Source organism: Synechococcus sp. PCC 7336 (assembly GCF_000332275.1).
In the GTDB taxonomy this organism is placed as follows: Bacteria; Cyanobacteriota; Cyanobacteriia; order Thermostichales; family PCC-7336; genus PCC-7336.
The window spans coordinates 5,018,225-5,066,637 of sequence record NZ_CM001776.1 but is presented as its reverse complement, the minus strand read 5'-3'; the positions used below and the strand labels follow the sequence as shown (position 1 = coordinate 5,066,637).

The following is a 48,413-nucleotide window of genomic DNA, read 5'->3' as shown; positions in this document are numbered from 1 at the left end:
ATCGACAAGCTTTGCTTAACACAAGTTAATATTGATTTGGGTTTTCCAAGAGCTGTCGCTTGGCAGTGTCGAAGAACCACGAGCAGCTCGTACTTAAGAGGATATGTCGAGGATATGTCAATGCTGACCATCAAGTTTATCAACGAAGATAAGAATATTACGACTGCTGAAGGAGCTAACCTACGGCGTATCGCGCTTGAGAATGACATCGATCTCTATAAGTTTGTCGCCAAGATGACCAATTGTGGCGGCGCAGGCCAATGTGGCACTTGTATTGTCGATGTGATTGAAGGGAGCGATCGCCTCTCCCCTCGCACGACCCCAGAAGAGCGCAAGCTCAAACGCAAGCCCGACACCTATCGCCTTGCTTGTCAAACCAAGGTGATGGGCGATATCTCTGTCAAGACCAAACCCTGAGCCAGTGCGATCGTGGCAATTGGCAGTCAAATGTCGCCAGTCAAATTTTCTTCTTTTAGGTGGGCCGACTTCAGTCAAGTCGGTCTTTTCCTTGGCGGCGATCGAGTGTTCTGCAAGACCGATATCGGTGCAGAGGCCGAGCCTAGAAAACTCCCCGGGTAAGATTCGAACTTACGACCAATCGATTAACAGTCGACCGCTCTACCGCTGAGCTACCGAGGATTGCGTTGCCGATCCTAACAGGCGAGTGTCGCGTATGGCAATACGCCATGCGGGTTCTCCTCAACGTCGAGCAATCTTCACCGTCCATCACCTGTCTCTGTCTGAGTTTCAGCTACTCAGCCGAGAGAGCGCAGTTTCGCAATAAAGACATCCATTTTCTCTGTTGGATATAACCCCATGGATATAACCCCATGGATACAACCCCATAGATACAACCCCATAGATACAACCCCATAGATACAACCAAGGAGATCTCGCCCTTGCCAATCTGAGTATTTTGACTGCACGAGATCGGAACACGAGCCGACCGAGACTTTACGTTCTGCAACAAAAATCAATTTTTCAACCGATTTCCAACCCAATTTCAACCTTATGATTGATATATTAGCAAGCCTTATCTTTCGTATAAGAATAGACTATACTCCACAAGATCCTTTTTCTGTAAACGTCAGTTCGACAAGTGTCTGGCCCCCATCCCCTAGTTCTGGGGGATGGGGCTAGGGGATGGTAGATTGAGGGTTTCAGGCTGTTTCTCCCCTCTCCCAAACTTGGGAGAGGGGCCGGGGGTGAGGGCCATGCAGAGTCATCGAACTCAGGTTCTATAAAGCTCTTATTAAGAGAGTAACGGCAGATCGAGCCCTTGACTTAGCTTTACATAACTGTTAACGTTTATTACGTAATACCACTTCATTTTTCTGGAGTAATTGAAATGACAACCCTAGTACAACGCCGCGAGAGTGGCAGCGTATGGGAGCAGTTCTGCGAGTGGATCACTTCCACTGACAACCGCATCTATATCGGTTGGTTCGGCGTACTGATGATCCCCACCCTGTTAGCTGCTGCCTCCTGCTACATCATTGCCTTCGTTGGCGCGCCTGCTGTTGACATCGACGGCATCCGCGAGCCCGTTCAAGGCTCTTTGTTCGGCGGCAACAACATCATCTCTGGCGCAGTCGTGCCTTCTTCTGCTGCCATCGGCCTGCACTTCTACCCCATCTGGGAAGCTGCTTCTCTGGATGAGTGGCTCTACAACGGCGGTCCTTACCAGCTTGTCGTGCTGCACTTCTTGCTCGGTGTTGCCTGCTACATGGGCCGCGAGTGGGAACTGTCCTACCGCTTGGGCATGCGTCCTTGGATTGCAGTGGCCTACTCTGCCCCCGTTGCTGCAGCTTCTGCCGTGTTCTTGATTTACCCCATCGGTCAGGGTTCCTTCTCTGACGGTATGCCTCTGGGTATCTCCGGTACCTTCAACTTCATGTTGGTCTTCCAAGCCGAGCACAACATCCTGATGCACCCCTTCCACATGCTGGGTGTCGCGGGTGTATTCGGTGGTTCTTTGTTCTCCGCCATGCACGGTTCTTTGGTGACCTCCTCCTTGATCCGCGAGACCTCTGAAGAAGAGTCTCAGAACTCCGGCTACAAGTTCGGTCAGGAAGAAGAGACCTACAACATCGTGGCTGCCCACGGTTACTTCGGTCGCTTGATCTTCCAATACGCTTCCTTTAACAACAGCCGTTCTCTGCACTTCTTCTTGGCAGCTTGGCCGGTTGTGGGCATCTGGTGTACCGCTCTGGGCGTGAGCACCATGGCCTTTAACCTGAACGGTTTCAACTTCAACCAGTCCATTGTGGATGCTGGCGGTCGCGGTGTAGCCACCTGGGCTGACGTGATCAACCGGGCTAACTTGGGTATGGAAGTCATGCACGAGCGTAACGCTCACAACTTCCCTCTCGACTTGGCTGCTGGCGAAGCTGCTCCCGTAGCTTTGGTTGCTCCTTCCATCGAGGCCTAGTCATTAGACCCCTTAGTTAGGTTCTGAAAACTAGTTCGCTCTCAAACAGAGCCGCCCCCGCAAACGGGGGCGGCTCTGTTTTTTTAATATTTCTTAGCAAACGTCCCAGGTCTTTTTGAGTCTGCGTTTGAGTGTTGAGAACTACAACTAAAGCATTTTCTAAATTGACCAAATGTAACGATTGGCTTAGCATTCCACATATAGTACTCGTTTCATAACCTGGAGTAATTCAAAATGACAACTCTAGTACAACGTCGCGAAAGCGGCAGCGTATGGGAGCGGTTCTGCGAGTGGGTTACCTCTGTCGACAACCGCATCTATGTGGGTTGGTTTGGCGTTCTCTTTATTCCCACTGTATTAACTGCAACAATTTGCTTCATTATTGCCTTCGTTGGCGCACCTGCTGTTGACATCGATGGCATCCGCGAGCCCGTTCAAGGCTCTCTGTTTGGCGGTAACAACATTGTTTCTGGTGCTGTTATTCCTCAATCTGCCGCGATTGGCTTGCACTTCTATCCCATTTGGGAAGCCGCCTCTATGGATGAGTGGCTTTACAATGGCGGTCCCTACCAGTTGATTGTGTTCCACTTCACGATCGCCATCTGCTGCTGGATGGGTCGTCAGTGGGAGCTGTCTTACCGTCTGGGCATGCGTCCTTGGATCTGCGTAGCTTACTCTGCGCCTGTGATTGCGGCTCTGTCTGTGCTGATGGTTTACCCCATCGGTCAGGGTTCTTTCTCTGATGGTTTGCCCCTAGGGATTTCCGGCACCTTCAACTTCATGCTGGTGTTCCAGGCCGAGCACAATATCCTCATGCACCCCTTCCACATGTTTGGTGTGGCAGGCGTATTTGGCGGTTCTCTGTTCTCTGCCATGCACGGTTCTCTGGTGACCTCCTCTCTGATTCGCGAGACCTCTGAAGAAGAGTCTCAGAATGCTGGTTATAAGTTCGGTCAGGAAGAAGAGACCTATAACATCGTGGCTGCCCACGGTTACTTCGGTCGCTTGATCTTCCAATATGCTTCCTTCAACAACAGCCGTTCTCTGCACTTCTTCTTGGGTGCTTGGCCGGTGGTTTGCATCTGGCTGACGGGTGTTGGCGTTTGCACGATGGCCTTTAACCTGAACGGGTTTAACTTCAACCAGTCGATTGTGGATGCTGGCGGTCGCGGTGTGGCCACTTGGGCTGACGTGATCAATCGGGCTAACTTGGGTATGGAAGTGATGCACGAGCGCAACGCTCACAACTTCCCCCTCGACTTGGCCTCCGGCGAAGCGACCCCTGTTGCGTTGGTTGCGCCTTCTCTTGACGCTTAATTGAGGCCACTTCAATGAGCTGAAAAATTGCTTGACTGTAAAAGCGCCTCCGAGCTGGGGGCGCTTTTAGTAGTTCTTAAACGGTGCGGCTTCCTAGTCTTCAGTACCGAAGGCGCGATCGCCTGCATCCCCCAACCCCGGCACAATGTAGGCCCGGTCGTCGAGGTGTTCGTCAATCATCGCCGTATAAATTTGCAGACTGGGATACTGCTCTCCAATTCGTTGTAGGGCAGGGGCTGCAGCCAGAATGGAGAGCACTCTAACTAAGCTGATATCGACACCGCGCTTATCTAGCTCCTGCAAGGTTTGGACCATGGTGCCGCCAGTCGCCAACATGGGCTCGGTAACGACAACGCGGGTGTTGGCTTCAAACTGGGGCGGGAAGGCATTCAGATAGCAGGATGCTTCTAGCGTTTCTTCGTTGCGCTTAAAGCCCAAGTGGTAGACTCGGGCGTTGGATAAAATCGCCTGACACCTGTCGAGCATGGCTAAGCCCGCCCGCAAGATGGGGACGATCGCGATCGGCTGGCTGGCATCAATCACTTTAGCGTCGCAAGGGGCTAAGGGGGTTTGAACCTGGATGGCTTGGGTCGGCAGCCATTCCCGCGTCGCCTCGTAGGTCAGCCAGTGGCTGAGTTCGCCGATCGCCGTTCGAAACAGGGGCATGGGGGTATCGACATCCCTGGCGATCGCCAGCCAGTGCTCGATCAGCGGATGGGGAGGAACGTAGACCCGCAATTGTAAATTAGCCATTCCAAGGTTCCAATTGTCACTTGAAGTTAGAAAATCGTCTGAAAGTTTTCTAGATTACAAAGCCGTTTTTTATCCTATCGGAAAACGCGTATATTTTCAGATTTGCAAACCGCATTGAGAAGCAAGATGCCTAAAAGAACGGGATGCTAGGGGATTGCGCTAGCTATTGTTTCGGTAACTGTTCAGTTACTCCTATGCGATCTAGAATACAGTTCGTCGGAATCTGGCTCGGATCGGCGAAATGTTATTATTTGTCCAGCCCTCGCAGAGGATATATAGAGTATGACGGATCGACCTGTTTCTCCAGTAGTTCTGATTATTCTTGATGGCTGGGGATTCCGGACTTCTGATAGTGGAAATGCGATTCTCAATGCTCGCACTCCCATTGTCGATAGTTTGTGGGCAACCTATCCCCACACCACGATTGCTACGTCTGGAAAAGCTGTGGGCTTGCCAGAGGGGCAAATGGGCAATTCGGAAGTCGGCCATCTCAGCCTAGGTTCGGGTCGGGTGGTGCCCCAAGAGTTAGTCAGAATTTCTGATGCGGCTGAGACTGGCGAACTGGGCCAGCGCGAACCGATTGTGCGGCTGTGTCAGGCAGTCAAAGAGCGAGGGAGCAAGCTGCACCTCGTAGGGCTGTGCTCGGATGGGGGCGTCCATTCCCACATTCAGCATTTATTTGCGTTATTGGATATGGCGAGTCAGCGACAGTTACCCCACTGCGTCCACGCCATTACCGATGGTCGCGACACTCCCCCACAAACAGGCATTCAGTTTTTAGCCGAGCTAGAAACCAAGCTCGAAGCCAGTGGCGGCACTCTAGCTACGATTGGCGGCCGCTATTACGCGATGGATCGCGATCGCCGTTGGGATCGCACTGAGAAAATGTATCGAGTTATGACTGAGGCTGGCTCGGGCAACGGCCAAGCGGCGGTACAGGTATTGAAGCAATCTTATGCCGATGGCATCACTGACGAATTTATCGAGCCCGTGCGACTGGCAGCGGGGGCGGTGGAGCCTGGGGACGGCCTGATTGTGCTAAACTTCCGGCCCGATCGGTCTCGGCAATTGACTCAAGCCTTGGTGCTACCAGACTTTGCTGAGTTCGAGCGCGATTGGATCGATCCGCTCGATGTGGTCACGATGACCCAATACGAAGCGGGATTGCCGGTTGGCGTGGTTTTCGAACCCCAGAATTTAGACAAGATCTTGGGACAGGTGATTAGCGAAAGGGGTTTAAAGCAGTTTCGCATTGCCGAGACTGAAAAATACGCTCACGTCACCTACTTCTTTAATGGCGGCATCGAACAGCCGTTTGAGGGAGAAGATCGGGATTTAATCCCCAGTCCGATGGTTACCACTTACGATAAGCAACCGGAGATGTCGGCCAAGCAGGTGACCGATCGCGCCGTCGAGGCGATTTCTCAGCGGCAGTATTCCCTGGTGGTGCTCAACTATGCCAACCCCGATATGGTGGGCCATACCGGCAATTACGAGGCAACGGTGAAGGCGATCGAAACGGTCGATACCTGCTTGGGGCGCTTGCTCTCTGCCACGGTTACGGTGGGGGGAAGTGCGTTGATTTTGGCGGACCACGGCAATGCCGAGCTGATGTGGGATGAGGAGCATCGGCCCTGGACTGCCCATACCACCAATCCCGTGCCCTTTATTTTGGTGGAAGGGGAGGGTTGCAAGATTGAAGGGCGAGGCAATGACGTTCACCTACGCGAAGGTGGCTGTTTGGCGGATGTGGCCCCAACCATTTTGGAGATTTTGCAGGTTCCCCAACCCTCCGAGATGACCGGCCAATCTTTGCTAGAGCCCGTCGACTATCAAGTGAAGTCGAACCGTACCCCCGTTCGACTCAAGCTATAGAAATTGCGGCTGATTGCTCGCCACTATTCGGCATGCCAAGGATTCGGCATTCAAAGGATTCAATGCCTCGGAACTGTCAACACCGGTCGGTGCGAATTGCTCTGGTCGGCGGCGAGCGCCAACCAAACTTTTTTGCAGATGAGAGATCCAATCTCTCACTTCTGGCGTAGACCTCTACAGAACGCCAGATAAGTCTTCATTTTGGCAATTAGGTCGAGGTCGTCCGATCTCAGACCACTGTGCGAACTGCCATTGACGAGCTGGCAATGCATTCACCGCAGGAGATCGATCCCGTGAAAAAGCGTCAATTCCCCACTCCCCTATGACCCAATCCCCAGCGGCCTTCCTCCCGCCGCAGTATCTTAACGGCTGGCGCGATCGCGAGCTTGGGCACAGCCCTCGGGCTGGCCGGTTTATCCTCCCGCCCCAGTGCAGCCCAGTCGAATGACGATATTCCCATTTTGAACGCAGCCATCGACCTCGAACACCAGGCAATCTGGGCCTATGCGGTGGCTGCTGGCAAACTCTCCGATAACGTTATCGGCAAAACGATTCTGTCGCTAGCCACTCGCAACCTCAGAGATCACGAAGAGCATCGCGATGTCCTGATGGGGGCAGTGAGCAGCCTGGGGGGAACTCCCTCTGCGGCTCGAGATAGCTACGATCTCTCCAGCTATATCTCGGCGAGGGAGGGCAATCTCGATTCGGATGCCAACATCGCCAAGCTAGCGCTGGCCTTGGAGGTGGATGCCACACTGGCTTATGGCGATGCCTTCAGTCAGCTCAAAACCCCCGGTCTGTTGGCGGCGGCAGCCACGATTGCCCCTGACGAATCCGCCCATGCTACGGCGATTCGCGCTATCCTCCGCACGCTCGATCCAACTATCGCGTTTGTTCCGGCGGCTTTTCTCAGTGCAGACACCCGCGATCGCTGGATTCTTAAAATTTGAGGCATCCATTTGGCAGCACCGGCGGATCGAATGGCTCGGGTGCTGCCCTTGCCCGGACTGGAAATTCTCTTGTCAACGAAACACTTTAGGACTCGAATGATGAAACGACTATTCAAGTTAGCCCACCCCGCGATCGCGGGGGCCTCGGCCTCCATTATCCTGACAGCGATTGCGCTATCTATTAGCCCCAGTTCATCTCCCACTTTTGCCCAAACGAACGAGGCTTTAGCAGAAGCCACGGTGGAGATTCGGGGGTTCCAGTTCAAACCGGCTTCAGTCACCTTGCAAAAGGGAGGTTGGGTTACGTTCGTGAATATGGATGCGGCCCCCCATACCGCCACACCTGAAGCAGGGTCGCAATTTATGGGTACGGGGCGGTTGCGTCGCGGCCAAAGCCAGATTGTGGAGTTTCCGGTTGCGGGAGTTCAGGCTTATTTCTGCGAAATCCATCCCAGTATGCAAGGCACCATCGTGGTGGTGGAGTAGAGGAATTAGCTTGTGAAAACCTCGACTGTACAACCGTTCTGGAACGTGTGCCGCCGCACTTACTTGCTGTGGGCTGCGATCGTCTCGGTAGGATTTGTAGCAACCCAATACCACCAGCTTCCCAATATCAACTGGTTGTGGCTCGGGCTTTCAGCCATTGGCTTGGGTTATATGGGATTGCTCCTGCTAGAGCCTAAAAATCGCCAGCCTTCACTGCTCTATACGGGATTCTTGTGGCTGTTGACGATCGCGTTTGGCTTGGCCATTTCTGGATTGGCCTGCATAACGGCGACATTGGCCGGACTATTGGGATATCTCGGTATTTTCTGGCTATTTTTGATGGGAATCGGCCATCTTTTGAATGGCATTGTCGATCGGCCTTTGCGACCGTATTTGGCGAGCGGAGGAATCCAGATTGCGGTCGGACTCGCCAGCTTATTCGCTCCTCCGTTACAGACATTCCAGTATTTACTAGCTGGATTAGTGGGGGGAGCAGCAATGCTCGGTTTGATAGCGGTTCCCCGCCGTATCTGAATTGCGAAATTCGGTCAAAATGAGCATCAGTCAGAAGGATTACTCTAAAATCTCGTTATCTAGGGAGGTGCGCAAAAACACCAAGCAGCCGCTCTGGGTTTTAGGTCTGTGGGCCGTTCCAGCCACTGCAGCAACGCGATCGCCGACCCGATAGACGCGATCGCCCACCTCCAATTCTCCTTCCAGAATCAGAATCTCTTCATCGGAAAAATGCCGGTGATTGGGGAAAACGGTTGCTGCTTCCGCTCTCAGAAAACATTCCATTTGGCGGGCTGTTCGATCGATCCGATAAGCCCCAATTTTGACGCCAGGAACGAGTTGGTAATCTTCCCAAATAACCATTGCAGCGTACTGTTGCAATTCAGCTAAGTCTAGAGATCTCTCGGTTTCCAAGCCGTTGCGATCGATCCGCTCGAACAGGCGCTCCTGTAGCTGCTCTGGCAGCGGCATTGATGGAGCGCTGTAGGCGATCGCCGCTGCAGTATCGCTCCAATCACCTAACTCCCGTGCGAGTTCGGGAAATTCAGCCAGCGCAGACTTCAGCCTCTGTTGCCCTTCGCCATCGAGCAAATCGAGCGCATGCAGCGTGGCAAGTTGGTTAAAAGTTTCGCGTTCCATGACTGATTTATGTATCCCGTCCCATTTTAGGGCGACTCATTCAATCCGCCCAATGCATCTCGCAATTTGCTCAACCCCAAGCGTACCCGAGTTTTCACTGTACCCACCGGTTTCCCTATCTCAGTCGCAATCTCAGCTTGGGTCAGTCCCTGAAAATAAGCCATCTCCAAGACCAACCGCTGCGGGTCGGGCAATTGCTGCATGGCTATCTGCACCCGCTCCCTGCGCTCATTCAGTACTACGCTGTCTGCAGGGTTGTGGATCTGCGTTGGGGCAGAAACTTTAACTTCGGCCTGCACCGATGCGAGAATTCGGGCGGAACGCTGGCGCGATCGCAGGCGATCGAGGGCACGGCTGCGGGCGATGGTAAACAGCCAGGTATCTACTCGCCCCCGCTGCGATTCGTATTGCTCGGCACTGCGCCATACTTGTGCGAACGCATCCAGGACGACCTCTTCGGCTTCTTCGACAGATCCCAAAATTTTGAAGGCAAGGGCATATACAACACCGGCATAATGCCCGTATAACGCCGATAGAGCGGCCCGCTCTCCTCGGGCAATTTGCCCCACAAGGTCGATATCGTCGACTGGCTTTCTCTCTACCATGTTGGGGGCGATCGATCGATAGAAATAGTATGGGGGTTGACTCGACTGACTCACAGCAATGGTTTTTGCTTGAGTTTCCCTTCCCCCAGAATTGGGCTAGCGCATGCGCGCACCTCTAGATAGACCTCAAAATAAACCATTCCGAGATCGATCTAGAGATATGTAAGGGACCCCATCGGCGATCGCTCGCTAGGCAGACATGGCGGTAATGATGTAATCGAAGTAAGGCTCGGCAACAGCAATATCTTCAGTGTTCAACAGTTCGAGGGCAACGCCCTTCATAAACTTCATTGCATCTACCATGCCGGGAATCGGTACGTTGAGAGCGTTATACATTTCGCGTACGCCCACGAGACCAATCGACTCGATCGGACCCTTGTCACCCGCGATGATGCCGTAAGTGACCAGACGCAGATACCAATCATAATCGCGCAAGCACTGGTTGTAACGCTTCTGAGTGGATGCATTGCCTCCCGTCTGACGATACTCGGGACGCTTGGCAAACAGCAGTCTCTGAGACTCGTCCACAATCTTCTTGCGGTTTTCCGATAGCACTTCAGCAATGCGCAGGCGGCGGGCACCATCGCCCATATAATCTCTGACGGCTGCCAACTCGCTCGCCGTAGGGTAGCGCAACTCGTCGTCAGCAACTTCGAGGAGGTCGTTAATCAAGCTCACAGTTTGGAATCTCCGGCTGCTATAGGGGTTAATTAAAACAAAAGTCGAAATCACAGCAACATCTGGCAGGAAGAAGATATCGCTATTGGCCTCATTCTACTAAATCTGGTCCCCATCCCTGCGAGGAATGTATCATAGCAGGAGCAAAAAACCTTGTAACCACCAGGAATAAAGAGTCTCGGCGTCTTACCCGCAAGGGGAGACGTTCTTTTATTGCTGCATGTTTAGGTGTTAAATGGCATGTTTGGGCGTCTCAGTACAACGACTCGTCAAGTCGGCGAATCCGGGCCGCCACAAAGACGGGAAAGAGTAGGGTTGTGCCATCTTATCGAGGCTGGCGTCCCCCTGACCGAGGTGGCGGCTATGTTGGGTCATAGAGTCGATACTTTAATTCGCACTCACTTTGCTCGATATCCCCTGCCAATAGGGCTCCCTCTTGGCACTTCCGGGTCGAGGCGGTAGAGTGTCCCTGAGCCACAATTTCCCTCCTCGGATGCCGATGCTAAGCCTAACTTTTGTCTTTCTAAGTCTCTAGTTGACTGACGCCATGGCTTCTGAAACCAATACAATTTTCGCTGCACTCCCCTGTATTGTAAATTGTGATGGTTTTTGGGCATATTCAGCCACTTTCAGTGGGGTTCTGCGAGCCTCTCTGACTGCGAGGGAACTTACAGGCGATCTGTCTTAACCCCTCGTTCTTAACCCCTCGTGTGGAGGCGATTTCAGGGCTCAATCCCTTACCCAGTGTCTAAGTTACAAGCGCCCGTAGCTCAGCGGATAGAGCAACCGCCTTCTAAGCGGTCGGTCACAGGTTCGAATCCTGTCGGGCGCGTCCTTTCAAACTCCGTGGATTGGTCGCAACTGAGCTAGTAAAGTATCGCTGGATGCAACTGCGATGAGATCGCAGCCCCCAATGGCAATCCAGTGGATTCGAGAACGGGGCCGTGCTACCCCTAGTTCGCGACCGAAGTCGATCCCGGAGGTTAGCCTACTTTCACTATGATGCAACCCGTCTTGTTGCTAGCGATTGTGCTGCTGCTGGCAGCGATCGCCCCCCATCTATCGCGTCTGCTACGCATTCCTTCCCTCGTACTCTCGATCGGGGCGGGAGCTCTATTAGGAACCCACGGATTGGGGCTGTTGGAGCGAGATCCCCAACTGATTCTGCTGGAACGGGTAGGGCTGCTGTTCGTCATGCTGCTGGCAGGATTGCAGATGAATTTGAGCAATTTGGGTCAGTTAGGACGGCGATCGCTAGCGTTTGGCGGATTGACCTTCGCACTGCCGTTTGTGGCGGGGGTAGCCACGGGATATTGGGCCGATCTAGGGCTGTATGGCTCGGTTTTGCTGGGGCTGATGTATTCGCCGCACATGTTGGTGGCCTATCCGATCGCCGTGCAGTTGGGCATCTCCGGCCTCGAAAGCGTCAATGTTGCTATAGGGGGGACGGTGGTGACTACGGCAGTGACTTTAGGGGGGTATGCGGTCGTCAGCGCGGCGGTGGCAGGATCGGTGGGGATATGGCTGTGGGTGCGGCTACTGGTCTTGCTACCATTGTTGGCCATTGGTGCTTGGATAGGATTGGCGAGGTTAGGCGATCGCCTTTTGACCCGCAAAGCTCAATCGTCTGCCGAGCGGATTTCGTTTGTGTTGGCTTGTTTGTTTGGCGTATCGGCGCTGACTGAATGGCTGGGGGTGGATGCGGTGGTAGGGGCTTTTATTGTCGGGCTATCCCTCAACCGCGTCGTTTGCCAAGATCGCGACTTAATGCAGCAGCTAGATGGGTTGGGGAACGGGCTGTTTATTCCGGCGTTTTTGGTCTCGGTGGGGGTCTTGTGCAATCTGCGCATTGTGGCGACCGATCCGGGGAGCTTGGGGTTGGCGGCAGCGATCGTTGTGGGGGCGGTGCTGTCTAAGTGGGTAGCGGCCTGGGTAGCAGCGCAGCAATTTGGCTATGGGGGAGCCGAGGCGATGGTGGCGTTTGGGTTAACGATGTCGCGGGCGGCGTTAATTTTGGTGATTGGCTTGTTTGCGCGAGAGGCTGGATTGTTGGATGGCACTGTTTTTAATGCCTTAATTCTGTACGTCACGGTTACCTGCTTAGTGGGTCCAATTGTGACGGATGCTTGGGGCGCGCGCGTCGCGAAGCGATCGCAGCATCCTGAGGCTCTGCCGGGAGTGGATTGCGATTGAATCGCTCGGTCTCATTTGTGGCAGGCATTTCCTCCTACCTGGTAGTCCTCTAGAGGGCGGTTGAGGCCAGAGGCAAGAGTCAAGAATTAAGAAATTCACTTCAGTCGTGGTAGTTAGCTGTGTTAAAAAGATAGCAGCGATCGCATTTACTGCGATTCTAACTAAAGGTTTATACAGCAGTCTTATATTGTTAGGATTTCAACTTAACTCTATACAAAACATTTTCCCGATCTACCCTTTGAAGAGATCTCTTTTGGTTTGTGGGTATTGGTTGTCTCGCTTGACTGAGAGAAGCTGAGCTGCTTCAGGTGGATCTCTATCTTTAGGAGAAAGAAGTTATGCGGACGATTTATTGTGTGGCGATCGCCGTTTCGATCGCATGTGTATCGGCGATGCCCGCACGCGCTAATATCAGAGTCTCACTGGATAGGCTCTGCAGCACGTTTCCTTTGAATAGCCGCTGCATTCGGGTGCAACAGGGATTGCCTGCGGTCGAGACGGGAGAGCCGATGCCGACGGGCTGCACGCCTTTGCAGGTGGTTGGCGGCGAGGGCACAGAAGTGACAAAAACTGCCTCACCTGGTCGGATTCCGACTAGTTTTGGGATTTGGTTTGGTCCGAATTGGAATACAGATTTTTTGGTGCCTGAGGATGCATCTTTTTCTCGGTATGTCGCAACAGTGCTTTCGGAGGATATTGGCAACTACGATATCGAAATGTATCTCAAATATGAAGATAAAACTGCCGATCTGGTCCATGAAGAAGATGATTTCCTCATGTCCGAGCAGCATTTGCATGTTTTTTCTGGGGAACCTCGCGTCGATGCCCAACCTTACGAAGTGAATCTGAAGATTGGCGGCACCGGAACGGTGCAGGATACTTATACGATTCAGGTATTGGGTTGTCCGTAGGGGGAAAACGCTCTGAGCTTTTCCGATGCCGGTCAGATGGAAGTGTTAGGGGCGATCGGCGTTATTGCGGCGACGGCGACAGCGCTCGGAGCAATATTTCACCTCATCCCAGCAGTCCGCCCATTTCTTGCGCCAACTGAAGGGGCGATCGCAAATGGGGCAGAGCTTGGAGGGGCGATCGGATTTAGGGCGGTGTCGGCTCATGGATTGTGTTTGTGTTCCCTAGCGTTGCAATTGACTGCCTTCAGCCTAGAGGCTAAATACAATAGACCCATCACTGCCAAAGCGCGATCGCTTATCTGCCATGACAACCGTTGCCATCCTGCCAGAATCAGATTCCAGCGGAAACAGAAGATTTCGGGCGATCTCTGGAGATAAGCAATCTACAGGCAAAACGGCAGGCGAGGCCCTAGACGCCCTGACTGCCCAAATCGAATACAGCGAAGCGAGCCCCTTTATTCTGATTCAAAGCTTTCAACCCGACAGTCTCTTCACTGCTGTGCAACAACAACGCCTAACAGAATTGATGCAACTTTGGAGAGCCGCACGCGATCGCTCCGAACCCTTCCCCCCAGCCCTACAGGCCGAACTCGAACACCTCACTGAGGCCGAGCTAAAAGCCGCCACTGCCCGGAGCGCTAATTTAATGCAGCAGCTCGATCGATGAATCCCAACTACGCTGCTGTTGCCAATCGCGCCGAACATCGCTGTGAATACTGTCGTGCCCCGGAGCTAGTCTTCAACTTTCCATTCGAAGTGGAACACATCATCCCCATTGCGCTAAACGGCTCGAACGTGTTGTCCAATCTCGCTTTAGCCTGCCGCTCCTGCAACCTGCGAAAAGGCACCAATATTTCAGCCGTCGATCCACAATTGAATGTCAGCACCGATCTATTTCATCCCAGACAAGATAGGTGGCTCGCACACTTTCAGTCCAACTCGAATACCGGGGAGATTCTGGGACTCACGCCAACTGGACGAGCGACAATCGCCTGTCTCAAGTTCAACCATTTCCAGCAGCTTGCAGCGAGACAGTTATGGATACGGTTAGGACTGTTTCCCTAGTGCGGTGGAGGGGACGTTCGCTCTCTTCATGAGAATTACAAATGCTCGCGATCGCCTTATAGTCGCTTTCTATTGGCTAAAATCGCCCCGTCCGTTTATCAATCATGTCTGCCAGCAGGGCAAAAATTCCAATCTGAATCGAAGTGACAAACAAAATCAGCGTCGATTCCGTCAAGTCTCGGGCAATAAAGAGGTCAACCCAGAGAGACGCCAGAGAACCGAGAAAAAATACTCCAGCGATCGGTAAAAAGATCCTCAGCGGAGCAAAATACACGCCCGTTCGCAAAATCAATTGAATAAACAGCAACGTATCCCGAATCGGCCTAATTTTACTACGACCTGCCCGATGAAAATAATCAATCGGTTGATAGCGAACGACATAATTATTCGTCAGCATCGCCAGTGTAATCGTCGTCGTAAAGCTAAACGTATCCGGCAAAACACTCAGAAATCGCGTCACCGCACTCTTGCGAAACACCCGCATGCCACTATTCAGATCGGGAATGGGCCGCTTGGCAATCCACTCGGCAAACCGCACCAAAAAAAACTTAGGAATCTTCCGCAAGGTCGAATAGGTAACATTCTCGCCCGTACGGGCCCCCACCACCATATCCGCATCCTCCGCCAGCTCCACCAACTCCAACAGGCGATCGCTCGGATAGGTACTGTCCGCATCTGTAATCGCCACCAACGGATATTTAGCGCGAGAAATCCCCGTCTTCAACGCAGCCCCATAGCCGCGATTGCGATCGTGCTGGATCAGACGAATATCGCTGCGGGGCTTGAGAATTTCGGCCGTGCGATCGCGCGATCCATCGTCCACCACCACAATTTCGTACTGACACCGCGCCGCCCCCAGAACGTTGTGCAAGTCGTCGAGAGTTTGGGCCACCCCCTCCTCCTCGTTGTAAACCGGAATCACCAGCGAAAAACTCGGACCCGCGATCGCCAAATCGGTTGCAGAATCTGTCTGAGAAATTGATATCGGGGGAGGGGAGTTATGCATGCACGAGAGCGTTTTTCTGCGCGGCTATCGTATCACCTCGATCGCTCCCTGTCCCCCATAGATTTAGCGCGAGGCCACCAGATCGGCAGTGCGCACCCGCAACACCTCTCGGCGATCGCCTCGTTCCACTTCCACCTTTAACGTGCCGCCCACACTCGTGGCCTCCACGGCCTCCTGTAACTCCGAAGCCGTTGCGATGGAATTGGAATTGACTCGCAGGATGACATCCCCAGCACGAATCCCCGCTGCCTCGGCAGGCGAATTGGGCACCACCTGAACCACCAGTACGCCGCTGTCCTGCCCCACATAGAGACCGCTGTTGGGATCGCTATTAAAGCGATCGCGCAACTCGGGTGTTAGCGTTACCATCTGCACCCCGATATAGGGATGGGGAATCGTTTCCCCTCGCACCAACCGAGCTTGCACCTCTCGCTCGATGTTGATGGGAATGGCAAAACCAATGCCCTGAGCGTTGGCGCGGATAGCAGTGTTGATGCCGATAACTTCGCCCCGCTCGTTTAATAACGGTCCGCCAGAATTGCCGGGGTTAATCGCGGCATCGGTTTGGATGAAGTTCAGTCGCTTATCCACAATCCCCACCTCTGCACTGGAGCGATTGAGGGTGCTGACAATGCCGAGGGTAACAGTGCTGTCCAGACCGAGCGGATTGCCCAAGGCGATCGCCCAATCCCCCACCTGCAAAGTACTGGAATCTCCCAGCGGCACCACAGGTAAATCGCGACCGTCAATTTTAATCACCGCTAAATCCAGCACTTCGTCAACACCGCGCACCGTTCCGTCAAACACGCGGCCATCCTGCAGCTTGACCGCGACCGTATCTGCTTCGCTGACAACGTGTGCATTGGTCACCACAATGCCGTCGCGATCGACAATGAACCCAGACCCCTGCCCCTGAGTGTGAAATTCCTGCTGGCGCGGTTCGGGGAAAAATTCATCGCCAAAGAAGTCTTGGAAAAACGGATCGCGAGCGAAGGAATCGAAGGGAGACCGGAACGATCGCACTACTGTACGTTCTGTATCGATACGCACGACTGCAGGCCCCACCTTGCGAACGGCTTCGGTCACAAAATTAGAATTGCGCTGGGAGGTATCGGGCTCCCTATTGAGCTGGGGCAAGGTTACCTGAGAAACCAGTAAAGGTTCGGGAGCGGCGATCGCGAGGCTCGCCCCCCCAAATAACAAGCCAAAGGCGATCGCGATCGTCACGAGCGATCGCCCCCAACGCATCCCAAAGGAAGTCATTGCAAAAATCCTAATATCCAGCGATACGACAACTATTCGAGCATAACGAATCTAATTTTTGCCATCCACCTGTACGGTTTGGCTCGGGGCAAGTATTATAGTAGATCGCTGCTCGATGCGCGGCTATCTATCGCTCTGGAGAAAACTGCATGTCCCGCTTCACAGGCCCGCGCCTGAAGGTCGTTCGTCGCTTTGGCGGCCTCGATTTGCCCGGATTGACGCGCAAGCGTCCCAAAAACACCAACCCCCCTGGCGTTCACGGCGCAGCCCGCAAGAAGAAGTCGGAATATGCCATCCGTCTGGAAGAAAAGCAAAAGGTTCGGTTCAATTACGGCGTCACTGAAAAGCAGATGGTGCGCTACATGAAGCGCGCTCGTCGCTCTAAAGGCTCCACTGGTTTGGCGCTGCTGCAGATGCTGGAGATGCGTTTAGATTGCATCGCCTTTCGTCTCGGCATGGCACCCACCATTCCCGCTGCCCGTCAGGCAGTTAACCACGGTCATATCTGCGTCAATGGCCGTAAGGTCTCCATTCCTAGCTACGAATGTAAGGCGGGCGATGTCATCACCGTGCGCGACAATACTAAATCTCGTAAGCTGATAGCGGATTATGCTGAATATCCCGGCTTGTTTTTGCCCGACTATCTAGAGTTCGATAAAGATGCCCTCAAGGGCAAGATTAAAGAGCTCCCCCCCCGCGAAGCGGTGTGTGCTCCGGTGAACGAGCTATTAGTGGTTGAGTACTACTCTCGCAAGATTTAATTTCTCAATGCGAATTAGGGCGATCGAGGGCTCCCAATTGGGAGCCCTTACCTTTTTGGCAATGCTTTAGAAGTCAGGATCGAGTGTCCGCAGAGCAAAGGCTTCAATGCCTCATACCCTTATCAATTCAGGACTCATGCAGTCTGGCCCTCAAGATCTACCCACCTCAACCACTTCACCCACAGAAATAGTCTCCAAAACATGACGAGCCTTGGGAATTAGCGGAACTAAGTCAGGAATTCGGTTACTCGGCGCAATCAGAACAACGATTGCAACACGAGCCTGCTGAAAATTTTGCTGATATTGCAAATTCCGATCGGTAGTTAGCAAAATTGTCAAGTCTGCCTGTGCCATCAGCTGCAAGAGCTCGCCGTTCGTCTTGCCCGACCACCCCATCTCCACAACCGTTCGTATGTCATAGTTGCTGAGCTCGCGCTTTAGAGGTCTCAGAACACACTCGTCAAGCAGGATTCGCATAAGTAGTCAACATCTTTTTGGCTAATTCAAGCACAGCTATGGCTTGCTCGCGCCTAACGCTCGGAAAATGATCTAGAAACTCGTCTAGCGGATCGCCTGCCTCGAGGTAGTCGAGCAAGGTTTTTACGGGTACGCGAGTGCCTACGAAAACTGGAATTCCCCCCAAGATGTCAGGGTCACTATGAATAACATGCGTGGCAGCTTTCATGTCAAAACCGTTGGCTAGGGAGCATTTTCGATGGTAGCTCAAAGCGATCGCCTCTTATCAGCATGAAGGCTACACCCCTACAATTAGTCAGATCGAATACATCCTTGCCGTCAAATTAGAAAATAATACATCAATTACCAGAAACTCTAACCAATCGGATCCCCTTCCTACCCCTCGTTAGTCTGTACAGCCGCAAACCTGGCAAGTTCACATCTCGTGAAGAGACTGATATGTCTAAAAAAGGACTGAGACAGCAATAGATGTGTCTCAGCCCCATCAATTCGGGATTCAAACTCTAAATCGCAGGCACCTAGAACAGGTTGACATCTTGAGTCACGTTAATCAACACACCTGAAGCAGCTCCACCTAAGGCATTCTGCAGCGGATCGCCATTGTCTAAAATCGCCCCTGTCACCGTGCTGGCTGCTGCCCCAACCGCTGCATCCTGCAAAACGCTTCCGACGCCCGTTCTCGATTCACTGCGGGTCACACTGACGGCAGCCCCTGCCGCCGCTCCGCCGATCGCATTTTCCAACAACCGGCCATTGCCTAAAACTCCGCCGACGATCGCGTTGCCGCCTGCTCCAAATGCCGTATCCCGCAGAATACCGCCAGCGTGAGCTGCCGGGGCGATCGCCAGCGTGGCGGTGCCAACAGTTAACAGGGCAGCAGCTAAACCAGATTTGAGAGCGTTCATAGGTCGTTCCTTGTCATCACCAGTTGCCTCCAGAATAGGTTGGGATAGAAGGCGGGGGGAGCTGCGATCGCGTAAACCCCAAAGCTAGGGCGAGCAAGAGATGGAGAGGATGGACGCCACGCTGACTGCGCGATCGCGCAAGGCAAGCAACTCACCTGTTATCTATCTGAGTTCGATAGCGCTGCATTGCCCTCACCCCCAGCCCCTCTCCCTGGGGAGAGGGGAGAAACAGCCGCAAATCTTGGCTGGATTTTGTTCCTCTGGCCCCAAGTTATGGTTGATGCCACGCTTAGCGGGAGCGTAGGGGTAAGGGGACAGACTCCGATCGAACTGACGTGTTATCTAGCCAGCTAGGCGCGATTTCGGGTGGAGATCGCACCGGAGTCGCCCTCAATTTCTCAGATGTAAAGGACTTAGCCAGACTGGTATTGCCAAAACCCGAAGAGCAGGATATTCCTTCGGTAGAGATTTACTCTACACTTACACTGGTGCTTATCATTCTCACTTCACCCTCACCCGTGCAAGTGGGCAACCTACCAACTGTAAGGCTAGTGCGGCAGGTTTGGCATCGCTAATCCCGCGTAGCTGGTTGCACGCAAGCAAACCCGTACATTCGCCATATTGAGGAGCGTTCGACTATCGTGGGTTCTGTTGCATCGACGTTGCCAATTGGCGTGTTTGACAGTGGTGTTGGTGGGTTGACGGTTTGGCGAGAGTTGCGACGGCAGCTCCCTCGCGAATCGTTTGTTTATTTGGGCGACACGGCGCGCTTGCCCTACGGCGGGCGATCGCCCGCAGAGATTTTGCAAAGCGTGCGCGAAATTTCGAACTGGATGGTGCAGCAGCCGGTCAAGGCCATTGTGATGGCTTGCAACACCAGCTCTGCCTTGGCGTTAGAACAGGTGCGGCACGAATTTGACGTTCCCATGTTGGGGTTGATTCTACCGGGGGCGAGGGCCGCCGTGAAACGAGGGCAGCGCATTGGGGCGATCGCCACGCAAGCCACTGTCAACAGCCACGCCTATCGAGATGCCATCCTCGAAATTAATAACGAGCTGGAATGTTGGGAGGTGGCCTGTCCCGATTTTGTGCCCCTGATTGAGGCGGGACAGATGGACAGTCCTGCCCTCCATGCCGCCGTGCGAGAGTACTTACAACCGCTCTTGGAGCGTCGCATCGACACGCTCATTTCTGGCTGTACCCACTACCCCCTGATCGAAGCGGCCATCCGCCAAGTATTGCCCCCCTCCGTCTGCTGGATCGACCCAGCCGTTTCCTTAGCCACAGCAGTGAAGCGCGAATTGGAATTCCTCGGCCTGCGCGCCCGTGGCAATTCCCCCTCGACGCGCTTTTGCATCACGGGCGACGACGCAGATCGCTTTGCCGAATTGGCCGCCCAATGGATTCATCCGATTGCAGGGGATCGCATCCTGGTGGAAATCGTTGAGTTACTGTCAATTGCCCCCGCCGCCGCTGAGCGCCACCAGCGGGCTGAGTAAGCTGTGCAACTGAGATCTGCGACGATTGAGGATCTGCCCGCGATTGTGGAGATCTACAATTCCACCATTCCCAGTCGGAGCGTCACCGCCGATACCGAGCCCGTAACGGTGGAGAGTCGCTTGGAGTGGTTTCGCGCTCATTCCAGCGATCGCTTGCCCCTGTGGGTTATCGATAGAGAGCCGCAGCGGGTGGTGGGGTGGCTGAGTTTTCAGGTCTTTTATGGCCGACCCGCCTATCGAGCGACGGCAGAGGTGAGCATTTACGTCGCCCCTACCTACCGCCGTCAAGGGGTCGGGAGCTTTTTGTTGAGAGAAGCGATCGCGCGATCGCCAGCCTTGGGGTTGCGCGCGTTATTGGGGTTTATTTTTGCCCGTAACTTGCCCAGCTTGCAATTGTTCCAACAGTTCGGGTTCGAGCAGTGGGGGCATTTGCCAGCAGTTGCCCAGTTTGATGGCATCGAGCGAGATTTGCTCATTTTAGGTCGGAGGCTATAGTAGCAGTCTGCGATCTCGACTGGGAAAGTTGCATCCCGCGACAGCCTGGCACACACTGGGGGGTGACTGAATGGATGGTGCGCCAGCTAGCTCGGAGAACCGTATCGCAAGCTGTCAAGATCCCTTCAGGGTGTTGAGTTATGAGGTTGTCACGCATGTACGAGTACCGACGCAAGCGTCGCCGCTCTGGGTTCCTAATGCGGTTGCTTGCCATCCTGCTCCTGATTGTCGGCATTCCGGTAGGCTTGGAGTTTTTAGTCCGGGCTCTGGCCGATGCAACTGGATTTGCCGAAGCATTTGAAGGGCAGGGCTCGGACGAACCGGAGTTGACCCGCTCCTATCGACTCAGTTTCCTCAGTCAGTCTGGCTACGTCTTCGACAGCGATCGCCCGAACGGCGATCTGATGGCGGTCCGCACTCCGTTACTGGGTTATGCCCTGCAAGCCAACACCAACAGCAATTATTGGGCGATTAACGAAAGCGGTTTTCGGGATATCGAGCCCATTTCTGTCAATAAGCCCGCTGACGAAATTCGGATTGCGGTATTGGGGGGGTCAGCTGCCTTTGGCCAGTTGAGCTCCAACAATGCAGCCACCTTTTCGGAACAGCTAGAGGCCCAACTGAACGATCGCGTCGCCCAGCAGCAGGCCAATCCCGATTCCTTTCAGCCGGATATGCTGCCGTTTTTTGCCGATCGCGTGCAGGTGGTGTTGGCTCGTCCTCCCCGCATTAAAGAAGGCAACTATCGCGTCATTAATGCCGCCGTTCCGGGGTATGCCTCGGGGAATGAATTAGCCCTATTGGCCCAGCAAATTTTGGCCTATCAGCCTGACGTGATCGTGGTGCTGAATGGATATGCAGATCTATTTTTACCGGGCGATCTCGCCGGTGCAGACGTGCCGGGTTTAGACGATTTGGCGATTCCAGCGGAAGAAGTCAACCTCAAAGAAGTGGCTGCGAGCGAGGCTAAGGAGTGGTTCGATCGACTGCTCTTGGTGCGCAGTTTCAAGCACTATTTCTTGCAAGCCCAGCAGGAAGTCGAACAGCAGCAGTCGCTCCAAGCGCTGAATGTCATGGGGGTCGATCCTGACAGCACTTTGGCTGACAGTTTGCCGCCAGACGATGCCGAGCTCACTCGGCGGATAGAGCGCTATCGCAACCATTTATTGCAGATGGTGCGGCTCAATTCGGGGGCGGGTAGCTTGATGCTGATTGGGGTGCAGCCCGAAATTATGGGGCGCAATCCCTCGGCTATGACGATCGAGGAGACGGCAATTGTGCAGAATCTGGGGGAAGACTACAGCGATCGCATGCCACAGCTGTATCGCCGCTTGATGGATGCAGCGAACCAGGCAGCGCAAGCATCTGCCAATGCCTCGGTGGTGAACTTGTCGGGGTTGTACGACAATTTTGACGGGCAAGCCTTCCAGGGGCCAACGAGTTTGACGGATGGGGCCAATGTTTTGCTAGCCGAGCGGATCTACGACCGAATCGCGGAAAAGTTTGTGCTCGTTCCCACCCCCTTCGATCCCCGGCGGAGTTCGAGGTTTAGGTAAGTTTGGAATGATAGCCTAACACCTTCAGATCGAGCTGGGGTCGCCAGATTTCTGCCAAGCGATCGAGCAGGCGATCGCGATCCTCACTGTAATGGCCTGCCAATTCGGGCAGCGGGCGCAAGCTTTTGGCCATCCGCAGGCGGTTGAGCCACTGCCTGCGCCAAGCGTGGTTGTCGAAAAGACCGTGCAGGTAACTGCCCCAAACGCGATCGTCGGCTGACACGCAGCCGAGATCGTCGCGCTCGAACATCCTGCGAGCAGAATGACCAAACGTCGTTCGCCCTTGATGAATTTCGTAGCCGAGAATGGGCGACTCTCCCAACCAGCGATCGCTCGTACTCACTTGGCGAGTCACCTTTTCCCCCGTTAACTGCGTCTCCAGCGGCAGCAATCCCAAGCCCCGAAACTTGCCGCTCGGCCCTTCATAGCCGGCCGGATCGGCGATCGCCTGCCCCAACATCTGCATCCCTCCACAGATGCCGGCGATCGCCCCCGAGAACCTCTGTAGTTGCTCGGCCATGCCCGATTCCTGCAGTGCCATTAAATCGGCAATGGTCGCTTTACTCCCCGGCAAGATCGCCACATCTGGAGACCCTAAGGATTCGTTCAAACCCACAAAGCGCACCCGCACCGTCGGTTCGGCAGCTAGCGGATCGAAATCGGTGAAGTTGGCAATGTGTGGCAAGCGAATGACGGCAATCTCGATCTGGGCCGTTCGCTTGCTGCCCCGCTGCTCGAACAAGCTCATAGAGTCCTCAGCTGGCAAGGCAAAGTCCAGCCAAGGCAAGACGCCCACCACTGGCAGCCCCGTATATTCTTCCAGCCAATCCAATCCCGGTTGCAGCAGATCGAGGACACCTCGAAATTTGTTGATGACAATGCCTGCAAAGAGCTGGCGCTCCTCTTCGGGCAATACCTGCAAGGTGCCTACGACATGGGCCAAAGCCCCACCGCGATCGATATCCGCCACCAGCAGGGTAGGCGCTTGCAAGTACTTCGCCACCCGCATATTGGTCAAATCGCGATGGTGCAGGTTCATCTCCGCCGGACTGCCTGCCCCTTCGCAAATTAGCCAGTCATACTCTGGACTCAGCCGGTCCAACGTGTCTCGCACCGCTTGCCAGCCGCGATCGAAAAAGGTTTCGTAATAATCCCCCGCCCGATAGGTGCCGACCGGATGGCCGTTCAAGATAATTTGCGAGGTCATATTCCCCTGCGGTTTGAGCAGAATCGGGTTCATTTCTACCCGGGGCGGCACTCCTGCTGCCCATGCCTGCAGTGCCTGTGCGTAGCCAATCTCCCCCCCATCTGGCGTTACATAGGCGTTTAAAGACATGTTCTGTGCCTTGAACGGCGCGACGGACCAGCCGTCTTGCTTGAAGATGCGACAGAGAGCTGCCACCACCAATGACTTGCCGACATTGGAGGAGGTGCCGACCACCATGCAGGATTTAGCCATGAAGTGCGAGGGGCGAAAGGATAGAGGGCACGAGCGCTGTCAGTAGGATCGGGCTAGTAGGATTCGAGCTCCTCTGGAGATACGCCCAGATGTAAAGCTATGTTGGCAATCGTTTCCTGGTGAGGAGCCTCAACCTCGCCGCGTTCAATGCGCCCGAGTGTTTTTTCACTCACATTGGGAAAGTCTTTGAGGGATAGATTTTTTTGGAGCCGAAGTCTGCGAATGGCAGCACCGAGTGAATCATCTGAGGCCAGCGCACGAGATTTCATCCGCTTGCGGGCATCACGTGAGAATTCGTAGAGAATGGCATCGCTAGCGGCTTCATAGTCACCGAGATTGATAGTTTGTCCGAAATCTGTAACTGTAAATTGATGGAAATCAGGCTGCAAGCCCTGTGGAGTAGTGTGAAACCAGTCAAATGGAATGACTAGAGGTTCGAGATTTCCTCTGTAGAGTATGAGGGACTCATCGGCAAAGTCTACTAGACCGCCAATAAAGTAGTCCTCCGGTCGATCGGCAGCGAGTACCTCCGCTAGCTCTTCAGATTCTAGGAGTTTGATGCCTTTTGCAGGGCTGACAATCGAACGAAAATAAACGCCTAGAAGCTCGAGACGCGCTTTGTCGATGTCTGGAGTGAGCAGCAATAAGCGATTCCAAGTGTCTTTGGGGGATATTTGTGTCAATTGCTTAGTAAGGTCTTCAGCATCTGAAGAAATCCAGATCCCGCGCCGTTTCGACATTGCTTCTGCCACGTCCTGACTTTCCAGGCTAGAGCCCACCCGTTCGAAGGCAGCCCCGACTCGATATCGATAGACTTTCTCTTCCGTGACGGCCATTCCTAACCTCCCACCGGATTCTCCGGGTACATTTCGTCCCACTTTTTTCTCAGAGTGTCGAGCTGCGCTGCAATCTCCGCAAGAAGCGCATCTGGGACATCGCGAGGATCTGGCCGATCGTCCAAGAACGCTTTTTCTCGCAGGCCATAACGCCAGCTATTGCGCTTGCAGATGACCGTCACATGGGGCGGCTCCACCCGTTCGCGATCTCTAATTTTTACTTTCCACCCTTGCTGTTGCAGTTGAGGTGGCAAGTTCAGCGAGTAAGCCAGCTTTCAGCCTGTAAGTTGTCACAAGTCAATTATGTCTTTTCTTGAGATAATGTCAAAAGGACATTTTGCGATCGATACCTGCATTGCTCAGTAGAGCAACGTGACGGCGTCTAGCACCGATCGCCCTGAGCTCGCAAGGCCGTGGCAAATCGATAGCCAGTTCTCAATACCAAACCCGCATGTCTGTTGCAGAGCACCACTGTAAACAAACCGTTTTGTCGCAAAATGTTGACTAAAAATATGCGACTGATGGATGGGTAGTCCTCGCGATCGCAAGCTAAATTTAATATCTTCGCAGACAGCCAAACGCAGTTTTTCCCGACTTATCTTCCTGAGGGGTTCAATATAAAGCCAACGTGACTGGATAGGAGCCATAGCTATCGCGCGCCACAATGCTGTATCCGTTCACTTCCAAGACATCCGAGCTGTAATCGCTGACTGGTGCCCCAGTATAAGCATCCACTGGGTTGTAGCCGATCGCGCGATTGCCTCGGACAACAAGCTTTTGGCGAACGTTCGCCATCGCTTGCGTCAGTGGGTTGTAGAATTGCACGTCCATGTAGGGTTCGCTTCTGGATAAATAAAGCTGAGCTCGAACCCGATCGCCGTTGACATCTCTCCAACTCACGGCATAACTGCCGCAGGTTAAATCGATCTTGGGGGTGGTAGGAGTCTCGCACTCGCCTCCTTCACGGGGGGGAATCTCCAGCAGGGCAGGCTTGTTCGCTGCTTGCAGTTGCACCAGATTGGACTCGGGGTCTGGAGTGACTCCTCGCACGCTGCGGGCTTCGGTGGGGGCAGAACTTAGGAGTGCAGTCCCCACCAGGAGAGACCCCATTAACAGTGCCGAGAGAGATTGGGAAGCTTTGTGACGGGAAAGCATTGCGATCTGTCCTGAGCGATAAAACTATCCTCTAATGGCAATAGAAAAATGCTGGCGATCGCGATCGCGGCGATCGTGTGACTGCGATCGCAGGTCTAGTAGTTGTCAAACTGAGGGCAATTCAGTTGAGGGGGAATGGCGAGTTTGTTTCGCCGTTGGTTCGGCAATGAAATGAGCGAGAAACGATTCGAGTTTTCAGTTTGTAATCTGGCAAACACTCAACCTCAGTAGAGCTCGATCGAGAATTCCGCGCCAAAGTTTCTTGCACCACGGGGAAACGCATTCCTGTACAATGCGCCTCAGAATACATACCTATTGACTGAAGAGATCGCTCTTTGCGAGGAACCCGCAAGCCTATGCGCGTCGCCCTGTTTACCGAAACCTTTTTGCCGAAGATTGACGGCATCGTGACGCGCCTGTGTCACACGATCGAACACCTCACCGCCCACGGCAACGAGGTCATTGCGATCGCTCCCGACGTCGATGGTGCCCCTCGCCGCTTCGCCCGCGCCCGCGTCTACGGTATGCCGGGTATTCCCCTGCCGATGTACCCCGAACTGAAATTAGCCGCTCCGGGGCCAGCGATCGGTCGAGTGCTGCGCCGCTTTCGCCCCGACATTATTCATGTGGTCAATCCTGCCGTACTCGGTTTAGGGGGAATGTATTACAGCGACGCCATGAAGGTGCCGCTGGTGGCGTCCTATCACACCCACTTACCCAAGTACCTGCAGCACTACGGTCTCGGCTTTTTAGAAGGCACCCTCTGGGGGTTACTCAAGCTGGGCCACAACCGCGCCCAACTCAACCTCTGTACCTCTACCGCAATGCAGGAGGAGCTGAGCAGCCACGGCATCGAGCGGGTGAAGGTGTGGCAGCGGGGCGTCGATACCGAGCTCTTTCATCCCAGCGCCGCCTCGGATGAAATGCGCGATCGCCTCAGTGACGGCCAACCCGATCGTCCGCTGCTTCTCTATGTCGGTCGCCTCTCTGCTGAAAAGGAGGTCAGCCGCATTCGCACCATCCTGGAGCAGATGCCGGAAACGCGCTTGGCGATTGTGGGGGACGGTCCCGATCGGTCTGTGCTGGAAGAGCATTTTGACGGGCACGACGTTGTCTTTACGGGCTATCTCAAGGGCCAAACCCTGGCGGCAGCTTTCGCCTCTGCCGATCTTTTCGTGTTTCCCTCTCGCACCGAAACATTAGGGCTGGTGTTGCTAGAAGCAATGGCGGCGGGCTGTCCGGCAATGGCAGCTCGCTCTGGCGGTATCACCGACATTATTGAAGAGGGAGTCAATGGCTATCTGTTCGAGCCCAATTCCGAAGCAGAGTTTGTCAATGTGGCCCGACAGATGTTGAGCGATCGCGATCGGGTTGCCGACATTCGCGCAAATGCTCGCAAAGAGGCCGAACGATGGGGCTGGGAAGCCGCCACCCACCAATTGGAAAGCTTCTATCGGGGCGTGACAGAGCGCGCGATCGCTTGCTAAATTAGCCGCCATTTGGCACAAACGCACGAGAAGCTCGTGGTAGGCATCCCTTTGCTGCTTACAAAGATTAACATTTGCGTTAAATTATGTAACATAGCATAGCCAGTCATTTGGGAGCTAACTGATGCCAAAGGGTGTAACCGTAGACGAACGAGGCCGTTTGAATAACTTTGCGATCGAGCCGGAGATGTATGTGGAGCAATCCAGCATTGGGTTCACACAACAAGCCGAGCAACTGAATGGCCGCTTGGCAATGATTGGGCTTCTCTCTGCTCTGGCGATCGAACTTCTCACCGGTCGCGGAGTCATTGCGGCTTTCACAAACGGGTTGTTTTAGTCTGGCAATCGACTGCCTCCCATCAGATACAGCAGGGCTGTGCGTACGGCGATGCCGCAGTTTACCTGCTGTTTGACAGAGGCGCGCTCGTCGCGATCGAGAGTTTTGGAGGCGATCGCGAAGGCTAGAATACCAGTAGCTTCAGTGGATTGAGCCCATGACCCCCTCCATCCTCAAGATGCCTGCTACAGCAACACTCGCATCCGACCAGTTCTACGATTTGTGCCGAGCAAATCCAGACTGGAAGCTAGAACGAACGGCAGAGGGAGATCTCGTGGTTATGGCTCCAACGGGGGGCGAGACAGGAGCTCGGAACGCCAGTCTACTGATGAAGTTAGGTCTGTGGAACGAGCAATCTCAACTGGGAATTGTCTTTGACTCTTCGACTGGGTTTCACTTGCCAAACGGTGCAGACCGTTCGCCTGACGCGGCATGGATAAAACGAGATCGATGGAATGCTCTTACCCCTCAACAACGAGAGAAATTTCCGCCCCTCGCTCCCGATTTTGCGATGGAACTGATGTCTCCCAGTGACAATTTGGCAGAGGCTCGAGCCAAGCTGCAAGAGTATATAGATAATGGCGTGCAGCTAGGTTGGCTATTGAATCGCGGCACAAAGCAGGTTGAGATTTATCGCCCCGGACAGCCAAAGGAGATGTTGCAACAACCAACTCAGCTATTGGGGAGTCCTATTTTGCCCGATTTTGTATTAAAGCTTGATGGCTTTTGGTAAGGGCGAGATCGACTCAAATGAATCTGTCGAGAAAGGATAGGGGACTCAAAGAGGGATAGTAGTGGGAAAGCTGTCGCCCCTAAGATTCCATATGCATTCACGCTCACAATGCCATTCTCAACCTTATATAAAGTAAATATTTAAAATGCTCAAAGCTTCTGACATCTGGAAACACTTGACGATAATACTCACAATATTGGTCAATGCAGCCTACAATCTGAACTGCAGACCTTACTACACCTATTTTTCTTTCCTCTTCGGACAATAACTTCTACTCCATTATGGCTAATATGACATAAGAGGGATCATTACAATGCAATCTCTATCTACTCGAACTAAATTGTGTCATCATCCTAAAGGAAGACTCTTTTCAAGCGCAGATACATCTAATAGGGGACGCGATCGCCTCTAGATTAAGTCTAGATTAGAGATGAAGTTTCTGAAAATAGAGATCTAGATATGGGTACTGAAGAAAGAATAAAAGCTACAGCTAAAAATCTCGAAGGTAAAGCTCAAGAGGCAGTAGGTGAATTGACCGGCGATCCAGAAATCAAGGCTGAAGGCAAAGCAAAGCAAGCTGAAGCTCAAGTTGCTCAAGAGAAAGAGAACATCAAGGATAAGGCCAAAGATGTAATCGATTAGAATTCTTATGAGTTAGAGAGATAGGCTATATGCATGCAGATCTGCATGCATATAATTTTACTAGCCTAGGCAGCAGATAATACAGATGCGACAGAATCTACTGAGAGCAAAATATGTCTTTAGATAGATGTTGGTGCTTTGATGAGGGTACATGTTAGAAGAGTAGCAGGATTTAAGTAGGGGATAGTTATGTCGATCGAAGAACGACTAAAAGCAACTGCTAAAAATATTGAAGGTAAAGTTCAGGAAGCTGTAGGGGAAATTACTGGCAACCCTGAGGATAAAGCTGAAGGTCAACTGAAGCAGGCCGAAGCCGAAGCCGAGCATGAAATAGAGAACCTCAAGGACAAGACAAAGGAAATGATTGACTAGTATGTATCTTAACTAACATGTATTTGGATCTCATCTTAGGGAAGTTGAGAGATTGTAGTGTATCTCAACTTCCTTTATTTTTGTGTTCGCAACCTTCAATATTCGATTGCCGCAGCTCCATTGCACGGAACTAAAATTGTTGACCCAAACGCGGCTTGAGGTACAACTGTCAGGTAACAGGTGAGTCGGCAGGTTTGTTACCGTAAGCTCGATTGTGGTAGCGCCAGTCCACGACCTAGAAGAGAATATCGGCGGCCCCCAGCCCGTAGCCGAGATAGCCCATCTCATCAATCACGAGCACGTGAGGGTTGACGTAACTTTTGAGAGCCTCGTTGAGGTCGCCTACTTCGATTCTCTGGAGATGTGTCAGGCAGGCAGGGGAAGACCAGAATCGACACGATCGCGACGGTCATTGCGATAGCTGCGATCGCCTTGCACGAGGCTCAATGCTATAGAAACCAGCGCGCAATAACGGCAATAAAGAACTTGATGGTAGCCGCATTCAGCAGATCGATAAAGCAGGCGCCAAGCAGCGGTATGACCAGAAAAGCTTTTGGCGAGGGACCGTAGCGACGGGTTACGGCATCCATGTTGGCGATCGCGATCGGAGTGGCACCCAGGCCGAGACCGACAAAGCCTGCCGATACGACCACTGCGTCGTAGTCTTGCCCCATCACGCGAAAAACAACAATAGCCGCAAAGTAGCTTATCAGTAACACCTGCAGGAATAACAACAACACAATCAACTGTGCGCCGCTGGCCAAAGTCCACAGTTGCAGACTCATTAAACTCATGCTGAGGAAGATATTGAGGCTGACTTCTCCAAAACGGTCTATCAGTTCCTTGTCGAGCGGTATGCCCATCAGATCGAACAGATTCGCGATGGCAATAGCAACAAACATGGAGGTCAGGAAGCCGGGTAGCAGGACACCTTCCGCAAACAGGAATCGGTTGACTGCGTCTCCCAGGCTGACACAGAGCGCTAGAAGCAGTAGTGCTTTCAAAACCTCGAACAACCAATCCGAAGGGCTTGCCACATCTCGGGCTGCATCCGTCTCCAGCTTTGGGCCTGCGACAGTTTTATCTTCAGACGAGTGCTCGCGATCGATTCTTTTCATCAATTGGCGCGCTATGGGGCCGCCCAACAAGCCTCCGCAAATGAGTCCGAATGTGGCGAAGGCAATTCCCACTGCGCTGGCGTCTGTTAATCCGGCTGCTTCTGCTTCCATACCCCAAGCGATCGCGGTGCCGTGGCCGCCAGCAAATGACACGCTGCCCCCCATCAAGCCATAGCCGGGGTGCTGTCCGGTCAGCAGTGCCAGACCGATGCCCGTGACATCCTGGACGAACAGGAATACTGCCGCCACAACAATCAGGCTCGCCAGGGCTTTTCCGCCTGCCAGGAGAGTACGTATCCTAGCCGATAAGCCGACGGTACTGAAAAACACTAGTAGCAACAGGTCGCGAAATCGCAAGTCAAAGTTGATTTCAATGCCGAGTCGGCTGTACAAAAACATCGCAAGGATGCTGAACAGCAGGCCGCCAGTCACCGCTGGAGGGATATAGTTATCTCTCAGAAACTGAACTTTGCGGTTGATAAACATACCCAGAAATAGCACCGAGATGCTTATGGAGAGCATGTCGATCGCATTGGCTGTGTAAACAGTGTTCGACAATGCCACCATTCTGTTTGTTACTCAAAATTTACAATTACCCCCTCAGCCCATTAAGACTTGTGACTCGGACGACAGCAAAATCTCCGACAACATTTCGAGTATCGCGCTTTAAGAACCACAAATAGTTACCTGTCTCAGTGCCGTGATTTAAATAACTTACAATGCCCAGAGGGTGATACACTTTCTATGCTAAGATAGCTCGATCTGGCCTCTTTTGTTACGATCGCTAAAATTCCCAGATTCCTCTGAACAATCTCAGAATCAACCAAGTTTTAATGTGTTAACCTGCCATAGGCTGTGTCTAGCCTGACAATCATAGTTTTGAGCAGGCGCAGCTATTAGCCTATCTCATTAGCGCTGTCGATCGCTGCTATTGAAGCTGTGAAACGCAGCCGAGCAACTCTCACAAGTCCCCCACTGGTGGGAGATTCAGGGAGACGACTGCAATATTTGAAAACTCTAGATCTCAATCTAGACAGGGTTTAGCGAGATTTATTTAAGAAATTCTAATTTATATTTCTGTCTGCAATATTTGAGCTGTATGTTGAGGTAAATGACTGGTGGAGTAAAACTCTCCATTGGCGAGTGCATTATGTCGCAAACATTGATTCGTTATTCCAACATTGTCGAGATTGTTGGGGATATTATTCGGGTCAAGGTGCCCGAAAGTGCTTACAAAACTGAGACAAAGCCTTGCTTTGGCGACCTCGCTTTTGTGGACAGCAGCAGCAGCGGCCAATCTATCGCTCAGGTTATCAATGTCAAGCACAATATTGTTGCTCTCCAGGTGTTCCAGGGGACCAAGGGAATCTCGACTGACTCGTCGGTCAGGTTCCTCGGCCATCCCATGCAAATGACCTATTCAGACAATATTCTCGGCAGAATCTTCCGAGGAACCGGAGAACCCATTGACGGCGGTCCAGACCTGACCAACGAGCCCAAGGTAACCATTGGCGGGCCTTCGGTCAACCCCGTGCGGCGCGTCTTGGCCTCCAAAATGATCCGCACTGACATCCCCATGATTGATGTCTTCAATTGCCTGGTGGAGAGTCAAAAGATTCCCATCTTTTCCGTGGCCGGCGAACCGTTCAATCAGTTCCTGGCTCGGATTGGCATACAGGCCCAGGCTGACGTTGTCGTGTTTGGAGGGCTGGGTCTCATTTTTGATGAATATTACTCCTTCCGTTCCGCCTTTGAAGCAGCGGGCGTCTCGGCACGTACTGTGATGGTTGTGAATCTGGCTTCTCATCCCATCGTCGAGCGCATTCTCGTGCCCGACATGGTCTTGGCAGTGGCAGAACATTTTGCCGTGGAAGAAGGCAAGCGAGTTTTGGTGTTGCTCTCGGATATGACGGCCTTTGCCGACGCCCTCAAAGAGATCGGGATTGCGATGGACCAGGTTCCCTCCAATCGGGGCTACATGGGCGATCTCTACTCCCAACTGGCTCGACGCTACGAAAAGGCTGCCGATTACGCTCAGGGGGGGTCTGTCACAATTCTCACGGTCACCACCATGCCAGGGGACGACATCACCCACCCGGTCCCCGACAATACTGGCTACATTACTGAAGGCCAGTTCTATCTCCACGATGGCGTTATCGATCCGTTTGGCTCTCTCTCTCGCCTCAAACAACACGTCATCGGCAAGGCCACCCGCGAAGATCACAGCCAAATTATGAATGCCACAATCCGCTTTTATGCTGGCGCAATCGATGCCGAGCAAAAACAGTCGATGGCATTCGAGCTCTCCGAGTTCGATCGCAGGCTGTTGAAATTCGGTCAACTGTTCAGAACCCGGTTTATGAATATCGAAGTCTCCATGCCGCTGGAGGAAGCTCTCGATCTAGCCTGGAAAACCCTGGCAGAATGCTTCAAACCGGAAGAGTTGCTGATGAAGCAAGCGCTTGTCGATAAGTACTATCCCCAGAACCTGCAGGTGGCAGACTCTAAACTGGCAAACTCTGAATCGAAGCCCGATGCGGCAAAGGTGGCCTAAATGGCACGATTGGCACTCAATAAGTCTTCGCTGACCAAACAGAAGCGCCAGCTCAAAACCTTTAATGATTACCTGCCATCTCTCGATCTCAAGCGCAGGCAACTGGTCGCCGAACAAGCAAAAGCGCGAAAATTGTTGATTGAGGGTCGAGCCCAGTTGGCAGAGATCGAGCCGATTGTCGCGCAGAAACTTCCCATGCTGGGCAATCGAGGGATAGAGCTCGCCCAGTTGGTCAAAGCCACTAACGTGCGAGTGAGTCGAGAGAACGTCGTGGGTACGCAACTGCCCAAGCTAGATGCAGTCGATATTGAGGTGCGCAACTACGCTCTCTTAGGTAAGCCCCAATGGATCGATCACCTCGTGGATTTTTTAAAGGTCGCGATAGAGCTCGAACTGCAGATGCAGGTGGCCACGAAGCGGCTGGAGCTCTTGGAAGAGGCGGTTCGCACCATCACGCAGCGGGTCAATCTATTTGATAAAGTGTTGATTCCGCGCACTCGCAAGAATATTAAGAAAATTCAAATTTACTTGTCCGATACCGAACGTGCGGCTGTTGTCATTGCCAAGATTGCCAAGCGCAAGAAGGGGGCCGCATCGTGACGATTGTTGCCTTGTGCAAAGTAACCGTATGCGGAGCAAGCGCCGATAAAGCCGCTCTGCTTGCCGGATTGCAGAGTTTGGGCTGCATGCACCCGATCCCCTTACGGCCGGCACCTGCAGAATTTGAAGAAGGAACGGCCGATCGAGATACCCCGGCTCGACAAGCGTGGAGGCATTTAATTGAAGCACCCCGCCAGCGAAAGCGAGTGCGCGATCGCGATCGCTTCGATCTAGACCGGGTTGTCCGCGCTGCATTAGAGAATAAGCGCAAATTTCGGGAGCTGGAGGACCGCCGAGCCTTTCTGGCCTACCGCATCGAGCAGCTATCCCCTTGGGGAAACTTTGTTTTGCCTGGAGAGACCTTGGGCGGCTATCTCCTCTGGTTCTATCGGATTCCCCACAGCAAAACTAAGTCTTTGCAGGACTTGGCTTTGCCCTGGCAGACGCTTCACGAAGATCGTCAGTTCGTCTACATTGCGGTAATTGCAGCAAAGGAACCCGCCCCCGACGCCCTCCCCGTTCCCCGCACCCACACGGGGTCGGTGCCCCTAGACGAGCTGAAACGCCAGTTGCAGGAGACGGAAATCGAATTGGAAGATCTGGCTGCCGAGCACGAATCTCTGAGCCGCTGGGTCTACTTGCTGGCAAAGAGTTTGGCTCGGGTTGAGGATGCAGTGGCCCTCCGTCAGGCCGAACAACAGACTTTAGACAGTCAGGGCATTCTGGTCGTACAGGGGTGGGTGCCGCAGCGGAAATCTGCCGAGTTAGAGCAATTTGCCCAACAGCACGGACTGGCACTGGCGATCGAGCCGGTAGGTCCCGAAGATACTCCGCCAACCTTGATGGAAAACCCACCGCTGTTGAGAGGCGGCCAGGATTTGGTCAGCTTTTATCAGATGCCGGGATATCGCGACTGGGACCCCTCGAATGTTGTATTTTTCTCGTTTGGACTGTTCTTCGCCATGATTGTGGCGGATGCCGGATATGCGCTACTGCTGGCTATCCCCCTGCTCTACAACTGGCGGCGGATGGGCAAGAGCGCTAACGGCCAACACTTGCGCGTCCTCGCAGTCTGGATTCTGGGGGCGTCCTTACTGTACGGCATCTTGGTGGGCAGTTATTTCGGCTTCTCCCCTCCAGCCGGATCGTTTGTGGCTCAGCTGAACAGGCTAGATGTCAGCCAATTCGACATCATGATGCCGCTATCAATTTTTATTGGCTGCTCGCATTTAGTTTTCGCTAATGCTGCGGCTGCTTTGCAGGCCAACAAGTTCTCCAGCAAGGTCATCCACTTGGCTTGGATTGCCGTCATCCTCGGCGGGTTTTTCCTGTTTGTGTTGGGGGGAGGGGACGATGGCAGCGCGGCAGCTAAAACTGCAGGCATTGCACTGCTGATTTTAGGGCTAGCATCGATGGTGCTGCTGGGGAGCGATCGCAAGCTCGATTCCATTCCCTCAGCTTGCCTTCGCCTCGTGGATGGCGCCAGATCCCTGACCGGCATCACCACGATGTTTGGCGACGCCCTCAGCTACCTGAGGCTGTTTGCGCTCGGGTTGTCCAGTGCCTCGCTGGCCATCACGTTCAATAATCTTGCTGGCTTAGTCGCCGATGCCGTGCCCGGTTTGGGCATATTGCTTGCAAGCGGCATTTTCATCCTCGGACACGGCATCAACCTGCTGCTGGCCATCATTAGTGGTTTTGTCCACGGCTTGCGATTGAACTTTATTGAATTCTTCCGTTGGAGTTTAGAGGAGGAAGGATATTCCTTCCGACCCTTCGCAAAAAAGGAGATCGAATCATGAATGACTTCATCCTCTTGTTGGGATGGATTGGCTTGTACGCACCGGTTGCTCTGGGGGCGATCGGCAGTGCAGTGGGTTGTGCGATCGCCGGTCAAGCGGCGATTGGTGCCACAATCGATACCAAAGGAGGCTACGGTCGCTTTATCGGTATTTCCGCCCTGCCCTCTTCGCAAGTGATTTACGGCATTGTGGTGATGTTCCAACTGCTGAATCAATCGGTGACGCCGCAAACTGCGGTGGGCATGTTTGGCATTGGCGTGGGTGCTGGAGTTGCGTTAATGATTAATGCCATCTATCAAGGCAAGTGTTGCGCATCTGCAGTGCTGGCTTCGAAGGTCAAACCGGAAGTATTCGGTATATCCCTGGCTCCGGCGGCGATTGTGGAGGGATTTGCAGTGTTTGCCTTCATTTTTGCCCTTCTGGCCGCAGGGGAACTCTCGGGGAGTTAAGGAGAAAATACTATGGCTGAGCAAAGGGATGCCGTCGAAGTCTCTGCAGGGGTCCAAGCTCTGATCGATCGCCTGCGACAACAGGGTATAGAACGGGGTAAAAGTGAGGCCGACCAGATCGTTGACGATGCGCGATCGCACGCCAAATTGATTCTCGAGCAAGCTCGCGAAGAGGTGGACGAAATGCTTGCCGATGCCAAAGCAGAGATTGAAACCTTAAAAAAATCCGGGCGAGATGCCCTCGCGATCGCCGCCCGCGATGCCGTTCTTACTTTGAAGTCAAAACTCATGCAGCAATTTACGGGGGAGGTGCGGCGGCTCGTTGGCGAGGAAACCCAAAAGCAAGAGTTGCTGCAGAAGCTCATTCTGGAGGTGACCGGTCGAGTCAAAGAGGAGGCAGCCGTTGCCGAGAAAATCGAAGTCCTGCTACCCCAACGGGTGATGGGCCTCGAAGAACTCAGCCGCAACCCAGAAGAGCTCGAAGAGGGAATTCTGACCCATTTTGTCCGTCTGATCGGGCGAGATCTATTGCGGGAGGGGGTCACCTTTCGAATGGCGAAGGACGGTGAAGGCGGGTTGAGGGTGCGGTTAGTGGACAGCGAAGTGGTGCTGGATTTGAGCGATCGCGCGATCGCCGAAACCCTGCTCGATCACCTCCAGCCTCGCTTCCGGGCACTGCTAGAAGGGATGGTTCGATAATGGCCGATAATTTCAAGTATGCAACTTTGATGGCAAGCTTGCCCTACCTGCACCGCCCCTCAGTCTCTCAACCTCCCCCCCTGTCTAGAATCAGGCTAGACAACCGCTTGAAAATGCTGTCCGAACGCGATGCAGCAACGCTGCAGGCGATCGAAGACGTGCTGCGCTGGTCCAATCAATCGATGGACCGAACCGATGCTGACATTGTGGCGGCTGCCGAACGGCTGCTCGGGCAGCTCAACAGCAGCGTGTTGCAAGAGGCTGTGATGTCCAGAATGGAGTTTCGCACAATTCTGGCTGCCTTGCGCCGCCGCCACCGAGGGGAAAGCGCGCCGCCTGCAGGCCAGCCCTGGGGATACGGTCGCTGGGTTGCCTCGATCGCGCGCAACTGGACGCATCCAGCCTTTCAACTGGATGCCCAATTTCCTTGGATTGTGGAAGCCAAGCGTCTGATGGATGCAAGCGATTTCCTTCCTCTAGAAAAACTTCTGGTGGATATCGTCTGGACCGATCTCGAGCGCATCGGTCAGGGGCACCAATTCGACTTCGAAGCAGTGGTTCTGTACGTATTGCGCTGGGATCTCGTAGCTCGCTGGACAACCTACAGTGGAGAAGCTGCAACAGAGCGTTTTGCAGAACTCGTCGATTCTGGTTTGGAAGAACTAGACAAAGTCTTTGCATGAGGATGTTTCATGGCCGAAACCTTCAATCCCGCTCGGGTGGTCGCCGTACAAGAAGATATTGTCTCCATTCAAATGGCCGAAACTGATGCCCGTCCGCTGGTCAAAAATGAGGTGGTCTACATTTGTCCTCAGCGGGAAAGTGAAGGTCGTGCCGAGAAGCTGAAGGCTGAAGTGTTGCGGGTGCAGGGTCGGGAGGCAGTTGCTCAGGTGTTTGAAAGCACCCGAGGGGTTGGCGTCGGCGATCGGGTCGAACAATCCGGTCAACTGCTCTCGGTCACCTTGGGGCCGGGGTTGCTGGGCCAAGTATACGATGGCCTGCAAAATCCCCTAGAAAGTCTGGCAGTCGGTCACGGCACCTTCCTGCCCAGAGGGGTTTACGTCCCGTCTCTGAACGTGGTGAAAAAATGGTCGTTCGTTCCTGCCGTTGAATTTGGTACGCGGCTCGGGGCTGGAGATACCCTCGGGACTGTGCAGGAGGGTCGCTATACCCACAAAATCATGATTCCCTTCAATCAGCCGGGAGAGGTGGAAGTGACCTGGATTCAGGAGGGCAGCTTCACGGTCGATACTCCCATCGCCCGCATTCGAGCTGAGACGGGTCGGGAGCGAACTTTGACTATGGTCCAGCAGTGGCCAGTGCGTCGTCCCTTGCCCCAACTGTTGTTAGATCGGCGCTATTCCGAGCGACTCTATCCCCAAGAGCCACTCATTACTACTCAGCGGATTATCGATACCTTCTTTCCCATTGCAAAAGGAGGCACAGGCTGTATCCCCGGTCCCTTCGGGGCAGGCAAAACTGTCCTGCAGAATATGATTTCGCGCTTTTCCGATGTCGATATTGTCATTGTGGTGGCCTGCGGCGAACGAGCGGGAGAGGTGGTAGAAACCATTACTGAGTTTCCCAAACTCACCGATCCCAAAACGGGTTCTTCGCTGATGGAGCGCACCATCATTATTTGCAATACATCCTCCATGCCTGTGGCCGCCCGCGAGGCATCCATTTACACCGGCCTCACCTTAGGCGAATACTACCGGCAGATGGGATACGACGTTCTTTTAATTGCCGACTCCACCTCCCGTTGGGCTCAAGCCATGCGAGAGACCTCGGGACGCATGGAGGAAATCCCGGGGGAAGAAGCCTTCCCGGCCTATTTGGATTCATCCATCAAGGGGGTTTACGAGCGAGCGGGATCGATCCGCACCAATGATGGCAGTCTCGGCAGTTTGACGACGATCGGCACCGTTTCCCCTGCGGGCGGAAACTTTGAGGAACCCGTTACCCAGTCAACCTTAAGCACCGTCAAGACCTTTTTAGGACTGAGTGCTGATCGCGCCTATAAACGGTTCTACCCCGCCGTCGATCCCCTCATCTCTTGGTCCCGTTACTCGAATCAACTGAAAGATTGGTTCGAGCGGAAACTGCATTCTGGCTGGACCGGCCAAGTCCGCGAGGCGATCGCCCTGTTGAAAAGCGGGGACGGTGTCTACCAAATGATGCAAGTTACAGGAGAAGAGGGAACGCCTTTGGAGGACTTCATCACTTACCAGAAATCTCTATTCTTAGATATGGTGTATCTGCAGCAGGATGCTTTTGATACCGTCGATGCCAGTGCGCCGCTGCAACGACAGAAAAGCACATTTTCGCTGGCATACGATCTAGTTAAACGCGAGTATAAATTCGAGGATAAATCATCTGTTAGGAGCTACTTCACTCGTATGACTGGGCTGTTTAAGAACCTCAACTATGCACCAGATCCTTCTAAAGAACGGTCCGATCTGAAGAGGCAAATTATCGAACTAGCTGATTCAGTGACAGCCTAAACTACGTCTAGCCAGAAAACCGTAGTTTTAAAAAAATGCCTGAAACTATTATGGGGAGATAGCTTCAGCCTCGATAGATTACCTCTAGGAAGCTCTAACCCTCTACGCGGACGGAGTTGATTCATAATGGGAGGAAACTGCTAAAGACTCCCCAAGGCTCTTTAAAAATCTTCACTTCCATACTATTAGCACACTCGAACGAGCGTGTTATTATAAAGTGTAAACATCACGAGCTTAGGTTATTCTCGCTAGTCCTATTTGTCTAAGCTTGTTCAGTATTTAAATTGCCTCGGTGTACGCAATCGATTGCTCGGTGTATGTAATGAAATCGAGAGTTCGAGTGAATAGAGGCTGGCTAGATGACTGGGATCGATAGCTAGAATACCGAGGGCTCGTTCGATCGCTCTTTGTAACAAACATCATCGACCTTCTGAGAGAGGTGTTTTTGTCATGGTGACTATCTCTAAACGCCGAAGGAGACTAGTAAGGTTTGATACCCTTTGGGAGCAATTTTGCGCGTGGATGACCAGTACCGATAATCGGCTCTACATTGGTTGGTTTGGCGTACTGATGATTCCGACTCTACTGACTGCTTCCATTTGCTTTATCCTTGCCTTTATCGCTGCGCCGCCAGTAGACCTAGATGGCATTCGCGAGCCCGTTATCGGCTCCCTTGCGGGTGGCAACAATCTCATCACCGCAGCGGTCGTACCCACCTCAGCGGCGATTGGGCTACATTTCTACCCCATTTGGGCCGCTAGCTCTCTGGACGAGTGGCTCTTCAATGGCGGTCCTTACCAACTGATTGTGCTGCACTTTCTCGTCGGGATTCTCTGCTTTATGGGACGGCAGTGGGAGTTATCCTATCGGCTCGGAATGCGTCCCTGGATTGCAGTTGCCTTCTCGGCACCGGTGGCAGCAGCGATCGCCGTTTTGCTGGTCTATCCCATTGGCCAGGGGTCTTTTTCGGAAGGACTGCCTCTCGGCATTGCGGGCACGTTTCATTTCATGTTGGCCTTTCAAGCAGACCACAATATCTTAATGCATCCCTTCCAAATGCTGGGAGTCGCGGGTGTCTTCGGGGGAGCGTTCCTCTCTGCCACGCACGGCTCGCTGGTGTCCTCGTCGCTCATCCGCGAAACTTCCGATCTAGAGTCGGCAAATAGGGGATATCGCTTCGGCCAGCAGTCAGAAACCTACAATCTGATGGCCGGTCACTACGGTTATCTCGGTCGCGTTTTGTTCCGGGGCTTGGGGTTCCAAAACAAGCGCTCCATTCATATGCTGTTGGCTGCCTTGCCGACCGTCGGCATTTGGTTTGCGGCTCTGGGCGTGGGCATTATGGCCTTCAACTTGAACGGGTTTAACTTCAACGCCTCAATCCTCGACAGCAGTGGACGAGTGATTGGCACGGAAGCCGATCTCCTCAATCGGGCAACGCTAGGATTGCAGGTCATGCATGCTCCTAACGCCCATAACTTCCCCTTGAGACTGGCCAGTAGCGAACCGATCCCGGTCAGCCTGTCAGATCCCGCTCTGCTGGCTGCATGAGCTCGGACCGTTCGCTCCCCTCAATCTTGCGCCTAAACAGAACCACATCATCCCGTCGATACACTGACTCGAACTGCGGGCTGCGCTCGACCTGTTGCAGGAGCCGACCGGCATACTCGGGGGAACTGGACCAGCCGGGATGGCGCAGGTTGAGTAAGACAAAATCAAAGGCTTCTGCCGTTGCGGGCGGGTTGGCAACCTGGGTGGACTGAATAGTGGCGCGGTGGCTGAGGTGAGGGACAATCGAGGCAGTGGTCAAGACGCTGCCTCGAGGTTCGACTAAGGCGATCGCCTCTCGGGTTGCTGGGGCCGTATCGAGCTCGCCCACATAGCGCGTCCAGAAATATCCAAACTTCGCTAAGGCCAAAAAGGCCAGGATCGACAATATTGTCATGGCCCGCCGTCCTAACGCCCGTCGCCGTCCTACCGTCAGACCGCCAATGACTGCCAGCATCAAAAAGGGCAAGATGGGCAACTGATATTGATGCACCAAGTCTCGCTGGGCATCCACTGTAGACAGCACGTTCAGCCCTAGCGCCGGCAGCGCCGCAATCAATGGGGCCAGCTTTTGAATCGAGAGCGCCCAAATGGCGGGTAACAATAACAAAGCCAAATACCCAAGCGTCTCTAATGAAAACACCTTTCCCAACGCCAAACCGGGTTTTACGAAAAAATTCAAGACAATCTCGGGAATAGAATTGCCCAAATAGGCGTATCGCGCCAACCCTGCATGTTGGCTGCCCGACTTAAACAAGGGCACGATCGCCTGCGTCGCGATCGCAAACCACAGGCTGCCAAATCCCAGCGCCAAGACCCCGCACAACCACTTGCGTTCGGCCACTAACAGCCAAATTCCCATCGCAGCCACGGGTAGGGCCAAGATAAATTTACAGCCCGCCGCAAACACAATGGCGATCGCAAACCCCAGCGGGCGATCGCGTTTGGCCGCCAAAATCGCCCCCAATAAGGCCGGGACCGCCATCACCTCGGGATGAAAGTCAAACAGATTGGCATTGAACAGAGCAGGATAGAGCAAATAAACCGCTGTCGTGCCGATTGCCTGCGATCGATTCAAGCCCCCCATGCGAGCCAAATGCCATAGCGGCCAAGCCCCCAAAGACAAGCTCGCCGCCTGAATGGCAAATAGCCAGGAAACGCTGGGATAGAGCCAATAGAGGGGAGCCACGAGGTAAAAGGCCCAAGCGGCATGATCGGCCATATGGTGAATAGAATTGATCGTGCAAAAGGGGGGCAACCCCCGGCTCATCAGGTAAGCAACCTGATCGAAAATGCCCAGATCGAAGGCAGTGGATTGGAAAAGATGGTGCCGCGCACTGCTGCAGACAAACAGAATGAGCGTGTTGAGGGCGATCGCGCTCCAGACTGCTGCAGGCGTTCTTTCGAGGGGCTGGGTCGAGAGACTGTGGGATTGGGCGATAGGGGACGATACGTCAGTCATGAAACCTGTCTGGAGCGATCGACCCCTATCCTACAGGTCTGCAGGGGAACAGAGGGGGGCGAGCGGCGTCGCCCTAAAACTTCTCCCCAAAACCAAAGTGAACGCGACCGCTATCTTCCCCTTGACCGATGCCGTAATCCACCCGAATGGCACCGACCGGAGACTGCACTCGCACGCCCGCCCCGATGCCAAACGCGCTACCCAACAAACCTTGCGCATCCGTCGGGTTGCCAAAAACCCCATCTGCCGTGCCCAGATCGGTACCGTAATCGGCAAATAGCGCGCCCCCAATAAAGTTAAACACGGGGAAGCGATATTCAGCACTGGCGAGCGCAAAACTTTGGCTCGTGCCCACGCGACCCTCATCAAAACCGCGCACGGAGTTAGCGCCGCCCAACAGGAACGAATCAAAGGGGGCCGTATCGCCAAAGATGCTCCCGGAGCGCACGTCAAACGCCAACACTTCGGGGGAGCGTCCCTCAAATTTCAAAAAATTCACCGGAATGAAGTGACTGTAGCTCACCTCCGCCCGGTTGCGGGTGAGACCGTCGTTGAGGATGAAACCCGCTATAGATTGATCGGTCGAGAGCCGCAGGATGTTACCTCGACTGGGCAGAATCGGATCGTCGCGCAAATCTCGAACGACACCGAAGCGTACGCTGGAGAGGCTGTTGGTATCCCCATCTAAGGTGAGGGGCTCGTCATCGTCGCGATCGCGAATACTGACAAATTGCTGTTGAACTCCGAGGCTGGCCCGCCAGTTTTCCGAAATAGGGCGGGCTAATGTGGCGGCTGACCCCAACCGCACAATATCTTGGTCGTCGTCGAAGACGCGATCGCTGGAAAATCGGTTGAACGCATTCACATTTAAGGAGGTGGGGGTTTCCCAATGGGCAATGCGGGGATCGGTAAAGCCGACATCGAACAGCAGCTCTTCGGTCCCCACTTGAATGTCTAAGCCCAGCCGTTGGTTGTTGCCGCCGAGATTTTGTTGAGAAATGCTCAAGGTACCGAATATGCCTGCCCCCGAGCTGAGCCCGCCCCCAGCCGAGAGAGAACCGGTATTGCGCTCTTCGACATTGACCGTCGCAACCACGTTGTCGGGGTTATCTCCCGGTTCTAGCGATAGATTGACATCCTGGAACAGATTGAGGGCGAACACATTCTGCAGGTCGGTCTGAACTGTATTGCGGTTGAACACCTGCCCCGGTTCCAGTTCCATTTCCCGCGTCACAATAAAATCGCGGGTGCGATCGTTGCCAGCCACGCGAATATCTTCAATCACCCCTTCGGCCACCTCCAAGACCACATCGCCATCTTCGGTCGAGCGCACGTCCTTAACACTCGCCAATACGAATCCCTGTTCGGCATACCAGGCTTCTAACTGCTCGACAGCCAACTGGAGATCGCTAAAGTTCAAGGTTTCGCCAGCTTGCGGACCGAACAAATCGCCCACCACCTCATCGGGCAGAACCGTCGTATTCTCAGCACGGATGGAACGCACAATCGGGTTGGGGCGGACTTCGTAGGTTACCCGTACCCCTAAGGCGGTATCGGAGGGGAGTGCCTCTACATCGGCAAAATAACCGGTGGAAAAGACGGAGTTAATGTCTTCTTCTAGCTGAGTGCGGGTGGTGGTTTGACCGGCCTGCGTGCCAATGGCCTCGTAAATTTCGCGGATTAAAGCGGGGTCTTCCGTTCCCAGAATCAGCACTTCTGCCACGAGCACTTCGGGTTCGCCTGCGGGCGGATTGGATTCTGTTGGAGCTGCTTGTGGAGGCGCTTGGACGACACTGTCTTCAGAGCCTGTTTCTGGAGCTGCTTGAGCTAATAAAGGTGGCGCTGCCAATCCTTCTGTGGGTGCTAACGCAAAGCAGGCCATCAGGGCAGTCACCGACAGCGTAGTGCCGTTTATCCAAGATAGATTCATAACCACTCACTCGCACAGTTAAGGAGAAACAGAAGTTTGGAACACTTTCACGCAAACTCAGATGTTCGTGCAAACTCAGATGTTCGTGCAAACTAAGAGGATGCATCGAGGTTGACGATCGCCGACTGAAGAAGCAGCTTCCGCTAGGTATTGTTACATATATAGGTATTGTTACATATATCCCTAGTTAGCCCAAATTATAGCAAGATCGTTCCCAATCGAAGACATCGAGCTGGGGCCAAAATGTTCGCTCCCTTGCTGAATCCAAGGCTGCAGCCCCTACAGAGTAAATGTGAAATCATTCACTAACATTCCCGGCATTAAGGCCCCCCCCAGCGATCGCCATTCGTAGGTTCCCACATTGGGCACAAACTCTTGAAACGCGGTCAGCTCTTCTAAGTTATCCCCCAGAAATGCGTAGAGGCTTTCGTCAAAGCGCAAATCGGTAATGGGGGCAACAACCTCGCCGCTCTCAACCCAAAAACAGGCATAACGGGTCATACCAGTGATGCGACCGCCCTGGCGATCGCTCCAGTTCAAATAATGCAAATTCGATAAATACAACCCCGTCCCCAACCGCTGCAAGATCTCATCGTCGGAGAGCCTCCCGGGAGAAACCTGCGGCGCGCGCAAGCTCTCCGATCCATTGGCGGCGTTACTCTTAACCCCGTACTCTTTGGCTGTGCGGGCATTGACCAGTGTATTGACCAGTTCCCCTTCCACAATCACGGGCACCTCCTCTGGGGAGACTTCGCCTAACTGGTTGAAGCGCGGTACTGTACCGCGACTGAAGTCTTCTCGCAGCGTCAATCGCGGCGACAGAGTTTTCCCCTCCTTCAGCTTGGCCAGAGCACTTCCCCCCTGCCGCATCGAGGCTTCGCTCACCGCCCCCCAAGACAGCATGCCCAGCAGATCGGCCACGGCAGCGGGAGCAAAATAAGTGCGATATTTCCCCGGCGGTAGGGAGCGGGTGGGGCGATCGAGCAAATCGAGCTGGGTCTTAGACTGGCGAACTCGCTGCTCGAACTGTGCTTGATTCCACTGCTGACCGGCAAGGGTCGCCTTTACTGCTTTTTGCGAGGGGGCGATCGCCGAATAATCCAGCACAAACGTCTCGGTGGCAAACCAATGGCGCTGTCCGGCAGAGTTACGGGTAGCCCGCAGTATCGGCCCCGAGGCATAGCTCCCGGTAAAATCAATTCCCTGCACCGCTGGCAAAATTGCCTCTGCAGCCCGTTCGGGGGCTAATAGCCGACCGGAATAAGTCTCTCGACTGGACCCTAAATTGTCGGGCAGGACGACATAGGGATCTGGTGGGAGTTGAGGCAGATCCTGTCGCAAGTCAGCCAATTGCGCGATCGCCTCGGGGCGATCGCTCTCCAGATCGCCAGTAAAGGGGAACGAAGCATAGGCAGTCCGGTCCTGGCAAATCAGTTGCAGCTTGATGGCCGCATCGGCCACTGTCCCAGATTGACGCACTTTGCCGCCATTGAAACGCATGAAATGACTGGCTTCCCCCGTCAGCTCGATCGCCAGATGCTCCCCTGGCCCCAACCCGTCCAGGAGGCGATCGCAGAGGCGATCGAACCTGCCTTCCCAACGCTCGAACTCGGATAAACTCACGCTGCACCTCCAAACACCTCGATCGCCTCAAACGCACAGACCGGCGACCCGTGACCCACCTGAATGCATTGGTTGGGTTCCCCTTTACCGCAGAAGGGAGTGCCGTAGAGTTCGAACGTACTGCGATCGCCCACCTGGACTAGATTTTTCCAAAAGTGACTGCTAATGCCTCGATAGTTGGGATTGCGCAGGGTTTTGGTCAAGCGCCCATTTTCGATGAGCTTGGCATATTCGCAGCCAAACTGAAACTTGTTGCGGTAGTCGTCAATTGACCAAGAGCGGTTGGATTCCATGTAAACCCCCCGCTCGATGGAACCCACAATCTCATCAAAAGAAGCATCGCCCGGTTCTAAATTCAGGTTGGCCATGCGATCGATCGGGGCTCGATTCCAGGAATTCGCGCGGAAATTGGCCACCCCGGGCACCCCCGCCCGCACTTGGCTTTCCAGACTGCCCAACCCCCGCAACAATTGCCCCCGCTCGATTAAATATTCCCGCTGGGCGGGCAGACCGGCATCGTCAAAGGCATAACTGGCCAGCTCCCCCGCCACGGTCGGATCGAAGGTCGCATTCATCAGGGGCGAACCGTACATGAGGGAGCCAAAATCCGAGAGCTTGACAAAGCTCGATCCGGCGTAATTGCGCTCGTCCCCCAAAATTCGATCTAACTCCAGCGGATGCCCCACACTTTCGTGAATCTGCAACATCATTTGGTCGGGGGCGAGCACCAGGGTGGTGGTGGTTTCGGGGCACTCCTCGGCATCGAGCAACTCGATCGCCTGTTCGCCAATTTGACGAGCGCGAGTCAAGACCTCTTCTGGATGCAGCACTTCAACCCCTGCCTGATAGCAGCGGGCCATCCAGCCATTGTCCGTTCGCTGTTGCGTAATGGTTCCGTCCCGAGCGGTTGCGGTGTAATGGGTGTTGACAGCCAAAAATTTCTGGTACACATCCGAGCCATTACTGCTGACAAACCGCTGTTCTGTCTCCACCGTCTGAGCCATCGCGGAGGTTTTCACCACTTTGTCCGATACCCGCATGGTGTCGCACACCTGCACGAGCAGCCCCACCAAGTCCGATGCGCTCAGGGCTTCGAGGGGTTTTTGGAAGGGGGAACTGTACTGACCGACGGCCTTCGGTCGCACGGCAGGGGTAAAGGCGCGAACGGCCCAGGCAGAACTGGCGAGGGCTTGTTGGCGAGCTCGTTCGGCGGCGGCTTGAATGCTGTCTGGCTGCAATCGCTGGGTAGCGGCATAGCCAAATTGTCCGTTAGCTAAGACTTCAACCATGATGCCGCAACTGCGACTGCGCCCGTTACTTTGGGGGTGACCGTCGCGGACAGAGCGAGTGGTGCTTGCCTCGGAGATCTGGCGCAGGCCCACCCAGTCAGCATCAATACGCAGATTGTTCAGACACTTGTGCAAATCGAGTTCCATGAGCGCGCCCCGTGCGATCGCGTGAGATATCGCCAGCTTAAAACTTAGCGTTTTGAGATGCCACCGAGCTTGCGCGGGATTGGCGAGCTCAAACCACGTGAGTTCGACAAGAGACTGGCCCCCATCCCCTAACCCCTTCCCCCCTCGCGAAGCGTGGCGTCAGCCGTAATTTTGGGGGAAGGGGAATAGAACGGTAGATTGCGGGTTTGAGGCTGCTTCTCCCCTCTCCCAAACTTGATGCTGCTGGCGAAATTCATATTCCGAAACATTGGCCATTTGTCTAGATGCCTGTGGCCCCCTTCCCCTAACCCCTACCCCCAACTTTGGGGGCAGGGGAACAAGGCCCCGTAAGGATTTTCGGCTGTTTCTCCCCTCTCCCAAACTTGGGAGAGGGGCCGGGGGTGAGGGCCATGCAGAGGACTTGCACCATGCCAATATTTCTAAATGTTAAATTGGCCAGCAGTATCAAACTTGGGCGAGGGGTCGGGGGTGAGGGCAATGCAGAGTCATCGAACTCAGGTCAAACCCGGCACGATGCTGACTTGGAGCAACCCCTCCTTCACAGCAAAACCGGCAATATTCAGAGACATTTGCTCCTTACCTTGCCGGTTTTGCAGGGCTGATTCAGCCGGTCTTGCGGTTCAATCAAGCCGCTTAGTACTTCGGAATCGTGGGATCGTAGGCATCGCCCCAAGCAAGGATGCCACCCTTGAGGTTCTTGCCGCTGATGCCAGCCTCTTGTAGCTTCCTCAGTGCCTTAGCCGATCGCATGCCGCTCTTGCAGTGAACGATTAGCTCGGAACCGTTGGTCAGCTCGCGCACGCGCTCTACGCCATCGCCACTTTCAATATCGGAGAGGGGAATCAAAGTGGCCCCTTCAATATTGCAAATGTCGTACTCGTTAGGATTGCGCACGTCAACCAAGACGAAATCTTTCTGGCTATCTATGCGCGCCTTCAGGGCAGCCACATCGATTTCCACAATCGAGTTGCTGGTGTCTTCCTCGGCTGCAGCCGCTTGAGGAATGCCGCAGAACTGCTCGTAATCGATCAGCTCCGCAATCGGTGGAGTCTCGGGATTCTTGCGCAGCTTCAACTCTCGGAACTTCATGTTCAAAGAATCGTAGAGCAGCAAACGACCGTTCAGAGTTGTTCCCTCGCCCAACACAATCTTGACAGTTTCAGTCGCCTGAATTACGCCAATCAGACCGGGCAAAATCCCCAGCACGCCACCTTCAGCACAGGAGGGTACCAGGCCGGGGGGCGGGGGCTCGGGATAGAGGTCTCGGT

Annotated in this window: 49 protein-coding genes and 2 tRNA genes (1 of these 51 cut by a window edge); 30 read left to right on the top strand and 21 right to left on the bottom strand. The window is 53.8% G+C overall.

All coding sequences use genetic code 11. The features are described from left to right. The first annotated feature begins 120 nt into the window (after window positions 1-120). Entirely contained in the window at window positions 121-417 is a 297-nt protein-coding gene (locus SYN7336_RS23705) for a 2Fe-2S iron-sulfur cluster-binding protein (protein ID WP_026101278.1), read from the top strand. 150 nt (window positions 418-567) lie between these two features. Here SYN7336_RS23705 and SYN7336_RS23700 read toward each other — a convergent pair. Further along, a tRNA-Asn gene (locus SYN7336_RS23700) sits at window positions 568-639 on the bottom strand. Window positions 640-1,348: 709 nt separating this feature from the next. On the opposite strand from SYN7336_RS23700, the gene psbA (SYN7336_RS23695) reads away from it, so the two are divergent. Next, window positions 1,349-2,431, top strand: coding sequence for a photosystem II q(b) protein (gene psbA, locus SYN7336_RS23695; RefSeq protein WP_017328434.1), 1,083 nt, complete (start codon window positions 1,349-1,351; stop codon window positions 2,429-2,431). Between the two features lie 234 nt (window positions 2,432-2,665). Further along, the gene (gene psbA, locus SYN7336_RS23690) at window positions 2,666-3,748 is read left to right on the top strand and encodes a photosystem II q(b) protein (protein ID WP_017328433.1); all 1,083 of its coding nucleotides are present in this window, start codon (window positions 2,666-2,668) and stop codon (window positions 3,746-3,748) included. A 93-nt stretch (window positions 3,749-3,841) separates the two neighbouring features. On the opposite strand, the gene upp is transcribed toward psbA (SYN7336_RS23690), so the two are convergent. Then, on the bottom strand, window positions 3,842-4,501 hold the full coding sequence (gene upp, locus SYN7336_RS23685; RefSeq protein ID WP_017328432.1) for a uracil phosphoribosyltransferase: 660 nt from the start codon (window positions 4,499-4,501) through the stop codon (window positions 3,842-3,844). 282 nt (window positions 4,502-4,783) lie between these two features. Here upp and gpmI point away from each other — a divergent pair, with 282 nt between their 5' ends. The 4 genes from gpmI (at window position 4,784) to SYN7336_RS23665 (ending at window position 8,346) form a co-directional block, all read left to right on the top strand. Beyond that, complete coding sequence (gene gpmI / locus SYN7336_RS23680) at window positions 4,784-6,376, top strand: 2,3-bisphosphoglycerate-independent phosphoglycerate mutase (protein ID WP_017328431.1); 1,593 nt, start codon at window positions 4,784-4,786, stop codon at window positions 6,374-6,376. 386 nt (window positions 6,377-6,762) lie between these two features. Further along, entirely contained in the window at window positions 6,763-7,326 is a 564-nt protein-coding gene (locus tag SYN7336_RS27535; RefSeq protein WP_017328430.1) for a ferritin-like domain-containing protein, read from the top strand. Between the two features lie 99 nt (window positions 7,327-7,425). Next, on the top strand, window positions 7,426-7,812 hold the full coding sequence (locus SYN7336_RS27530) for a plastocyanin/azurin family copper-binding protein (RefSeq protein ID WP_162139139.1): 387 nt from the start codon (window positions 7,426-7,428) through the stop codon (window positions 7,810-7,812). A gap of 12 nt (window positions 7,813-7,824) precedes the next feature. Next, window positions 7,825-8,346: a hypothetical protein gene (locus SYN7336_RS23665; protein ID WP_156820310.1), complete on the top strand. Its 522-nt coding sequence runs from the start codon at window positions 7,825-7,827 to the stop codon at window positions 8,344-8,346. A 39-nt stretch (window positions 8,347-8,385) separates the two neighbouring features. On the opposite strand, the gene SYN7336_RS23660 is transcribed toward SYN7336_RS23665, so the two are convergent. The 3 genes from SYN7336_RS23660 to apcD form a co-directional block, all read right to left on the bottom strand. Beyond that, complete coding sequence (locus tag SYN7336_RS23660; protein ID WP_017328427.1) at window positions 8,386-8,964, bottom strand: cupin domain-containing protein; 579 nt, start codon at window positions 8,962-8,964, stop codon at window positions 8,386-8,388. 26 nt (window positions 8,965-8,990) lie between these two features. Further along, window positions 8,991-9,623, bottom strand: coding sequence for a sigma-70 family RNA polymerase sigma factor (locus SYN7336_RS23655; RefSeq protein ID WP_017328426.1), 633 nt, complete (start codon window positions 9,621-9,623; stop codon window positions 8,991-8,993). A gap of 135 nt (window positions 9,624-9,758) precedes the next feature. After that, entirely contained in the window at window positions 9,759-10,247 is a 489-nt protein-coding gene (apcD, locus tag SYN7336_RS23645; RefSeq protein ID WP_026101276.1) for an allophycocyanin subunit alpha-B, read from the bottom strand. Between the two features lie 759 nt (window positions 10,248-11,006). Between apcD and SYN7336_RS23640 the strand changes: the two genes are divergently transcribed. From SYN7336_RS23640 to SYN7336_RS27525, 3 genes are all read left to right on the top strand, one after another. Then, window positions 11,007-11,079 (top strand) — tRNA-Arg (locus SYN7336_RS23640). Between the two features lie 167 nt (window positions 11,080-11,246). Next, window positions 11,247-12,440 carry a cation:proton antiporter gene (locus SYN7336_RS23635; RefSeq protein ID WP_017328423.1) on the top strand — a complete coding sequence of 398 codons (1,194 nt, stop codon included), beginning with the start codon at window positions 11,247-11,249 and terminating at the stop codon, window positions 12,438-12,440. Window positions 12,441-12,778: 338 nt separating this feature from the next. Further along, entirely contained in the window at window positions 12,779-13,351 is a 573-nt protein-coding gene (locus tag SYN7336_RS27525) for a hypothetical protein (RefSeq protein WP_156820309.1), read from the top strand. A gap of 45 nt (window positions 13,352-13,396) precedes the next feature. Here the strand turns inward: SYN7336_RS27525 and SYN7336_RS29425 are convergent, their stop codons facing one another. After that, window positions 13,397-13,555 (bottom strand): DUF2256 domain-containing protein, encoded by a 159-nt coding sequence (locus tag SYN7336_RS29425; protein ID WP_017328421.1) that lies wholly within the window; start codon window positions 13,553-13,555, stop codon window positions 13,397-13,399. A gap of 100 nt (window positions 13,556-13,655) precedes the next feature. On the opposite strand from SYN7336_RS29425, the gene SYN7336_RS23620 reads away from it, so the two are divergent. Further along, window positions 13,656-14,018 carry a hypothetical protein gene (locus tag SYN7336_RS23620; RefSeq protein ID WP_017328420.1) on the top strand — a complete coding sequence of 121 codons (363 nt, stop codon included), beginning with the start codon at window positions 13,656-13,658 and terminating at the stop codon, window positions 14,016-14,018. Next, window positions 14,015-14,416, top strand: a complete 402-nt coding sequence (locus tag SYN7336_RS23615) for an HNH endonuclease (RefSeq protein ID WP_017328419.1) — start codon at window positions 14,015-14,017, stop codon at window positions 14,414-14,416. The genes SYN7336_RS23620 and SYN7336_RS23615 overlap by 4 nt, the downstream gene beginning before the upstream one ends. A gap of 76 nt (window positions 14,417-14,492) precedes the next feature. Here the strand turns inward: SYN7336_RS23615 and SYN7336_RS23610 are convergent, their stop codons facing one another. Further along, window positions 14,493-15,422, bottom strand: a complete 930-nt coding sequence (locus SYN7336_RS23610; RefSeq protein WP_017328418.1) for a glycosyltransferase family 2 protein — start codon at window positions 15,420-15,422, stop codon at window positions 14,493-14,495. Between the two features lie 63 nt (window positions 15,423-15,485). Then, entirely contained in the window at window positions 15,486-16,685 is a 1,200-nt protein-coding gene (locus tag SYN7336_RS23605) for an HhoA/HhoB/HtrA family serine endopeptidase (RefSeq protein WP_156820308.1), read from the bottom strand. Between the two features lie 149 nt (window positions 16,686-16,834). Here SYN7336_RS23605 and rpsD point away from each other — a divergent pair, with 149 nt between their 5' ends. Then, a complete protein-coding gene (rpsD, locus tag SYN7336_RS23600) occupies window positions 16,835-17,446 on the top strand; it encodes a 30S ribosomal protein S4 (RefSeq protein ID WP_017328416.1) in 612 nt (203 codons plus the stop codon). A 150-nt stretch (window positions 17,447-17,596) separates the two neighbouring features. On the opposite strand, the gene SYN7336_RS33160 is transcribed toward rpsD, so the two are convergent. The 3 genes from SYN7336_RS33160 to SYN7336_RS23585 all read right to left on the bottom strand — a co-directional run bounded on the left by SYN7336_RS33160 (window position 17,597) and on the right by SYN7336_RS23585 (window position 18,828). Then, a complete protein-coding gene (locus SYN7336_RS33160; protein ID WP_026101273.1) occupies window positions 17,597-17,923 on the bottom strand; it encodes a DUF5615 family PIN-like protein in 327 nt (108 codons plus the stop codon). Then, complete coding sequence (locus SYN7336_RS23590; protein WP_026101272.1) at window positions 17,907-18,131, bottom strand: DUF433 domain-containing protein; 225 nt, start codon at window positions 18,129-18,131, stop codon at window positions 17,907-17,909. The genes SYN7336_RS33160 and SYN7336_RS23590 overlap by 17 nt, the downstream gene beginning before the upstream one ends. A gap of 310 nt (window positions 18,132-18,441) precedes the next feature. Beyond that, window positions 18,442-18,828, bottom strand: coding sequence for a hypothetical protein (locus SYN7336_RS23585; RefSeq protein ID WP_017328413.1), 387 nt, complete (start codon window positions 18,826-18,828; stop codon window positions 18,442-18,444). Between the two features lie 335 nt (window positions 18,829-19,163). On the opposite strand from SYN7336_RS23585, the gene SYN7336_RS31400 reads away from it, so the two are divergent. The 4 genes from SYN7336_RS31400 to SYN7336_RS23570 all read left to right on the top strand — a co-directional run bounded on the left by SYN7336_RS31400 (window position 19,164) and on the right by SYN7336_RS23570 (window position 22,378). Then, window positions 19,164-19,403, top strand: a complete 240-nt coding sequence (locus tag SYN7336_RS31400; protein WP_156820307.1) for a hypothetical protein — start codon at window positions 19,164-19,166, stop codon at window positions 19,401-19,403. A gap of 66 nt (window positions 19,404-19,469) precedes the next feature. Beyond that, window positions 19,470-20,327, top strand: coding sequence for a glutamate racemase (gene murI, locus SYN7336_RS23580; RefSeq protein WP_038026238.1), 858 nt, complete (start codon window positions 19,470-19,472; stop codon window positions 20,325-20,327). A 3-nt stretch (window positions 20,328-20,330) separates the two neighbouring features. After that, window positions 20,331-20,822 (top strand): GNAT family N-acetyltransferase, encoded by a 492-nt coding sequence (locus tag SYN7336_RS23575; RefSeq protein ID WP_017328411.1) that lies wholly within the window; start codon window positions 20,331-20,333, stop codon window positions 20,820-20,822. Window positions 20,823-20,962: 140 nt separating this feature from the next. Further along, a complete protein-coding gene (locus SYN7336_RS23570; protein WP_156820306.1) occupies window positions 20,963-22,378 on the top strand; it encodes an SGNH/GDSL hydrolase family protein in 1,416 nt (471 codons plus the stop codon). Here the strand turns inward: SYN7336_RS23570 and SYN7336_RS23565 are convergent. The 4 genes from SYN7336_RS23565 to SYN7336_RS23550 all read right to left on the bottom strand — a co-directional run bounded on the left by SYN7336_RS23565 (window position 22,371) and on the right by SYN7336_RS23550 (window position 25,828). Next, on the bottom strand, window positions 22,371-23,837 hold the full coding sequence (locus tag SYN7336_RS23565) for a cobyric acid synthase (protein ID WP_038026236.1): 1,467 nt from the start codon (window positions 23,835-23,837) through the stop codon (window positions 22,371-22,373). The two genes, SYN7336_RS23570 and SYN7336_RS23565, sit on opposite strands and share 8 nt — an antisense overlap. Before the next feature lie 53 nt (window positions 23,838-23,890). After that, a complete protein-coding gene (locus SYN7336_RS23560; protein ID WP_017328408.1) occupies window positions 23,891-24,673 on the bottom strand; it encodes a helix-turn-helix domain-containing protein in 783 nt (260 codons plus the stop codon). A gap of 2 nt (window positions 24,674-24,675) precedes the next feature. After that, window positions 24,676-24,927, bottom strand: a complete 252-nt coding sequence (locus SYN7336_RS23555; protein ID WP_156820305.1) for a hypothetical protein — start codon at window positions 24,925-24,927, stop codon at window positions 24,676-24,678. Between the two features lie 358 nt (window positions 24,928-25,285). Next, window positions 25,286-25,828: a hypothetical protein gene (locus tag SYN7336_RS23550; RefSeq protein ID WP_038026235.1), complete on the bottom strand. Its 543-nt coding sequence runs from the start codon at window positions 25,826-25,828 to the stop codon at window positions 25,286-25,288. Between the two features lie 356 nt (window positions 25,829-26,184). Between SYN7336_RS23550 and SYN7336_RS23545 the strand changes: the two genes are divergently transcribed. From SYN7336_RS23545 to SYN7336_RS23525, 5 genes are all read left to right on the top strand, one after another. Further along, window positions 26,185-27,315 (top strand): glycosyltransferase family 1 protein, encoded by a 1,131-nt coding sequence (locus SYN7336_RS23545; protein ID WP_017328405.1) that lies wholly within the window; start codon window positions 26,185-26,187, stop codon window positions 27,313-27,315. A gap of 124 nt (window positions 27,316-27,439) precedes the next feature. Further along, entirely contained in the window at window positions 27,440-27,652 is a 213-nt protein-coding gene (locus SYN7336_RS23540; RefSeq protein ID WP_017328404.1) for a chlorophyll a/b-binding protein, read from the top strand. A 157-nt stretch (window positions 27,653-27,809) separates the two neighbouring features. Then, window positions 27,810-28,385, top strand: a complete 576-nt coding sequence (locus SYN7336_RS23535; RefSeq protein WP_017328403.1) for a Uma2 family endonuclease — start codon at window positions 27,810-27,812, stop codon at window positions 28,383-28,385. A gap of 459 nt (window positions 28,386-28,844) precedes the next feature. Further along, entirely contained in the window at window positions 28,845-29,027 is a 183-nt protein-coding gene (locus SYN7336_RS23530; RefSeq protein WP_017328402.1) for a CsbD family protein, read from the top strand. 189 nt (window positions 29,028-29,216) lie between these two features. Continuing rightward, window positions 29,217-29,399 carry a CsbD family protein gene (locus SYN7336_RS23525; RefSeq protein WP_017328401.1) on the top strand — a complete coding sequence of 61 codons (183 nt, stop codon included), beginning with the start codon at window positions 29,217-29,219 and terminating at the stop codon, window positions 29,397-29,399. A 449-nt stretch (window positions 29,400-29,848) separates the two neighbouring features. Here SYN7336_RS23525 and gltS read toward each other — a convergent pair whose 3' ends face one another. Then, window positions 29,849-31,084: a sodium/glutamate symporter gene (gene gltS, locus SYN7336_RS23520; protein ID WP_017328400.1), complete on the bottom strand. Its 1,236-nt coding sequence runs from the start codon at window positions 31,082-31,084 to the stop codon at window positions 29,849-29,851. Window positions 31,085-31,667: 583 nt separating this feature from the next. Between gltS and SYN7336_RS23515 the strand changes: the two genes are divergently transcribed. The 8 genes from SYN7336_RS23515 to psbA (SYN7336_RS23480) all read left to right on the top strand — a co-directional run bounded on the left by SYN7336_RS23515 (window position 31,668) and on the right by psbA (SYN7336_RS23480) (window position 40,676). Continuing rightward, window positions 31,668-33,071: a V-type ATP synthase subunit B gene (locus tag SYN7336_RS23515; RefSeq protein ID WP_017328399.1), complete on the top strand. Its 1,404-nt coding sequence runs from the start codon at window positions 31,668-31,670 to the stop codon at window positions 33,069-33,071. Continuing rightward, on the top strand, window positions 33,072-33,671 hold the full coding sequence (locus SYN7336_RS23510) for a V-type ATP synthase subunit D (RefSeq protein WP_017328398.1): 600 nt from the start codon (window positions 33,072-33,074) through the stop codon (window positions 33,669-33,671). Beyond that, window positions 33,668-35,473: a V-type ATP synthase subunit I gene (locus SYN7336_RS23505; RefSeq protein ID WP_017328397.1), complete on the top strand. Its 1,806-nt coding sequence runs from the start codon at window positions 33,668-33,670 to the stop codon at window positions 35,471-35,473. Before SYN7336_RS23510 ends, SYN7336_RS23505 begins: the two co-directional genes overlap by 4 nt. Beyond that, window positions 35,470-35,922, top strand: a complete 453-nt coding sequence (locus tag SYN7336_RS23500) for an ATP synthase subunit C (RefSeq protein WP_017328396.1) — start codon at window positions 35,470-35,472, stop codon at window positions 35,920-35,922. Before SYN7336_RS23505 ends, SYN7336_RS23500 begins: the two co-directional genes overlap by 4 nt. Window positions 35,923-35,934: 12 nt before the next feature. After that, window positions 35,935-36,621 carry a hypothetical protein gene (locus SYN7336_RS23495; RefSeq protein ID WP_017328395.1) on the top strand — a complete coding sequence of 229 codons (687 nt, stop codon included), beginning with the start codon at window positions 35,935-35,937 and terminating at the stop codon, window positions 36,619-36,621. After that, window positions 36,621-37,304, top strand: a complete 684-nt coding sequence (locus SYN7336_RS23490; RefSeq protein WP_017328394.1) for a DUF2764 family protein — start codon at window positions 36,621-36,623, stop codon at window positions 37,302-37,304. The genes SYN7336_RS23495 and SYN7336_RS23490 overlap by 1 nt, the downstream gene beginning before the upstream one ends. 9 nt (window positions 37,305-37,313) lie before the next feature. Beyond that, window positions 37,314-39,125, top strand: coding sequence for a V-type ATP synthase subunit A (locus tag SYN7336_RS23485; RefSeq protein WP_017328393.1), 1,812 nt, complete (start codon window positions 37,314-37,316; stop codon window positions 39,123-39,125). Between the two features lie 450 nt (window positions 39,126-39,575). Next, window positions 39,576-40,676, top strand: coding sequence for a photosystem II q(b) protein (gene psbA / locus SYN7336_RS23480; protein WP_017328392.1), 1,101 nt, complete (start codon window positions 39,576-39,578; stop codon window positions 40,674-40,676). On the opposite strand, the gene SYN7336_RS23475 is transcribed toward psbA (SYN7336_RS23480), so the two are convergent. The 5 genes from SYN7336_RS23475 to moeB form a co-directional block, all read right to left on the bottom strand. Next, window positions 40,642-42,135 carry a DUF2079 domain-containing protein gene (locus SYN7336_RS23475; protein WP_017328391.1) on the bottom strand — a complete coding sequence of 498 codons (1,494 nt, stop codon included), beginning with the start codon at window positions 42,133-42,135 and terminating at the stop codon, window positions 40,642-40,644. The two genes, psbA (SYN7336_RS23480) and SYN7336_RS23475, sit on opposite strands and share 35 nt — an antisense overlap. Before the next feature lie 73 nt (window positions 42,136-42,208). Continuing rightward, the gene (locus SYN7336_RS23470; protein ID WP_156820303.1) at window positions 42,209-44,065 is read right to left on the bottom strand and encodes a BamA/TamA family outer membrane protein; all 1,857 of its coding nucleotides are present in this window, start codon (window positions 44,063-44,065) and stop codon (window positions 42,209-42,211) included. A gap of 279 nt (window positions 44,066-44,344) precedes the next feature. Next, complete coding sequence (locus tag SYN7336_RS23465; protein WP_017328389.1) at window positions 44,345-45,688, bottom strand: TldD/PmbA family protein; 1,344 nt, start codon at window positions 45,686-45,688, stop codon at window positions 44,345-44,347. Further along, a complete protein-coding gene (locus SYN7336_RS23460) occupies window positions 45,685-47,124 on the bottom strand; it encodes a TldD/PmbA family protein (RefSeq protein ID WP_017328388.1) in 1,440 nt (479 codons plus the stop codon). The genes SYN7336_RS23465 and SYN7336_RS23460 overlap by 4 nt, the downstream gene beginning before the upstream one ends. 654 nt (window positions 47,125-47,778) lie before the next feature. Then, window positions 47,779-48,413, bottom strand: partial view of a molybdopterin-synthase adenylyltransferase MoeB gene (moeB, locus tag SYN7336_RS23455; RefSeq protein ID WP_017328387.1) — the 3' portion only. 535 nt of this gene lie beyond the right edge of the window; the window shows 635 of its 1,170 coding nt (coding positions 536-1,170); its start codon lies beyond the right edge, outside the window — the gene reads right to left on this strand; it ends in the stop codon at window positions 47,779-47,781.

What these genes read in the sequence shown, in the direction of transcription:
- SYN7336_RS23565 (WP_038026236.1), bottom strand. Translation starts at nt 23,837, where the DNA reads ATGGCTAAATCCTGCATGGTGGTCGGCACCTCCTCCAATGTCGGCAAG.
- SYN7336_RS23460 (WP_017328388.1), bottom strand. Translation starts at nt 47,124, where the DNA reads ATGGAACTCGATTTGCACAAGTGTCTGAACAATCTGCGTATTGATGCT.
- upp (WP_017328432.1), bottom strand. Translation starts at nt 4,501, where the DNA reads ATGGCTAATTTACAATTGCGGGTCTACGTTCCTCCCCATCCGCTGATC.
- SYN7336_RS23490 (WP_017328394.1), top strand. Translation starts at nt 36,621, where the DNA reads ATGGCCGATAATTTCAAGTATGCAACTTTGATGGCAAGCTTGCCCTAC.
- SYN7336_RS33160 (WP_026101273.1), bottom strand. Translation starts at nt 17,923, where the DNA reads ATGCGAATCCTGCTTGACGAGTGTGTTCTGAGACCTCTAAAGCGCGAG.
- SYN7336_RS23660 (WP_017328427.1), bottom strand. Translation starts at nt 8,964, where the DNA reads ATGGAACGCGAAACTTTTAACCAACTTGCCACGCTGCATGCGCTCGAT.
- SYN7336_RS23585 (WP_017328413.1), bottom strand. Translation starts at nt 18,828, where the DNA reads ATGAACGCTCTCAAATCTGGTTTAGCTGCTGCCCTGTTAACTGTTGGC.
- SYN7336_RS23610 (WP_017328418.1), bottom strand. Translation starts at nt 15,422, where the DNA reads ATGCATAACTCCCCTCCCCCGATATCAATTTCTCAGACAGATTCTGCA.
- SYN7336_RS23495 (WP_017328395.1), top strand. Translation starts at nt 35,935, where the DNA reads ATGGCTGAGCAAAGGGATGCCGTCGAAGTCTCTGCAGGGGTCCAAGCT.
- SYN7336_RS23540 (WP_017328404.1), top strand. Translation starts at nt 27,440, where the DNA reads ATGCCAAAGGGTGTAACCGTAGACGAACGAGGCCGTTTGAATAACTTT.
- SYN7336_RS23525 (WP_017328401.1), top strand. Translation starts at nt 29,217, where the DNA reads ATGTCGATCGAAGAACGACTAAAAGCAACTGCTAAAAATATTGAAGGT.
- SYN7336_RS23510 (WP_017328398.1), top strand. Translation starts at nt 33,072, where the DNA reads ATGGCACGATTGGCACTCAATAAGTCTTCGCTGACCAAACAGAAGCGC.
- rpsD (WP_017328416.1), top strand. Translation starts at nt 16,835, where the DNA reads ATGTCCCGCTTCACAGGCCCGCGCCTGAAGGTCGTTCGTCGCTTTGGC.
- SYN7336_RS23515 (WP_017328399.1), top strand. Translation starts at nt 31,668, where the DNA reads ATGTCGCAAACATTGATTCGTTATTCCAACATTGTCGAGATTGTTGGG.
- psbA (WP_017328434.1), top strand. Translation starts at nt 1,349, where the DNA reads ATGACAACCCTAGTACAACGCCGCGAGAGTGGCAGCGTATGGGAGCAG.
- SYN7336_RS23470 (WP_156820303.1), bottom strand. Translation starts at nt 44,065, where the DNA reads ATGAATCTATCTTGGATAAACGGCACTACGCTGTCGGTGACTGCCCTG.
- SYN7336_RS23620 (WP_017328420.1), top strand. Translation starts at nt 13,656, where the DNA reads ATGACAACCGTTGCCATCCTGCCAGAATCAGATTCCAGCGGAAACAGA.
- SYN7336_RS23705 (WP_026101278.1), top strand. Translation starts at nt 121, where the DNA reads ATGCTGACCATCAAGTTTATCAACGAAGATAAGAATATTACGACTGCT.
- SYN7336_RS23500 (WP_017328396.1), top strand. Translation starts at nt 35,470, where the DNA reads ATGAATGACTTCATCCTCTTGTTGGGATGGATTGGCTTGTACGCACCG.
- SYN7336_RS23570 (WP_156820306.1), top strand. Translation starts at nt 20,963, where the DNA reads ATGAGGTTGTCACGCATGTACGAGTACCGACGCAAGCGTCGCCGCTCT.
- psbA (WP_017328433.1), top strand. Translation starts at nt 2,666, where the DNA reads ATGACAACTCTAGTACAACGTCGCGAAAGCGGCAGCGTATGGGAGCGG.
- gltS (WP_017328400.1), bottom strand. Translation starts at nt 31,084, where the DNA reads ATGGTGGCATTGTCGAACACTGTTTACACAGCCAATGCGATCGACATG.
- SYN7336_RS27525 (WP_156820309.1), top strand. Translation starts at nt 12,779, where the DNA reads ATGCGGACGATTTATTGTGTGGCGATCGCCGTTTCGATCGCATGTGTA.
- SYN7336_RS29425 (WP_017328421.1), bottom strand. Translation starts at nt 13,555, where the DNA reads ATGAGCCGACACCGCCCTAAATCCGATCGCCCCTCCAAGCTCTGCCCC.
- SYN7336_RS23550 (WP_038026235.1), bottom strand. Translation starts at nt 25,828, where the DNA reads ATGCTTTCCCGTCACAAAGCTTCCCAATCTCTCTCGGCACTGTTAATG.
- SYN7336_RS23535 (WP_017328403.1), top strand. Translation starts at nt 27,810, where the DNA reads ATGACCCCCTCCATCCTCAAGATGCCTGCTACAGCAACACTCGCATCC.
- SYN7336_RS27530 (WP_162139139.1), top strand. Translation starts at nt 7,426, where the DNA reads ATGAAACGACTATTCAAGTTAGCCCACCCCGCGATCGCGGGGGCCTCG.
- SYN7336_RS23475 (WP_017328391.1), bottom strand. Translation starts at nt 42,135, where the DNA reads ATGACTGACGTATCGTCCCCTATCGCCCAATCCCACAGTCTCTCGACC.
- gpmI (WP_017328431.1), top strand. Translation starts at nt 4,784, where the DNA reads ATGACGGATCGACCTGTTTCTCCAGTAGTTCTGATTATTCTTGATGGC.
- SYN7336_RS23590 (WP_026101272.1), bottom strand. Translation starts at nt 18,131, where the DNA reads ATGAAAGCTGCCACGCATGTTATTCATAGTGACCCTGACATCTTGGGG.
- SYN7336_RS23545 (WP_017328405.1), top strand. Translation starts at nt 26,185, where the DNA reads ATGCGCGTCGCCCTGTTTACCGAAACCTTTTTGCCGAAGATTGACGGC.
- psbA (WP_017328392.1), top strand. Translation starts at nt 39,576, where the DNA reads ATGGTGACTATCTCTAAACGCCGAAGGAGACTAGTAAGGTTTGATACC.
- SYN7336_RS23530 (WP_017328402.1), top strand. Translation starts at nt 28,845, where the DNA reads ATGGGTACTGAAGAAAGAATAAAAGCTACAGCTAAAAATCTCGAAGGT.
- SYN7336_RS23615 (WP_017328419.1), top strand. Translation starts at nt 14,015, where the DNA reads ATGAATCCCAACTACGCTGCTGTTGCCAATCGCGCCGAACATCGCTGT.
- SYN7336_RS23560 (WP_017328408.1), bottom strand. Translation starts at nt 24,673, where the DNA reads ATGGCCGTCACGGAAGAGAAAGTCTATCGATATCGAGTCGGGGCTGCC.
- SYN7336_RS23605 (WP_156820308.1), bottom strand. Translation starts at nt 16,685, where the DNA reads ATGACTTCCTTTGGGATGCGTTGGGGGCGATCGCTCGTGACGATCGCG.
- SYN7336_RS23485 (WP_017328393.1), top strand. Translation starts at nt 37,314, where the DNA reads ATGGCCGAAACCTTCAATCCCGCTCGGGTGGTCGCCGTACAAGAAGAT.
- SYN7336_RS23635 (WP_017328423.1), top strand. Translation starts at nt 11,247, where the DNA reads ATGATGCAACCCGTCTTGTTGCTAGCGATTGTGCTGCTGCTGGCAGCG.